A 57,671-nucleotide genomic window follows, 5' to 3' on the forward strand; every position below is an offset into this window, starting at 1 on the left:
TTTTTATCGGGTGAGGCATGGAAGTCTTATCAAGCCGCGGCTGAGAAGATCGTATCCGAACTTGCAGTTATGCATCGGAACGACAATAACTACGGACTTATTCATGGGGATTTACATACCGGCAATATTGTTTTCAACAATGATCACCCCTATCCAATAGATTTCGGAAGGTGTGGTTACGGTTATTATCTCTACGATATGGCAGGCACAATATTAGAGCTTTGGCCGAAGCATCGATGGTTGTTTATCCAAGGCTACGAGAGTGTAAGAAAGCTGGAAACGGACTATGTTCGGCATCTGGAATGTTTCTTCGTCATGTTCATGATCGAGAATTACTGCCATCATGCCTCCGATCCAAGAGAAACATCCAGTTTAATCGACGAACAACAGTACGCCCAAGCCTACATAAGAGAATATTTAAATGATACTCCATTTCTATTCGATGTGATCGAACGGATAATGTGAAAAGGGGCAATCTAATGGATAATCATATTAATATAAGACGGATTGTCAAGCTAAGTGCGACAGTTCGTCCATGAATGATTCGTGTGCAGATTTCCAGCTTAGACATTTACGAGGGCGATGGTTGATGAGGCGAATGGCTTCAGCCAGTTCCTCGTCAGAGACCTCTGCAAAGTCATGACCTTTAGGGATAAACTCACGCAGGAGGCCATTTCCATTCTCGTTGGAACCTCGTTGCCAAGAGGAATAGGGATCCGCAAAATAAACCTTGATGTTGTGTACGTCTTCTAAGGCATTGTAACAAGCGAACTCTTTTCCCCGATCAGTTGTTGCCGTCACCCTTTTATGCGTCCGTTGGGAAGAGATACAGAGAAAATAACTGTAGTAAAGCCTTATGACTCAACAGGTCCTTTCGGAGAAATACCAACTTATAAATGGCGTATACAGGATATAATGAATGCTGTTATTTCATCAGGTTTAAACATTAAGCATATTGAAGAAATGTATGCAGAGGATGGTACATTTTGGGTTGATGAATCAAGCGATGAAAGAGATACTAGGTCAAATGAAGAACTTGATAAATTGTGCAAATGGGAAATAAATCCTTTGGCTGCTATTCCTCAATGGTTATCGATATACGCAATTAAATGAACAAATGACCATGGCATATAAAATTTCTATTGAGATTTATTGATAACCCGAACCTCCGGATCCCCTGATTTCCAATCACTATACATAAAAGCAGCGGCAGTCGAGGACTTTATTTTTCATGTCCAAGTCTACCGCTGCTTATTTTTACGGTACACTTATTTTGTGATGAAGTGAAAAAAAGATCCGTCATAGGTATTACGAAAATTATTTTAATATTAATGGGAAGATTGAATGTTTTTATGGTTGTTTTCCGTCAGCTTTTATAGAGGGGGTGAATTGTTGAGAAATCATACAGAAATTGAGCTTGTAAGAAAATCCTCATATGGGGATCAGGAAGCCTTTACGAAACTAGTTCGAAAATATTCAAATGTGGTTTACGGAGTCGCCTTTAGTGTTCTAAATGATTTTCATTCATCACAAGATATCGCTCAAGAAGCTTTTGTAAAAGCATGGTATAACATGGAACAATTACGTGATATTGAGAAGTTTGGGAGTTGGGTAATCAGCATCACAAGAAATCTCTGTACCGACCGTTATAGAAAACGGCAACTTGCGGAGAGACCACTTAGTGAGGCCATGGATCTCCCTGATGATTTGTCATTAGAAGAGCGAATAAATCGTAAATCAGATAAACAAGCGGTATGGAAAGCGCTAAGTGTTTTAGATGAAAAATATCGTACCACTACGTTAATGTATTACATTGGCGGGTTCAACACCAGAGAAATAAGCCAATTATTGGATGTTCCACTAGGTACAACGGAAAGTCGTTTAAGAAGATCAAAAGCGATTTTAAAGAAGGAGTTGATCGAATTGGTTGAACATACTGCTCAAGACTTAAAACTTGGCGAGGACTTTGTCGGAAAGGTAAAGGCTCGAATTAAAAACGCTTTACAGGTGAGATTAGTTTCGGATCTAGCTAACGCTAAAAAATACTATCAAGACGTCTTGGGCTTTATTGTTGATGGGTGGGGCCACGTTGAACGTGAAGGAGTAGGCTTTTTACTGCAACAAGCTGAGAAACCCGAAGACGTCCGACCAAATGCTAAACCATCAAAAGAGAATTACCCCAACGATTGGCCTGGTCCACCTACAAGTTGGGATACTTACGCTTATTCAGATTTTGATGGAGTTCAGTCATTATATGAAGAATTTGTAGCTAAAGGAGCTGTTATTGCGTATGCTCCACAGATTGAAGATATGGGAAGTAACAAGTGGAAGGAGTTTGCAGTTAAAGATTTAGATGGTTATGTAATTGTGTTTGGTGGTAGTAATTAAGTATTTCATAGAACTACGAAAATGAAGAGGTTACTCAACTAAACCGAGGGACGGAACACTATAGTTCAATACCGAAAGGGCTGCCGAAGGGCAGCCTTTCGCTCACCTAACGGGCAGGTTAGTGTGGGATTTATTTACAAAAGAGACCTGTTAGTGTATTTTCTTTTTATAGTCTATATGGAAAGAGGCTGAAAAAATGAAACCTATAGGGAAAAATCTCCGAATTACGAAGTGTTAATAAGGGTATTAAACTAAGAATATTTTGGGCTACTTTCGTCTTGTCAATTCAATTAGAAGTGAGATAATACTTTGAAATAAAATATATTGAGGTGTAATATGAATCCATCAATTGAAGCCTTATTTACGGATAAGATTCTAGCTGAAGCAGCAAAAAGGTATGGGTTTATGACTGATGAGCTGAGTCTATTGGGGAATAACCAAAATTTCACCTATGGAAGTAATAATGAAGCACGGAATTTCGTCATTCGGATTATACATGAATCTCACAGATCTCTAGAGCTTATACAAGGTGAACTAGAATGGATACAATATCTTTCGAATAATGATGTTCCTGTATCATGTCCAGTGAAATCAAGTAACGGTAAGCTAATTGAAAAGATGAACGGTTTTTTTGTCGTTGCATTCCAAAAAGCTCTTGGTGCCCCTTGGAGTGATGAAATATCTCAAATAGAAGAGTTCGAAAAATTGGGAGCAATTGCTGGAAGAATGCATGCACTCACTAAAAAATACATTCCTAGTACAGGAGAGATTAAACGATACGATTGGCAAAAAAATAATTATCTTCGAGAATTCACAAATAATATCCCCTCTTCCCAAGATCTTGTAATTGCTCATTTTGAATCTTTGATGCAGAGGGTCCACAAATTATCACGTGATAGTGATAATTATGGACTTATTCATGGTGATTTTTGTTTTGGTAATTATACAGTTCAACCAAATGGACTCATCACTGTATTTGACTTCGATGAATGTCAATACGGATGGTTCGTGCAAGATATTTCAGTTAACTTATTTTATGGAATTGCAGTACCTAGACCTGATGAAGATGTTCTAACTTTTGTCAAAAGGTACCTGACATCGTTCTTAAAAGGTTACGTAAAGGAACACGCGATTGATATAAAATTGTTAAGAGACTTACCACTATTTCTGGATATGAGACAAGCAATACTTTATTCAGCTCTTTATCGAAACGGAAATATTGATACACTCGATGATTGGTCTCAGGAGTTCTTGAAGCGTGCACGATATAATATGGAAAACAATTTTTCGTTGATTGAAATGGATGATATTTTGAATCTCATAACTTAACAGTTACGCTCCCCGGACACTATAGCTTGATACTGAACACAACAAGGCAGCCGAAATAAACCGGCTGCTTTTCCACGCTAACGGGCAGTTTAGCGCAGCTTTCCAAGTTATTGAAACGTAAAGGGTTAAGGTGGCTAAAAGGGTTAAGGTGGCTGAGCATAAGGAGGAGATACGTTGAGGGTTATACTTGAATTGCTTCGTATTATTATTATAGTCGTACTTCTTTGGGGATTTTCGGGATATTTAATTAGAAAAATATACTCAGAAATCGACATAAACATTGATAAACATGGTTGGATTGCAATGCTTGGTATTTACATTCTGATTTTCGTTTTATATAGAAATAAAATGCAATTCAGTGGATGGTACAAAGGACAGGGAAGAGAAAAACTTCCAAGAGGAGCAACCCAACTACTACTTTCAGGCTCTATTTTGTTAATATTACTCCCAGCATTTCTTAGCTTATTGAACTAACGGAACACGATAGCTCAACGAACAAGAATAAAGGCTGCCGATCGCCATCGATCAGCAGCCTTCACTTGACTAACGGGTACACAAAAGGCTGATTAGCTCAAATAGGTGGTGATAATTTTGCACATAGTAAGATACTTAATTTTATGGATTTCTTTTATCATTTTGTTCAGCGTTGCTGCATTGGGCTTGGAACTAATAGAAGGATATAAAATCACCACAAGCGAATATTATGGTCTTCGTAATATAGGTTTTATTTTTATCACGATGATGTTTCTTATTGCATCTGTCTTCTATCCTGTTATTTTAATACCGTTATCTATCGTTATTAGCAAAATCGTGACCGTTGCGCTTGGTCGGGTGCTACTGTATTCCATGCTGGGTGGAATAGGAGGAATCTTCATATTCCATAAGTTTTACAGTGACCACTTTATTCAGGAATACGATCTGAATATTAGCAGCTCCATTTTAATCTTCGGAACTGTTGGTTTCATGTATGCCCTGATCGATAATTATCTTCAACGTCGGCAGTCTCCATTACGCTAACGGAACACGATAGTTCAATATCATGAGGGCCGCCTTCGGGCGGCTCTACGTTACGCTATTCCAGCTAATAGCTTGTCAATATTTATTTATTAATGAACAAAACGAAGGATGCTATACTGGAAAAAGGATATGACAAATAACCGTCCCACAGATATTGGGAAGGTTTTCCTCCATATCTAAGCGCTGCATATTCAGTCTAGGATGAATGCTTCTTTCTTGGTCAAAATCGCAAAAATCCAGTGGAGCAGTTTATTTGCACACGCGATCACAGCTACTTTAAACAGTTTTCCCTCTGCACGCTTTTTATCGTAATAAGCTCTTATTCTTTTGTTACGTGAGCCTTTCAGACCACACCTTACAGCTTGATATAAGGCTGTCCGAAGCCTCCTAGAACCACGTTTGGTGATTTTATTTCGTGTTGCTGTAAACTTGCCGGAAGCAAACACACTTGGATCAATACCGGCAAACGCAACCAGTTTCTTGGCGTGATCGAACCAATCAATTTCCCCGATTTCAGCTAAAATTGTTGCTGCAATTTTGGTGCCGATGCCGGGTATCGATTGGACTAAATCATACTCTTGTAATTCTTCAGCCAGAGCCTCTATGGATTGATCAAGTTTCGCTAGATGCTCTTGGTATTGAAGAAGTAGGTTAATGAGCAATTCTAAGGCAATTAAATGACTCGGAAAAGCAGTCTCCCTAAAGGGATTTCGCTCTGCTGCAGCTATTAGCTTCTGTGCCCGTTCCAGCGACCACCGGTTAGAGTTGACATGTCCCACAAGGTGCTGTATCCGAAGCGTTACGTCGTTCTCAGACATGGCCAGCACCGATTGAGACGTTGGGTATAGAGCCAGGAAACGGAGTGACACCTTCGAATAAAGGTCGCCAAACACGCCATGATATTCCGGAAAGACCTGATCTAACACCGCCTGAAACTGCAGCTTTGCTTGGACATACATACCCGTCAGAGACTCATATTGCCGAGTCAGGTAACGGAGATTCATCAGATACTGACCCCGCTTTTTGTAAGGCTCCAGCTCTTCTTTGTAGAACATTTCCCCCAGTTGGTACGCATCAGCAACATCCGTTTTCACCTTGCGTATTTGGCTCTTTTTTGTTTGGTGTGAAAGGAACGGATTGATAATAATGTACAGATACGGATGCTCATCCAGGAACTGAATGACTGGGCTGTGATAATGACCCGTTGCTTCTAACACAACGGCTGGACGCTGCCTAGTAAAGGACTCCAAGTCTTGAACGTAACGGAGGAAGGACGCTAATCCGTCAAGATCGTGCTTAAACCGGAAGGTCTTTCCGTAGGGCGTTCCCCGATCTGAAAAAGCTTGTGCATGACTTTCTCCTTTAGATACATCCAATCCAATGACAGGGTTCATTCAACCACTCCTGATCTGATATTCGGTGGCAACCCCTAGCCTTCTTGTCGTCCACAGTATCGCTTGTTATCCGGGATCTCTGTCCCAACCAGCCTAATCATGGTTTAACAAGTAGGGGGGGATGAACGGAATAGCTCTCAGGATCCAAGTCCCACGGGCAGAAACGTTCGATCCCCGGCTACCGTAATCTTATGACCACACAAAAATAAGGTCTACCAGAAAGATCTGGTGACCTTATAATACGATAGGGCAGGATAGTTACAGAAACATTACCGATTCAGTGCTTAGGACCACATGGAAGGAATATCCTTATTGTTAGGAAACTATAATAATTAGATTAATTTAGACTCGAAAGGTGGTGGTTCGGTGATATGCCATAAGTTAATAGTTATTGAACAAATGACGCGAACTAAGCATGCATGACCGCCAAAAAAAGAAGATATAGCTACCGCTACAACTTAATCCCTTCCAGCTTCATATAATTTGTTCGCAAAATAGGCAAGGTGGGTCTTAGCCGTTGATATGTAGCTTTCCAGATAAAACTAATAACGCAACTGATTTAGAATATAAGTCATACTGTCAAGTAGCGGCTCTGTCTGTTTGTACCTTCTGATGATAAGGCAAGTACATAAGCTGTCAATTAATCCCAGATGTGCAATTCTAGAGGACACAGCTTCTTTTAGAAAGTCTGCTTCAATAGATGAGATGACCAATCTGCTATCTACGAGATCCAGAAGGGGAGTTTTATAAAAACTTGTAATGCCAATAATTTTTGCGCCTTTTCCTTTTGCAATTTGTAATGTTTCAATTGTATCTTTTGTGCGGCCGGTATGTGAAATACCAAGTGCCACACATTCATCATCTAGCATGCTTGCAGATATGCGACTGATATGAGGATCGGTGACTGCATAAGCCGGAAGACCGATACGCATAAAGCGATAATAAGCGTCTTGGGCGAGTGTTGCGGATGTTCCAATGCCGTAAATTTCTATTCGCTTAGCCTGTAATAAAAGTTGAACCGTTCGATGAAATTCCTCTTTATCCAATGTATTTATTGTATTCTGTAAGGTTTGAATGCTTGAACTGAATACCTTCAAAGCAATCGAGTAATCGTCATCATGAAGACTGATCTCTTCCGGTACGGGGTATGATGATTTGGAAATGTTCTTAGCTAAATTAATTTTTAGGTCAGTAAATCCGTTCAAACCAATTAATCGGCAGAATCGGACAATACTTGAATCTGCGACTGACAGAAGAATAGCCAGTTGAGCAATTGTCATATTAATGACATCAGCGGGGTGACTCAGAATGTATTCCGCTATTTTTTTTTCTCCTTGATGCATAGAGGGTAAAAAATTTTTAATAATGACTAGGTAATCCTTCGCAATGTCCATGAACGCTCTCCATACTTTTTATTAATCATCATCAATGATTTTATATTATCACATTCCAATCAATTCAAGTAAACCCCGTTCAAATTTACAATATTTAAAATCACCAATAACCCTCAGTTAACATTCAACAGTTATGATAAAAATGTTTAATCGACAAGGAATATTATTCTGCATTTATTGATTAAATAAAGAATGTAATTCCTCGATGAAGGCGGACAGTCAGGAGGTATGATCCATGAATCGAATCCTCATTTATTAAAATACGATACTTATCTTGAAAGATAGAATCAAAAAATAACTTAAAAGGAATAAAATTCACTATAAATAATTATTTAGGGAATTATACTCCATAGACCAAAATCGGGAGAATATAGGGATGACATGTAAGCTTGGGCATTATGAAACTTATATTTTTGACCTGGATGGATGCTTGTACACGGGAAATGAACCATACCCAGGGTCAATCGCACTTATCTCATACCTTGCAGACAAGAACAAAAAGATCATTTTTCTGAGCAATAATTCTACCGAGACATCGGAGGAGGTACTTGCCAAAATGTCGGGCATGGGATTTCCTGTTTTGGGAATGAAGGCTATGGTAGCTACCGATTTAACCGGAAAATATCTGCTAGAGAAGTACGGCAGGGTAACTGTATCGGTATGCGGATCGAAATCCTTGGAGACAAGCTTAAGGGGATTTGGACATCGAGTCGTCCGCCTGGACGATCACAGCACATCCGAATTCATAGTATTAGGCCGGGATGTCCACTTTAATTACGAGAAATTGAGGAGAAGCGTCAACCAAGTGCAGAGGGGCGCAAAACTGGTTCTTACCAATTCCGATGTGTACCACCCAGGTGCGTTCGGGGAGCGAGTGCCAGAGACGGGGGCACTGCTGGCGTCGGTGCTTTCCATGTTGGACCGGCCAAGCGTTATTTCGATTGGAAAACCCGAGCCATATCCGTTTCAAAAAGCGCTTGAGCTTTCCGGAACTAGCCGGGACGCGTGCCTAATGGTTGGCGACAATATTTACACCGACATTAAGGGGGGCAGGAATGCGGGAATCGATACGCTTTGGATTTCTTACCACAGAAGTCGTCCACGAGCAAGCCCAGTTCCCACTTATAAGGTTTCCACAATTGACGGTTTCTACAGAAAGTTGCGCAATCAGATCTGATACTAACAATATAATTCCCCTGGGAGTGATCATGCTAAGAATCCAATCCTTACTGTTAATTCTCATTGTTGTATCGAAATATTGGGAGGGTCTTAGGACCGTTTTTACGAAAAGATTGTGTACCTGAATTTGCGGCATTTTGACCTTTAAAGATGACAATATCAAAGCCAGCACAGGGGGATAGCCATGTTGAAGATCGTAGTGATGGGGGACCTGCATTATTCGCTATCATTCGCTGATCCTTCGTTGAAGGAGTATCAGGAAGATTTCCTCAAACGTTATCTCGATAATGTATTTCAGGTCCCGGCCGATATGCATGTTTCAGTCGGTGACTTAACGCACTCTGGCTCTCCTGCGGAATTCGGCCGGATCTACCAAATTGCGAATGAGAGACCTATTCACTTCTTCCAAGCGATAGGAAATCATGATGCTCTGACGATTCCAAAGGAGCTAATACCTTCGGTAATGCAGCGTCCCCTGTATTATCATGTGTCGACTGAGGAAGCCATTGTGGCGTTTATCGATACGGTGCGGGAACAGTGTCCTGATGATTCTTCGGGAGCGATCTCGGACGAACAACTCGACTGGCTGCAGGAATTGATATTGAGCAGCGAGAGCAAGCCGGTTATATTGTTTGCCCATCACCCGTTGTTTGGAACCACCACTTTTTCCGAGATGGCGCATCTTTCCATCCGGAATGACAGGCTAACAGACATTCTCGCGAGTAAGCAGGGAATCGGGTTGTATTGCAACGGTCACAATCATATTCACTCTACACACCACAGCAGCCCATGGGTGTATATTCAGACCGCCGCTTGCCTAATAAAACCATCTTACCGGATCATTACAGTACAAGACAGCGATGTATTTATCGAAACCCGTTTCTTGAACGACGACATGTTTACGCAATACGGACAAATGCTGGGCGAGGAACTACTTTATATCCCCGACCAAATCCAGCCGCCGGTCCGGCCCATCGACTTGGAACTTCGTTTATGGGGCATTAAATTTAGGGAAGACCAAACGGATTGAGAGAGGAAGAGAAAATATTGGAAATAAAACAGCATAAATTTATATCGTCCTACTTAGAGTCAGACATTAGCTTCAAATGGCTTCGCGGCAATCATCATGGACATTCGACGAGGTCGGATGGCACCGACGAACCTTTAACAATTGTGCGTGCTTATGAGGAAGCTGGATACGATTACTTTGCCCTTTCTGAACATGATTTTTTACTCAGACGAGAAGAACTACAGCCCTATACGAAGATGTGTGTAATCCCGGCCGTAGAGGTCGCGGCTAAAGACGAACAAACTCTTCAATATCTTGGAGCTGACAGAGTACTTCCTGCGCTTTCATTGACACCCAGGGAAATTATGGATAGAGTGCATCAGGCCGGAGGACTTTGCATTTTCAATCATCCCAACTTCAAGCCCTTTCAAGAATATGCTACAGATCAATTGCTCGATTCGATGGAAGGTATTAAAGGTATAGAAATCTATACTGGGGTTATCGAAAGACTGTTCGGACAGGCTTTAGCGACTGATCGCTGGGACCATCTGTTGAGTAAGGGATGGAGGATTTTTGGCCATGCAACGGATGACCAGCATGCACGGGAAGATCAATTTATTGCTTGGAACTGTGTGCAGTGGCCAGATTCGCAAGCCATTGATCCAGAAAGAATTGTCGATGCACTTTCAGAGGGACGCTTTTATGCATCAACGGGAGTATCCATTTCAAAAATTGAAGCAAAAGATAACAATCAGTGTATTTCAATAGAATCCGATGCTGATGAAGTTCATTGGATTAGTCGAAATGGGGTTGTATTGAAAAAAGTAAATGGAGGTTCTTCTTCTATGACCATGAAGGAATTGCGCGAGAATCCCAGATTACACAATAAAGATCTGAATGAAGCATTCTATGTACGTATCGAGTGCTTGGGACGTGGTAATAAGATGGCGTGGTCCCAGCCATTTTGGATTGTCCCCGAAGAGTGAGGATATTCTTTTACAGTATGGATTCTTATGCATAGAAGCAGCACCTTGTAATTGGAAATGCATTATAAAAAATTGCATTGAGAGGGGTATTTCGATGAATAAAAGAATGATTGGTTTACTAGCTATTAGCACGGCATTACTAGTTACAACCGCTTGCAGCAGCGGCGGCAGTGGAGGTTCAGGCAAGAAGATTGAAATCAGCTTTACTGACGTTGCTCCATCGCCTGAGAGAGAGAAATTCTTTAATGAAATCATTGCTGATTTCGAAAAAGAAAATACGAATATCAAAGTGAATTTGGAAACAGTGCCATGGGATCAAGCGTTTGCAAAGCTGACAACACAAGGTCAAAGCAAAACATTGCCCGATGTCGTCAACGTTTACCCAGCTTGGTTAACTACTTTTGTTCCAGCAGGCTTTCTGGAGCCGATTTCGACCCAATATGATGAATGGGATAAGAAAGATAATCTTACAGCCTTCGTAAAAAACGTTACAATCGAGCAACAGCAGCGTGAACCATTCAAAGATGTTTATCTCATCCCGGATGCTTTTATGGGCGGTGCATTGTTCATAAGAACAGACTGGATGAAAGAGGCTAATCTGGAATTGCCTAAAACATGGGATGAATTGTTTAATGTTGCCGAGAAATTGACAGATCCAGCCAAAAATCGTTATGGTTTTTCATACCGTGGAGCTCGTGCAGGGTTTGACCAAATCTTAGCTTACATTTTCTCTGTTACAAAAGGCGAAAGCTATGAAGCAGACGGCACATCGGTTCTTTTAAGACCCGAAGCATTGACTGCATTCAAGAGATACACCGATATCTATAAAAAAGGCTGGGCTCCAAAGGACTCCATAAACTGGGGATACCAAGAAATGGTGCAGGGCTTCACATCTGGCGTAACCGGAATACTAGCTCAAACTACTGAAGTAGTAGCTACGGCAAAAGCCTCCATGAAGGATGGTACTTGGACGGTTATTCCTAGTCCTACTGCAGTAGACGGCAACACATATGCCGGAGCAGGAGCTTCATGGGGCTACAGTATTTCCAAAAACTCTAAGAATAAAGAAGCAGCTTGGAAATTTATTGAATTTTTATCCAAACCGGAAAACAATAATAAATATAGTAAAGTAATGACCATGATCCCGATCATGCAAGATTCTCTTAAAGATCCTGAGCTAGGCCAAGGTCCAATGAAAGGCTTTATCGATATGTTGAATGATCCGAAACTGATACCTCCTGCTGATTATGGCAAATTCCCTGAGCTTGGTGAATTCAGAGAAAGCTTTATGGATGCAGAAGTACAAAAATATTTATTGGGTGCACAATCAGCTGAAGATACGTTGAAGCATTTGGGAGACTTCTTAACGAAGGCACAACAGAAATTTATGAAAGATCACCCTGACATCCCAGTTCCACATGCAGCAAATTATAAAGGCAAGTAAGGATACGATTCATATGATTCCTATTCTATCAGGGGTTGGTTCACTGACCTCTGATATGTTTTTTTGAAATTCAGAAGTGACTGGGGGTTTCTACATTTGAAATATCTTCGTAAGAATGAACCGTATATACTGCTCTTTCCTAGTTTTTTTCTATTATTTATTTTTCTGGCGTATCCCTTATTGAGTTCTATCTTGTACGCCTTCCAAAGCTATAAGCTGACCGCTCCTAATGATATCGGTTTTAACGGAATTGAGAACTTTAAAGCTGTTCTTACAGATAATAACTTTCCGTTAATCATGAAAAACACTCTAATCTGGGTAGTTTTAACCGTAGGAGCGCAATTTATTCTCGGTTTTATTCTCTCGTTATCTTTGAGTCGTCCGTTTCCTTTGCGTAATGTTTATCAGGCTGTCGTTTTCCTGCCATGGGCAGTTTCCTCCTTTGTCATTGGCTTGACATTCCGCTGGTTATTTAATACAGAGTACGGACCTGTCAATGATATTCTGTTGAAGCTTGGGATAATTCACGATAAAATTTATTTCCTGTCCGATCCTAAAATGGCGCTATACTCGGTTATTATTGCCATGGCCTGGACGGGAATTCCTTTCTTTGCAATCATGCTGCTTGCAGCGATGCAATCTATTCCGCATGAGATTTACGAAGCGGCGGAAATGGATGGAGCGGGTATAATTTCTAGGTTTTGGAATGTTACCTTTAGTTATATCAAGCAAACCATTCTGATTACATTGCTGCTAAGAACCATTTGGGTGTTTTCATCTGCCGAATTGATCTATATTATGACGACTGGCGGACCTGCAAATTCATCCAATACCTTAGCTTCCTATATGTTCATGAAAGCTTTTGCATCGCTAGACTACGGTCAAGCAGCGGCTATTGGTCTATTCTTTATGGTGTTATTACTCCTATTTACTTTTGTTTTCCTTCGTCTCACTAAATTTGAAAAAGCAGGTAACTTATAATGAACAAAAAACAACGTACGCCTATTGTTATTGTCCGTTTTGTTGTTTTGTTGGGTTATCTGCTGATGGTATTAGCGCCATTCTATTGGCTATTCATCACATCGTTAAAACCCAAATTGGATATCCTTACAACAAATATTCAGTATTGGCCTAAACATATCACATTTGACAATTACATCTACCTTTTTGAAACCTCTAATTTTGCCGTATTTTTTAAGAACAGTATTATTCTTTCATTAGCTACCGGATTCTTTGGTACTTGTCTGGCCGTTCTTGGTGGTTATGCGATGGCGAGATTCAAATTCAGAGGACATAAACTTGTCATTTACGGCTTGCTGTTAACACAATTGATTCCAGGTGTCCTCGTGTTAGTACCGACGATTATTATGTATTCCAAGCTTGGCTTAACCAACACAATGGGCGGACTCATCCTTTTTTACACAGTTGGGACTATTCCATTTAGCTTGATCTTAATGCGGAACTTTTTCGATCGAATTCCGATGGACCTTGAAGAAGCTGCATTGATCGACGGCTGCAACAAAATGCAGTCACTGTTCAAAATCATTCTGCCTCTAATGGTACCGGGTGTGATTGCAACCTTCATCTTTGCCTTTATTGGAGCGTGGAACGATCTGCTTGGAGCAGTTATGATTATAAGCAGCGACAGTTTAAAAACAATTCCAGTAGGATTGAACATGTTTATACACAACTATGATATTGACTGGGGTGTCATGACGGCTGGAGGCATAGCAGCAACCGTTCCATCGTTGATTATGTTTGCCGTTATGCAGCGATTTGTTGTTGAAGGACTGACGGATGGGGCTGTAAAAGGGTAGACACCCTATCGTTTTGTTGTAGATGGATTGACAGATGGAGTCGTTAAAGGATAACACTCGATAAGTTTGAATAGATAGAGGTAGAGGGTGGAGAGGACAAGATGAGCAAGCAATTAGGGAAGGAAACCAAGGATGCAGGTATGCAGACTATTCTTGCCCATTATGGGGATGAAACGTTTCTAGGAGCGGTTGTTCCACCCGTATTTATTAATACACTATTTACATTTGATTCGTATGAGGCATTCCAAAAGTCGCAATGGCAGGAAGAGACTTATTATTATTCAAGGATTTCTAATCCTACTCAGCAGATAGCAGAGAAGAAGCTAGCGGCGTTGGAAAAGGGAGAGGCGGCCAAGCTATTCACTTCGGGAATGGCAGCGATCTCATCTACGTTGCTTCACTGCTTGAGCCAAGGCGACCATGTGGTGTGCAGCTATCCGATATACGGTGGCACACATCAGCTGCTTCAAAACTACTTGCCTAAGTTTGGTATTACTGCTGATTTCGTGGATTTCAGACAATTAGACCAGGTACAAGCAGCGATTAAGCCGAATACGAAAATGCTGTATTGTGAAGGGTTTTCAACCTTTTACATGGATGTGTTCGATATTCCGGCTGTCGTACAAATCGCCAAGGAACATCAATTATTAACGGTAATGGATAACACTTGTGCAACACCTGCAACTATGCGCCCCATTGAATGGGGCATTGACATCGTGATCCATTCCGCTTCCAAATATTTGTCAGGTCACAGTGATGTGACTGCTGGAGTAGTCATTGCTTCGCAAGAGCGGATCGACGCGATAGCGAACAATGAAATCGTACTACTTGGAGCTACATTAGCACCGTTGGAGGCGTGGCTGCTTACTCGTGGACTGAAGACATTCGGATTACGTATGAAGCAGCATGCTGAGTCCGCGAAGCAAATTGCGCTTATGCTTAGCCAGCACCCTCAAGTTAGCAGAGTTAATCTTCCTTTGCTGGAGCAGCATGAGCAGCATGAGCTTGCGGTACGACAGTTTAGCGGGAATACAGGTTTGTTCAGCTTTGAGCTGCATGGCGGTCCTTCTGCTGTAGCAAAGCTGATGAACAATCTGAAGCTATTTCAAATCGGCGTGAGCTGGGGAGGCTTTGAAAGCCTGATTTATTCCCCGGGTCTAGCCATTAATCCCGAACAGAAATCTCGCACCGAGCATGAAACACGATTAGAGCACACCGTTAGGTTATCTGTTGGGCTCGAGGATATCGATGATTTAATGGAAGACTTTAATCAGGCGTTAGCTAGCCTATAAAGCAAGTTACGTTAGGCAAGTAGGCTGCTAGCAAGCTAGATTTTCTAGTCTTGGATTCTGAGAAACTTTTGGCGGACACTAAAAGGATCCTTACTGAAAAAGGTATAAATCTAAAAAACCAAACCCCACAGTTTATTTTACTGTTGGGGTAGGGGAAAATCCCTGGCTTTTGTATCCGACATCTAAATATTAGCCTAATAACCTTGAGAGCAGAATAATCTCTGCCAGTCGCATGATGAGTCGCCTTCTGCGCGCTCTAATAACGGCACTAAGAATTAGAAAATCCGTACCAACCGATAGGAGAGTTCCAGTAAAAATGCTACCGGTGGTTGTAACCTGTACTCTTTTTCCCTGTAGTAATTTGGCTTGTTTGCGAAACGTCACGGATAGGTGTGGTGTATTCGGAGTAAGGCTGGCGAGGAAGGTTGTAATTCTATGATGCTGCGAGCTCTTGTATTAGTCTAACTCCAACAACCAGGTGCACCGTCCTTGTCGCTCCCTTTTCGGGAAGCACGCAGGGTAGATTAACCCCTTTCGGTTAGTTGCGCCAGCCCCGCAAAATAAAAGCCGGAGAAATGATGTTCATCATGGAGGGCATTCTTGAGCGCGTTTGCGGACTGCATGTGCACAAGAAGAGCGTAACAGCCTGTGTCCACTTTCCAGACTTTTAATATTTACTCAGAAGAGGGCAAGAATTATTTTAATCGGTACTAACGGGCAGATTTGCTCAATCATCGGGCATTATCGGACTATATTTATGGGGAGCGATGGTGAGGCTAATCCGAGGCGTTATGCAAAAGAAGATAATAGTTGGTTGAATCTATCCCGCTCCTCCAAAAAAGGGCAATGGCCGCTGTATTGGAATGGAACTAATCGCGAATTTTTAATCAGCTTATTTGTTTCCTGAGCTTGGGTAAACGGAACGACTTTATCATGAATTCCATGAATAATTAATGTGGGCACATCGATCTGTCCAAGATCGTTGTAAACATTCTCGTCTCTTAGCGTGACCATAATGGCGGAAGTCGACCAATTCGCAGCTTGTAAACCCATTAGAAAGAACCATTCGGATTTCGGTTCAGAAATGTACTGAAAGAAAAAAATCCCCGTTTGGTTTTGCAGCATTTTCGGACGGTCATTGTTTGTTTCTTCGATGATTTTATTCGTAAATTCTTTTGGAACGCTTGATGGAGACGCAGCGTCGATCAGGACGAGTTTAGATACCCCGTACCCTTTGTAACGAGCCATATAACGAATCGAGATCGCGCCTCCGGTAGAGTGTCCTGCCAGTGTTATGTTTTTTAGCTGTAACGCTTCGATGACCATACGAAGATCATCTGCTAATCTATCGAAACCGTAACCGTCGAATGGTTTATCCGAATTGCCGTATCCTCTCCAGTCCATTCCGATACAACGATATCCGAGCTTAGGAAGGAAATTGAACTGATATTCGAACTGGTTATGGTTTAGCGGCCATCCATGAATAAAAAGTATCGTTTTATTTCCCTTCGGATTGATGTCCTCTATAAATACTTTTACGCCCGGTTCCACAGTAACGAAGTACCCCAAGTGTATCGCCTCAATTCTTTAAAATGTACTTCCCCATTAAGATATTCGCCCTAGGCAAGGTGAATGCCTAATTTCGGCGTCAAATGGGGTTTAGATAGTGCGTAGAGATTTCTGAGGAATAGCTTGAGTGAAACAGTTTCTTCAGATCATTGAGCTAACGCAGAACGTTAGTGAAATAGCGGTTGCTTCGGCAGCCGTTTTTGTTTTCTCCGATAAACGGGCAGGATTGCTTCATCAATTGTCGAATCCTTTGTTCGAATGTTTCTATTAATGGGGGGGCGAGTATGGAAATTAAGATACGAGAAATTGCAGAAAATGATTATACTGAGGTTGTTTTTTTATGGAACGATGTACTTGGAGTTCGCAATGTTAATGATGAAAACTTTCGAGTTACTATGGAAAAAATGAATAAGGACGGGAATTACAAAACATTTGTTGCATTATTTGAAAATGATGTGGTTGGTTTTGTAACTATAGTTCAGGCATTATCCGTAGGGGATCCAATTGGTTATCTACATATTACAGGTCTTGCTGTTAAAAAGGAATTTCAGCATAGTGGGATAGGAACAAAACTACTAAGACACACTGAAAATTATGCTAAAGAAAACGGAATATCAAGTATTATTTTATGTAGCGGATTTAAGCGAACCGACGCCCATGCTTTTTATGAGCATAATGGCTATGACAAAGATTCATACTGCTTTGATAAGATGATTAACCTTGACTAATAAGCATTAATTAAACCAAACTAATTTTGAATATGTAATAGCCCGAGTAACCATTTTGCATTAAGCTAACGAGGAATGAGAGCTCAATAAACTGCTCTTGTGCTTGAAACGATATTTTAGGAAGGATGGTCACTATGGCAAGGTTTAAGATAAGCTCTATGCAAAGTCTACACTATAAACGACGGCGGTTGTTTGTATGGAGCTAGCAATAAATTACCGCCTTAAATCCTTGCATGGTGATAATTGTTTATAGTATAGACTTTGCTACCTTAAAACTCTCAACAATTTTAAGGAGCAGAGCTATCATGAAATATATAAACGCTGATTCTATCTTTCCAGAAGAATTGCTAAATGAAATACAGAAGTATATACATGGTGGAATGGTGTATGTCTCTAAGCCTCAAGGATTACGTAAGAAATGGGGCGAAAATTCAGGAAGTAGAAAATATTTGGACCATAGAAACAATGAGATTCGTCAAAAATTTTCCTTTGGTTTCACTATTGATCAACTTTCAGATCATTTCTGTCTTTCCCGCGATAGTATTAAAAAAATCGTTTATTCAAAAAAATAGGTTATTCAAAGTCATGTTGGATTAAATTCTGATGTGACTTTTTTTTGTGTAATATATAATTTCTACTTGTTTATTATATATTTTCAAGATGTTGCTACTAGTATAATTGCAGATGTGATCGAACGGATAATGTGAAAAGGGGCAATTTAATGGAGAATCATATTAATATAATTAAAGATAGTTGGAACCAATGGTCTGGAACATGGTATGAAAGATATAGAACAGATGAAGCGATTTCAAAAATAATAAAACATCCAGAATCAGCATTTCACCCTACTACGTATTCAATGATTAAAAAGGCAATTCCAAGCTTGCAAGGCAAACGAATTTGTGTTCCTTCAAGCGGTGACAACCATGCTGTTTTTGCTTTTCATATGATGGGAGCCAAAGTAACTTCCTCCGACATATCGGAACAACAATTGGAAAACACTGCTGCTATAGCTCATAAACATGGTTGGGATATTGAATTTATATGTGATGATACAATGAGTTTAAGCAATATTAAAAGCGGCGAATATGATTTTGTATATACATCAAATGGCGTCCATGTATGGATTAATGATTTAAATTCCATGTACAACAATATCAATAGAATTCTTAAAAGCAATGGTTCTTATATAATGTTTGACATTCACCCTTTTATGCGTCCGTTGGGAAGAGATACAGAGAAAATAACTGTAGTAAAGCCTTATGACTCAACAGGTCCTTTTGGAGAAATACCAACTTATAAATGGCGTATACAGGATATAATGAATGCTGTTATTTCATCAGGTTTAACCATTAAGCATATTGAAGAAATGTATGCAGAGGATGGTACATTTTGGGTTGATGAATCAAGCGATGAAAGAGATACTAGGTCAAATGAAGAACTTGATCAATTGTGCAAATGGGAAATAAACCCCTTGGCTGCTATTCCTCAGTGGTTATCGATATATGCAATTAAATGAACAAAATAATCATGACAGGGGGTCACTGAACACGAACGGGCAGGATAGTTCAATTACCTCGCAGAATTTGTGAATTAACAAAGATCAAGGGGGCTATGAGAGTGGTCGAATTAATTGAAAAGCAGCGGTTTTCAGTGATTGGTAAATCGGGGGAAGGACTTTCATCTGAGAGTTCGAATTGGATACTACCTCTATGGCAAGAGGCAAATAACAATTTTTTTGAAATCAGTGATCTTGCAAAATTAGATGTCGATGGAAACATTGTTGGAATTTGGGGAGCAATGAGTGATGTTAGTGGTAATTTTGAAAGGTGGAGGGACGGTGGAAAATATTTAGCGGGATGCGAAGTTACTGACGATGCGATACCTCCAGATGGATGGACGAAGTGGACTCTCCCTGCATTCAAATATGTTGTGACAAAGTGTACGCAGGAGTCATATCAAGATACCTTGAAAAACATGCTATCGGACTACTTGCCTATAAACAATTATCAAATTGTCGGGGCAATTCAAGAGTTTTATAATCCAAAAGATAGTGGCGGGGAATTGTACTTATATGTTCCTATTGAAAAAATCTAATCATGTCTCTAAAATCCATTACGCTAACGGGCAGGGTAGCTCAATAAGAACCCGACGCAACTTCAGAATTTCCTTAGGCTGCATAGGGCCGCTAGGGAACTATGCAGTGACCGAGTTCGGCTCGAACCATGGTTTTTGATGTGACTAATGATAACCGGAAATCAAAAAAGAACCTGGGTAGTTATCCAGGTTCTTATATATTGCATATAAACAGACACGATGATATAATCAGATTGCAACTTTTCACAATTAAATAGATATAGTTGTTTCACCTTACATTTTAATTGTACTATGTCGGTAAACTCTTGTCAAATGTTTTTCTCAATTTAATGGTTAGGGGAGATATTGGATGAGTTCTTCTTTGGTTCTCGGTTTTCGGGAAATGGACAATACGCAGCTTTTGCTCGTTGGCGGAAAAGGGTTAAATTTAGGGAAATTATCAAATATTGAAGGAATACTAGTACCCGAAGGATTTTGTGTTACAACAGTGGGATATCAAAAAGCCATCGGACAAAACGAAACGTATCATGCTTTGTTGGATCGACTAACAATGCTAAACGTAGAAGATCGGGATCAAATTGGTGAAACCAGCCGGAAGCTTCGACAAATCATTATGGAAGCAGAAATTCCTTCCGATGTTGTGAAAGCAGTTACTCACTACCTCTCCCAGCTTGGTGATGAACATGCTTATGCAGTGCGTTCTAGTGCGACTGCTGAAGATTTACCGCATGCCTCTTTTGCTGGTCAACAAGACACCTATTTAAATATCATCGGCGTCGATGCCATCTTGCAGCATATCAGCAAATGTTGGGCTTCCCTATTTACGGATCGTGCGGTAATCTACCGTATGCAAAATGGGTTTGACCACAGTCAAGTTTATTTATCCGTTATCGTTCAAAGGATGGTTTTCCCACAGGCTTCAGGGATTTTATTTACCGCTGATCCGATTACTTCAAACCGGAAGCTGCTATCCATCGATGCCAGTTTTGGACTTGGAGAAGCACTGGTTTCTGGCTTGGTATCTGCCGATTGTTATAAAATACAGGATGAGGAAATCGTCGATAAGAGGATAGCAACCAAAAAAATAGCTATCTACGGACGAAAAGAAGGCGGAACAGAGACAAACCAGATCGATCCTGATCAGCAAAAGACTCAAACACTTACTGAACAACAAATTTTGCAACTGGCACGCATCGGAAGACAGATCGAAGCTTATTTTGGTTACCCACAAGATATCGAATGGTGTTTAACTGAAGATACATTTTATATTGTCCAGAGTCGGCCAATCACTACTTTATACCCCATCCCTGAAGCGAATGATCAAGAAAATCACGTCTATGTATCTGTCGGTCATCAACAAATGATGACTGACTCTATGAAACCATTGGGACTGTCTTTTTTCCTGTTAACGACTCCTGCACCCATGCGTAAAGCTGGTGGAAGGTTGTTTGTTGATGTCACACATATGCTGGCTTCACCTGACAGTAGAAAAATGTTATTAGATGCCATGGGACAACACGATCCGCTCATGAAAGATGCACTCATGACCATAATAGAGCGAGATTTTATAAAATTGTTACCAAATGATAAAAAAGAACCGAGTCCCAGTAAAAGTAATGCAGGTATGCCGTCTGCAGGTTTTCAAGCACAAATCGAAAACGATCCGGCAATCGTTTCTGATTTGATTAAGAACAGTCAAACATCGATAGAAGAATTAAAACAAAACATCCAAACGAAATCAGGAGCAGATTTATTTGATTTTATTCTGGAAGATCTCCAGGAATTAAAGAAGATCTTATTTGACCCACAAAGTTCAAAGGTTTTTATGACTGCTATGAATGCTTCGTCATGGATCAATGAAAAAATGTACGAGTGGTTAGGTGAAAAAAACGCAGCAGATACGCTTTCTCAATCTGTACCAAACAATATCACTTCGGAAATGGGTCTGGCGCTATTGGATGTCGCAGATGTGATTCGTCCTTATCCGGAAGTAATTGATTATTTACAACATGTAAAAGATGAACATTTTTTGGGTGAACTGGTTAAGTTGGATGGTGGACAAGAAACTCAAGACGCTATCTATGCTTATCTGGGCAAATACGGAATGCGATGTGCCGGTGAAATCGATATTTCGAGAACTCGTTGGAGTGAAAAACCAATTTCACTTGTTCCCATGATTCTCAGTAATATCAAAAACTTTGAGCCTAATGCTGGCAATCGGAAATTTGAGCAAGGGCGACAGGAAGCTTTAGAAAAAGAACAAGAGTTATTAGATCGATTGAAGCAATTACCGGATGGTGAACAAAAAGCTGAAGAGACAAAACGAGTGATCAGCTTAATCCGGAATTTCATCGGTTATCGGGAATATCCGAAATACGGCATGGTTAACCGCTACTTCATTTATAAGCAAGCTTTGCTGAAAGAAGCCGAACAACTTGTACAAGCGGGCGTTATTCTTGAAAAAGAAGATATATACGATCTCACTTTTGAAGAACTTCACGAAGTCGTACGCACAAATAAACTGGATTACCAGATCATCAGCAAACGAAAAGACGAGTACAAATTTTATGAAAAACTAACGCCACCACGTGTTATTACGTCTGATGGTGAAATCATTGCAGGTAAGTATGATAGGGAAAATATCCCGGCTGGAGCTATTGTAGGTCTACCTGTTTCTTCAGGAGTTATAGAGGGGCGAGCACGTGTCATCTTATATATGGAAGATGCTAATGTAGAAGATGGAGATATATTAGTCACCTCCTTTACAGACCCCAGCTGGACACCATTGTTTGTATCCATAAAGGGCCTAGTCACCGAAGTTGGTGGACTGATGACCCATGGAGCAGTTATCGCGCGTGAATATGGCTTAGCAGCAGTTGTTGGAGTGGAAAATGCTACCAATCTGATAAAAGACGGGCAACGAATTCGCGTGCATGGAACAGAAGGGTACATTGAAATATTGTAATGGCTGAATTCGTCAAGTAAGAGCCTCTGTCATAATGGACGACATTAAATACAACCTGTGATGGATAAAAGGGCGGTTACCCTGTTCGTCCTTTTGACAGCTCACTCCTGAAGATGGGGAACTGACGAAGGAAAGCCGTGTGCGGGAATCCGCATCACGGTTTGATGGGGATTCCGGGGAAGTAATTCCCCGTCTTACCCTACTTAAGTATATAAGATCTTGTCCTAGATCGCTGGCGCTTGGCAGCGTAACGTTGGTTAATGCAAAGGAAGACGATGCCGGAGAGTCATCACAAGCAGCTGCAGCTCAACTGGACCAGAATTCAAAAGCTCCGTGCTGCCGATTTCATTTTCTGACTAATTGCGTGTATATATTTAATTGTAAGTTTCCATAACACTTTCCCCAACCAAAACATCAACACACCAATCACAATAGAAATTGCCAAGAACTGCATTGGGCTGCTTGCTGTATATGCTCCAATTTCGATTGTTATTCCGGCAATATCATATCCCATAAGATACCCACCAAATTTAATAATTCCGCCTATCGGTGTAATAACTCCACTAATCATAAAAGCAATGGAAAGAATACTGATAAACGGCAAAACAAACATACCGTTGACGCCTGCATAGCTATAAAATGCAAATACAGCGCCGAATTTATGCCAACTAAATGTACTGTTCTTTGAAATGGCTTCACCTAAGTATGCTTTCGCTAATTCTTTTGGGTTTCCTAACCGCTCGATGATTTGCTCAGAAGATACACCATTATTTTGCAATTCAAGCATTACACTTTTAATTTCTTTTACAATGTCAAGACGCTCGGAAGCAGACATAGGTTTCAAATACTTTTCAATTTTTTCAAGATAGTCATTCATAATTTTATCCATAATCTAACGCTCCTTTAATTTCTGATATAGCTATTAATAAATTATCCCATTCTAAGGACATAGCGTTTAAGTATTCGTCTCCTTTTTTTGTAATGGTATAATATTTTCTCGGTGGTAAGCCCTCTGTACTTTCTTGCCAAGATGAAGAAATATATTCTTCATTCAATAATCTTCTAAGTAGAGGATAAATTGTATTTTCTTTTGCAGCAACAATAGGATACTGCTCTAACTTACTTATGATTTCATACCCATAATATGGTCGCTGCTTTATTAGCAATAGAATACAAAAATCGAGTGTTCCTCGCTTAATTTGTGATTTCCAATCTTCGACATTCATGTATTGTACCTCCTGCATATACATCGTACAACACAGTATATCAATTATCAATAGTATATCAGAATTTTTTTCCAACGTAATAGAGACATTTTGAAAGGAATTCAGTACCAACAATCGCCGAGCGCAAGCAGAAACAGCGGGCAATGTTACGCAATAGGGGCGCATAAGCCCTTGTATAGCTCGGGTTTCCGGGCGCGTTTTGAGAGGGACAAGGGTTAAAAATTGAAAAATAATGATTGGATCAGGATAGTACGAGCAGCGGGTTAAGGAGATCCGGCAACAACAGCAAGCGAAGGACGGCTAAGGAGAAAAGAACAAATCTAATGCACACGGAATTGAACTAACGAGGAACAATAGTTGAAAAGAGCAGATCACAATAGTGGTCTGCTCTTTCCAAGCGATTTCTATGTGAATTGATGACGGTGATAGACAAGTAAATATGTCTGTGTAATAATTTTCCTTATGTGATTAGCATTTGTAAACCCTGAAATTCATTGGTTAAAATCAAGGAAGCGCTTTTAAATTTATTTGTGAGAAGGTGAAGCGTTGCGATCTTTAGTAACCACTGCTCGGCCTTGGCTCATCTATCACTGGCTTTTTTCGTTTCTTCTACCTTATAAGAGCGTACTGATGGTCTTCGTTCTATCGGGTCTATTTCTGTCTGCTGTCGAACTGTCTATTCCAAAATTCATAGAATGGTTCACTGACCATATCGTACTAGAACGAGACTTCCATGCATTCTGGAAGATGCTTGCTGCTATCGGTGTACTGTTTGTCTTGTCCATTGTTGTTACCGGATGGAAGAACAAGCAACAGAGAATTCTCCAGGAGAAACCGTCCATGGATATTCTACAGGCTCAATTCATCCATCTCCGCAAGCTCGGCTTCTCCTACTATGAACAACATCCATCAGGCGAGACCCTCTCCCTGTTCCAGGATGAGAATGGTCGGATGGTACTCCTGAAACAGAATTAATTCTACAACACCCCAATAAAAACGGAGGAAATCAAAGGCTATGAACATATCAGGTATCCGATACGAACACTTCAGTGAAAAAGATTATTATGCCGCTAGAGAATTATTAGGCTATGACGTCGACGCGGGTGAAAACATCCTTCGGGTGCTTGCTGAAGAACCGGAACTGTTTATTACCGCGTTTATTGAGGATAAGCTTGTTGCACTAGCCCAAGTGAACGAGCCTGCATCACAGACCTATTTAACTGTGTTCGTCGCTCCACAGTTTCGCAGGCAAGGAATCGGTTCTGCAATGGTAAAGTATGCTGAAAACGAATTGCAGGCGGGCGGAACCGAAAAAGTCAGGAGTTCCTTTCGTACCGGTCATCAAGCATCTCTTGCGTTTGCGCGTAAGCTCGGTTATGACAAATATTTTTCTTCGGCTTATATGCAGCGAACCGCCGATACCTTTCCATTGGAGAAACTTCCGGTGAGGCTGTATACGGACGAAGACTATCTTGCCAGTCAGTTGCTGTATGCCGCAGCTTTTCATGAAATGCGCGTCCGTGTCGGGTGCTTTCTTGATTCTGTGATTGCCCAGCCCAGTGAAAAAGAACGAAGAGCATGGAAAGAGGATGCGGAAAACCGTTTTGTCTACGAAATAAATGGGGAAATCGTTGCTTATAGCCACCTTAGTGGTAATGAACTCAGCAGTATTTCCGTCCGTACAGACTTTCAGGGGCTTGGGATCGGAAGAAAGTTTGTTATGTATTTATGCAACGAGATCCATCAGCGTGGCAGCGCAACCGTCGATCTTTGGTGTGTCGTCGGGAATTATGCCAGGAGTCTGTATGACAGCCTTGGCTTTAAGGAAAAGTATATTACGGAGTTTATGCGGAAAACGCTGTAATTTCTGCCGTTTCCCTTGCAAGGAACGCGTTACATGCTGGTGACCTCATAATACGGTAGAGGATAGTGGAATGACTTTACTTTGATTCGCCTAAACTATATGTTTGATTTAACCGAACTACACAAATTGAAATTAAAAGGAGTATACATATGGGCGATGGCAAAAAAGAAAAAATTTATTATCAAAGAGGTACTGAAGAATTAAAGATGAAAAGCATTAGAGCTCAGAAACTGGTTCAAGAATTTAACAGGAGTGACTTTGAAGAATTTGAAAAGAAAGAAAATATTATTCGGGAATTGTTTGGAAGTGCAGGAGAAGGGCTTAGCATCGAGCACAACTTTCATTGCGATTTAGGTTACAACATCCACGTAGGAAATAACTTTTATGCAGGTTATAACTGTACGATTTTAGACATGGCAGAGGTAAGAATTGGTGATGATTGCATGATAGCTCCGAATGTTGGGATCTATACCGCTGGTCATTCTGTAGAACCAAAGGATAGAAATAAAAGTGGTTATGGGATACCGATAACTATAGGAAACAAGGTATGGATTGGCGGGAGTTGTGTAATCTTACCTGGTGTAAATATTGGCGATAATTCCATTGTAGCTGCAGGTTCAGTTGTCACGAAGGACGTGCCTTCAAATACAATAGTCGCGGGTAATCCAGCAAAAATATTAAGACAAATAACCGAGTAATAAACTCTGTAACTTTAAAATATCTAAGATTTATGATATGTTTATATTTATAGGAATTTAAAATCAGGAACGGCATATTAATAAAATTTGAGGTATTTTTAAGAGGTATGATGAATTATGGATAATCTAGAATTAGGTAAAACAATCGTAAAATTTCGCAAAAATAAGAATTATACGATTAAACAGTTATCAGAAATAACGAATGTAACTTCATCAATGTTAAGTCAAATTGAAAGGGGACTTTCTAGTCCGTCACTGAATACTCTACGCTTGATTGCTGATGCATTGGAAGTTCCTTTATTTAGTTTATTTACTGAATTTGTGCAAACTAAAGATTTAATTACCAGAGCAAATTCCAGAAAAAAAATCATATTTCCATCATCGAACAATTGGGAATATTCATTATTGTCTCCGGATTTAAGCGGCTCAATTGAGATGGTTTTAATGAAATTACCGCCTGAATCCCAATCTGCCGAAAAACCTATGAGACACATTGGTGAAGAAGTCGCGTATGTATTAGCGGGTGAGGTAGTATTATTTATTGGGAACGATGTGGAGACTTTATATAATGGAGACAGTGTAAAAATACCACCTGGGATTGAACATAAGTGGGAAAATAGATCGGATAAAGAAGCAACCGTTATTTTTGCTATTACTCCTCCAACATTTTAGAAAACAATCATATTAATAGATGAAGCGTTTAGACCGTTTCTGTATTTACAAGTGTATTGCACACTTGTAAATACAGAAACGGTTTTTTTATCCAGATTAAATCATTATTTCCTTACCAAAAAAATGATAATTATTAAGCTTGATTTAATAAACGCAAAATGCTAATATGCATTTATATTTAATTTATTAAACCTGATTTAACTTTTTGAGTCTCCGTTAGAATATCATCATTAGAATGTCACTTAAAAAACAAGGAGATAAAATGCTATTAAAAAAACAATTATGACCGATAAGGCTCCAGCCGCTACTGGACCCTATTCGCAAGCAATTGTAAGCGCTTAACGTTTGTATGCATCGGGGCAACTTGGAATTAATCCGCAGACAGGTGAAATGAATGATGACTTTACTTGTCTGAATGAAATCTACGGCTCTTATTTCAAGTCTGGCAAACCCGCACGTTCCTGCATCCAGGTTGCAGGTCTTCCTAAGGGAGCCAAAGTAGAAATAGAATTTATCGCAGAAAAATAAATGTAATACCAACCCCAAATCGCCTTTTGGAAATAAATTTGATCCATTTTAAAACGGAGGTAAAAATGACTAACAAAATTGCTGGAAAAACGGTCGAAGAGTGGAAAAATGAATTACCGGAACTGCAGCAAATCATTGATGCTGAAGAAGTTTTCTGGGTAAACCCGCAGCTTGAGAGCTGCAACAACCGAATGATTAACACGGAATTAGGGATAGCTGATATCGAAGATGCGGAACAACGACTGCTTCGTTTCGCCCCCTATTTAGCAAAAGTATTCCCGGAGACCAAGGAAAAAAACGGAATCATCGAATCTGAATTAGTATCCATCCCAAAAATGCAGCAGAAGTTATCAGAAATGTTCAATCAGGAAATAGCGGGAACTTTATATCTCAAATGTGACAGTCACCTGCCCATCTCTGGATCTGTAAAGGCTCGCGGAGGAATTTACGAAATATTAAAAGTGGGCGAAGAGATAGCCTTTAAGCACGGCATACTGTCAATAACCGATGACTACTCCATTATGGCAGATGAAAAATTTCGGACTCTATTTTCGAATTATTCGATTGTGGTCGGATCAACCGGTAATCTAGGTCTTAGTATTGGTATTATGAGTGCCCAATTAGGTTTCAAAGTTATTGTGCATATGTCTGCTGACGCTAAACAATGGAAAAAAGATTTATTGCGGCAAAAAGGTGCAATCGTAGTTGAACACAATAGCGACTATGGGAAAGCAGTAGAGGCAGGCAGACAACAATCCCAGGAAGATCCCAATAGCCACTTCGTTGATGATGAAAATTCTTCAACGTTATTCCTCGGTTATGCCGTAGCAGCTAAACGGTTCCAAAAGCAACTAAACGACATGAAGATTCCAGTCGATCAGGATCATCCGCTTTTCGTCTATCTACCTTGCGGTGTAGGCGGCGCTCCTGGCGGAATCACTTTCGGATTGCGGACAGTATTTGGAGACAATGTCCATTGCTTTTTTGCAGAGCCAACCCATTCACCGGCAATGTTGCTAGGTTTAATGACACGTAAGCATAACGAGGTATCAGCTCAGGAATTTGGCATTGATAATATTACTGCAGCAGATGGGCTTGCCGTAGGGAGACCATCAGGCTTTGTGGGCAAAGCACTAGAGAAAGATATTAGTGGTGTCTTTACTATTCAAGACGACTGTCTCTATCGAATCCTTAGAAAGTTAGCCGATTCAGAAGGAAAATTCTTAGAACCATCGGCAGTTGCAGGATTTATCGGACCCGTTCAACTGAACGCTTCTTCGATGGGAAAAGATTATTTAAAAAATAATCACCTTGAACAGAAGATGCAAAATGCCACTCACATTCTTTGGGCTACTGGTGGCGGCATGGTTCCAAAAGATGTCATGGATGATTTCTACCGCAAAGGTGCAAACAGCTAATTTACTTTATAGTATAGGGAGAGGCTAAGAAAATGGAAACTGGAACAATGATGATGCTAGTATTAGTCGCATCTATAGCAATTCTCATCTTTCTCATTCTTCGAGTTAAAATACATCCCTTTCTTTCCTTAATAATAGTGTGTATATTTGTGGGAGTTGCTACAGGTATGCCTCTTCCTAAGATTGCTACTTCCATTGAAAATGGAATGGCCGGAACGTTAGGTTCTCTGGCTATTATTATCGGCTTTGGCACGATTTTAGGCAAAATGTTGGAAGTATCTGGCGGAGCGGAGCGCCTTGCACGAACATTACTAGAGAAAATGGGAGAAAAAAGGGCTCCCTGGGCTATGACAATTGTCGGCTTAATTGCCGGAATTCCCGTATTTTTTGAAGTAGGATTTGTTTTACTTTTTCCCTTGGTTTTCATAGTTGCCAAACAAGCGAAGATGTCGTTACTCCGTGTTGGGATTCCTTTGGCAGTATCACTGATGGTCGTTCACTCGATGGTGCCTCCACATCCGGCAGCGTTTGCAATTACTACAACTTTGGGGGCTGATGTAGGGAAGGTCATTCTATATGCTCTTCTTATAGGAACTCCTACTGCTATTTTAGCTGGTCCAATTTGGGCCAAGTTTATCAGTACGAAGTGCAAGACTGGAGTATTAAAGGAATCAGAAGGGATTGCAACGCCAGTTGAGAATCTTCCAAGCTTCGGCATTACCCTATTTACTATCCTATTGCCACTATTCATTATGGTAGGAAAAACGGTTAGTACATTGTTTCTCTCAAAAGATTCGTCTTTACTGCCTATTGTTACTTTCTTAGGCAATCCACTTATAGCACTTCTCATTTCGGTATTTGTAGCTTATTATACGTTAGGCCTTTCTCGTGGTTTAAAAATGAAAAACCTGTTAACGCTTACAGAACAATGCTTTGGACCGATTGCCGGCATCTTGCTGATTATTGGTGGCGGTGGAGCTTTTAATGGCATCTTAGTTGACAGTGGTGTAGGTAATGAATTGTCTAAGATTTTGATGTCACTAAATATGAACCCAATTATTCTCGCTTGGCTAATAGCTTGGCTTATGCACCTTGCTATCGGTTCCGCCACGGTGGCCATGATTAGCACTGCAGGCATGGTGGCACCTATGCTGGCTGCTTATCCTGGTATGAGCCCGGAAATTATCGTTCTCGCCATTGGCTCCGGAGCGATTGGCTGGTGCCATGTCAACGATTCGAGTTTTTGGTTTGTAAAAGAATATTTAGGATTATCATTACCGGATATGTTTAAGAGCTTCACTGCCGCCTGCCTTATTGCATCATTTGTTTCTCTAGGTGGTATACTACTTTTATCTCTAGTCATTTAATAAATACGATTATAACAACATCCTCGCCATTAGTCATGGAGAGATACAGAAGTAAAAAGGTACTTAAATTACATGCTTCCAACGACATGTAATTAAGGTACCTTTTTCATCTCTATCTACTTGTGAAATTGGGCAGGGTGAAGCAATCAAATCTAAGGATCTAGCATCTGTTATAATACTTATATCTGGATAAATTCAGAAAGGAATATGTGATATGTGGGAAAAAATTGACGAATTAAGGAAACAGGTTGATCAGCAGCGCCCGCTGAAGCCGGAACTCATGAAAACAATCATGCAAAAATTTCGTGAAGAGTGGACTTACCATTCCAACGCTATAGAAGGCAATACTTTCACCTATCAAGAAACGGCTTTCTTTCTCCGTGAAGGTCTAACGGTTAAAGGGAAGTCACTTCGGGAGCACCTAGAGATCGTTAACCATGCTGAAGCAATCGATTATCTGCAGGAAGGAATATTCGAAAGGGATCTAACTGAACGTTTGATCAAGGACTTTCATGCGATTCTCTTTCAAGGTGTGCGGGATATCGATTTTTCCCCAGGAGAATATAAAAAGGAAGATAATCACGTCTTGACCCTCTCTGGGCAAATTCACAATTATACTTCATACATTCAGGTTCCATTAGAAATGGAACTTCTCATAAAGTGGTATGAAGAGGAGAGGAAGAGAATGCATCCTGTTCAACTTGCGGCTATGTTCCATCATAAACTCGTTGCAATTCATCCCTTTACCGATGGTAATGGACATTTAAGTCGTTTATCGATGAACGTCATTTTGATGAAGCACGGCCTTCCACCAGCAATCATCCGGAATGAGAACCGCCAAGACTATTACATCGCTCTGGAAAAGGCTGATCACGGAGATTTGCAATCAATCATTAATATGATTGCCGACGAAATAACCCATAGTCTCGAACTGATTCTATCAGTTTAGATGGGAGTCAAATGAGTATGAAGAATTATCATCGGGACACTATAGCACATCAATCAACAGACTGCCGATTTGTCGGCAGCCTGTTGATCTCCCTCTGACACAGTAGAAGACCAGGACAACATGAAGGTTTGTTCGAGTACCTTTGTAATGATATACTTATTGTATTTACATATAGAGGAGCGATGACTGATATGTATCGATCAATCGATGAATTCGTGGAGGACTGGAGCCGCGAAGAGGAAGCTACACTTAAAGTGCTCAAGGTCCTGACCGACCAGTCACTGAAGCAAGCAGTTTCGGATACCCAACCAAGAACGCTCGGAGATCTGGGTTGGCACCTGGTCGGCGCGCTCGGCGCAATCCTGGGTTCCACCGGGCTCCAATTCGAGGGACCGGATTACAAGCATCCCACTCCCTCGAACGCTTCCCATATCGTTGAAAGTTATCGCGTTATGAGCAGTGCCGTTGTAGACGCACTAAAGCAGCAGTGGACGGACACACAATTATCTGAGAACCTGCTCTTGTTCGGATCGATGAACATGACATACGGCGGTGTACTAAACATGGTGATTCGTCACCAAATTCATCACCGTGGACAGATGACCATTCTTATACGGCAAGCAGGCCTGGTCCCTCCTGGTGTATATGGTCCTAATGAGGAAGAAGGTGCTGCGATGAGGGCGGCACGAAACCAAAAATAATACACAAGGAAGACGGAGACCTCGCAAGAATGGGTGGCTCCGTTTTTTATTTTCATTCATTACTAACCTGTATCTAGAGCGGGCCGGGATGTCGAGCTGACCATTGCAATTTATCAGGACTACTTATCCTTAAATTAAGCGTAAATCGGCTGCAAGTACATAAAAATGTTGAGGGTGAAGGAATATGCAATTACTATTTCGATACAATTGGCAAGTCCGTGATGAATGGTTTCAACTATTGAAGAGATTACCAGAAGAAGAATTAATAAGGGAACGTGTAGGTGGGATTGGAAGTTTTCTTCGAACACTCCATCATATTGTGGATGTTGAACAGGCATGGATTTTACTTGCGCTTCAACAATTACCCGGTTCCCATTATAAGTTCGAAGACTACAAAAACCTGGATGCAATTGAGAGATTATCAAATAGTTGCCGGACTGAAGTGGAGAAATTTGTTAATAGTTGGTCTAATGAATTGGAAGAAAACATTCTTGACGATTTTACATTTGGTGAAATAATGAGGCATGTTATTGCTCATGAGATTCATCATATCGGTCAGTTATCAGTTTGGATTAGAGAATTAGGATTTGATCCAGCGTCTGCAAATGTGATTGGACGAGGGCTTCACTCAAATGGAAAACATTAGAGGGGGGCTATTAAGCTATTCCAGCTAGAGGATAATAGAATAAAAGCCCGGTTTATAACCGGGCTTAACGGACCAGAAACATTACTATTTGTTTCTTACATACTCGACCCATTGCTCATGCAGCTCTGACTCAGAACATTGAAAGATTTCATTAAAACCATTGGGATTTCTAATCACTTTATTTAATGCATCTAATCCATATTTATCAACAATGAACTCCACAATTAAATAAGAAAATTGAAATCCTTTCATCGTTTCAAAATCCCAAGTATCATTATTTAACTCTTGAAAAGACGGGATAACAAGATTATGAATGGTATCTAAAGTACTGTTCTTGATGAATTCTTCGCTCATCCCTTTTGACTCATATCCTCCAATACCCTGACGCGCCCATTTTGGAGCAAGCGGATTAATGTCAGTGATTAACCACATTGTGAACAAGTGTACGGTGGATTTAAGAATGGATTGATACGTATGCTCTGGTCCAGGATTCAAAGGAGAAACAATTTTTAAATAATTCTCCTCAAAAGTACCCATGAACCAATTTGGAGCATTTTCTTCTCCCACAGCTTGATGGAAGGTCGGAAGATCTGGATAAATTTCAATGATAATTTTTCTGGATGGCTGGTGTTTATATTTCAATGTAATTCTTTCAACATTATCCTTAAGCTCATCAAATAAGTCTTGATGAACCTTCTTCAGACTAACAGTCATGTCATTGGTTTCACTTTTATTTACTATTGATATCATATCTTGAATAGACATAATGGCAATGTCACCCCATTCTTTTAATTCTCTTCTTAATTTCTCTAATGATCGGTACAACCTGTTCTTTACTGCACTCTCACGCATTCCAACGATTTTGGAAATTTCCGACAAGGTGCAGTCAACAAAAAAACGCAATGAAATAACCTGTTGATCTAGCTCGTTTAGTTTTTTTAACGCTGAACTAATATCAATACGGATTTCAACATTTTTAGCAAAATCAAGAGAGATAGACTGCGATTCGTAACCTGTAAAATCATATGGGATTTCTTTTTTTCGTGATAAACTTCGAAATTCATTTTTCGCTATATTCTGAGCAATTTTGAAAATCCAAGTGAATAAACTGGAATTTTCTTTGAAAGTATGAATGTTCTCTATTGCCTTTAAGAAAACTTGTTGCGTTAGGTCATCTGCAACCATAGGATTGACTTTCAACGAGAGATATTTGCAGATTCTTTTGCGATATTGATCATAGGTGATTTCAAATTTTTTGATGTTTCCCTGTTCATCCGGATAAACAGGGTTTTTGTCATGAGCTCCAGACATTGTAAGAACCTCCTCTTGACCTTACATTTAATTAGACACCGCAGGGAGCTAAAAAGCCACATACAAGTAGAAAAAATCTCGAATTGGCCTTTTCCCCCAAGGAAGGGACTGGAGACCTTTTAGTCAAACCAAGGAAAGAATAAGTGAAAACCTTATTTGCTGAGATACCAACGCACTTAAAAGATGCCATAGAAGTATTGCAAATATTGTAGAGAGTGCAAGAACAAAAAACAGGCTGCCGGCACATCAGCCTAGTTGCAGAAAAGGGCAGCAGTAAAGAAAGACGCAGCTCATTCATTTTTTGAAAATTGTTTTTTTGTTAATGATTTAGATGAATTATACACATATAACTTTTACTGTAAAAAGTGAAGATTTTAATTCTATAGTCAAAAAACTTGAAGATATAGTTATAAATATTCTCCTTGGTCGCAAACGAGATGAAAGGGATGAAAGGTCAGTTTATTTCACAGATCCTGATGGGCATAAATTTGGATTTCATACTGGTACGTTACGAGATAGGCTCTCATATTACAAGACGATAAATCACAAATGATTTTTTATGAGTAATAACCCAGTCTACCTTTGGTTATTAACCTAACGGGATACGTTAGTTCAATAACAACACGACGGCAGCTGGAAGCCAGGTATTGGCTTAAAAGTGGATGTTAAGTTTATAATGATAATTGTAAAGGAGGCGCTGTATTCAAATGGAATCGATAGAAACAGGGCTAAAACTATTTGTGTTTATAATAGTTATTTCACTATTCTTTACTTTGGTAGGGTTCCTAGTCAAAAAATATCTAAGTGACTTCTTTCAAGGTTTTTCTAAAATAATAATAAAAATATTTAGTTCAATTAAAGAAATTTTTAGAAAAACTTGCTGACCATATTGTCGGAGTTTCCGACGGTATTCGCTTCGGTAACACAACCAGGCGCTACTACAGAAGACATGGAAACGAATGTTACCAATCCATTAAATGTCATCCTACTGAAGTGGATTAGATTTTATAGTAGATAACAGGGTCGGCTGGATTTAAACTAACGGGGAACGTTAGCACAATAAACACGAAGAAACGGCAGCCCCTCGTAATGGCTGCCGTTTTCTCAACTAACGGGCAGCATAGTTCAATCGACGTTTTAAAGGATATATTTACAAGGGAATACACGTTCGGTATATTAATGATAGATTTTGCATGCAAATATGGTTGTAAGAGAGAGGTTGATCTGCTGTGATGGAACACCCGCTTGCGAACATTGACTGGAGAGAACAGAATCAAAGGTTGGACGATCTGTTGAATCGAGAGAAAATAACAGTAGAGTCAATGAGACAAGGTTTTGAGGCTGAAGTTATGAAGATCAATCTTGATCAAGACAGCTTCGTGCTTAAGAGATGGAACAAGGACTCGAAACCGAATATTTCTATGCAATATCGGTTGCTGATTGTTATGACCGAACTAGCTTTACCGGTGCCGAAGCCGGTTGCCTGGGGAGTAAACAAGGATACGGACCATCAGGTGCTGTTGACTAGCTATGAAGGAAAACCACTATCTAAATTCGATGTAAATACATTCACTGATTTTGGAACGCTATTAGCTAAGATACATAACACCCCTGTTAGCGAAAATGATTCTGAGTACCTGCCGAAACATAATTTTGTTGACTACCACTACTGGGGCATCAAGGAGTACCCTGATCTTCATGAAGCACTCGAGTATCTCATGGGCATTGCTTCGTTGAAACAAGACCGCATCATTCATGGCGACTATCACCTTGATAACGTGGTGGAGAAGGACCGGCAATATCGGGTGATTGATTGGACAAATGGACAACTTGGGGATCGGCGCTTCGATTTCGCTAAGTCCATATTGTTCAGCAGCATCTTTTTTGCTTCAGCATGGAAAACCGCAGCTTTTCGAAAGGCATATTTGGAGGAAAATCCGATTCCGGAGGAAGAACTCGAAATCTTTGAGGCGATGGTATGTCTGAAATGGCTCCTGGAGCATAGAAAAGGGTATGCAAAGCAAGATCGGATTAAGTTCCAACGACTGCAAAAGATTATGAAAGCGAACGCTTTACTCCAAAAATGGAGTATCCCCGAATTGCCGAAGCATAAGAGCATCCAAAAACGCAAAAGTTCTATGCTGGACCCAGCATTTCAACAATTCCCGGTTTTACAGTCTGGCAATGTGTTCCTGAAGAGGATTGATGCTGGTCACGCTGAGGACATGTACCAGATTTATAAGAGTAGAGTTTGGAGCCAAGACAGAGTATCCGTGTTAATCACTCATTTTGAACGCGACTATTTCAAGAAAAAAGCAATAACATGGGGCATATTCAGCAGCAATTACGACAATCGCCTTGTTGGGGTTATACATGCGGTGTTCAATGTGAAGGATCAGCGGGTCTGGTTCACATATGAGTTGAACCGCTCTTTGGATATAGTGGAGATCGCCAAGGAAGCGATAAAGGTGATGCTGGCATTTATGTTCGAAACGATAAATATGACACGAGTTGTGATTGAGATTGAACCCGATAACAAGGTTGTACAAAGCGAGCTGCTCAGCATCGGCTTCATCCATGAAGGCTCATTCCGGCAAGTTCCTTTACGGAAGGCAAACGGGAAAGAGATGGTCGAATTACAAATGTACACATTTTGTAATGCATTAAGCTAACGAGGAACGATAGTTGAATAACACACATTGTCGAGCAGGCTGTCGAAGCCTGCTTATTTTTATTAACCTAACAAACAGGATAGTTTAACTATAATATCCAAAAAGAGGTGATTGATCGAAATGTAGCGAATACATGCCGATGTGAAAAAAAACATGAGGGGTGTTTATAAATGATACGCCTAGAAGCAATAACGAAAGATAACTTTCAAGAATGTATTTATCTAGACATTGAGGAGGATCAGAAGAAATTTGTAGCAGCAAACATATATTCTATTGCTGGAGCCTACGTAGCATTAACAAATAAAGACTTCATTCCAATGATATACGCAATTTACTACAAGGATATAATGGTAGGTTTTATTGCTATGTCGTACGAGCTAGAGAATGGTGCTTACTATTACGATGTATATAGATTTATGATAGATAAACGCTATCAAAATAAAGGATACGGAAAAGAGGCATTACAAAAAGCACTTGAGATAATAAGAACCTACCCTCATGGAAAAGCCTCAGTGGTTAAGGTAATCTATACGAAAGACAATTTAAAAGCAAAAAAGATATACGAATCAATTGGTTTCAAAGATACAGGATCGGTGAATAGTGATGGTGAAATAATCGCTCAATTACATTTGTAAAAGCCTAGCCACAGAAGGCGTTACTCTAACGGGCAGTATACAGTAATAGGAAATTAGTGGTAATCTAGTTTTGTTAATTTAAAAAGGGGAGGACGATGAAGTGGCTCCAAAACATATAGTTTCTGCGGCAACAATTGTAGTTAATGAGCGTAACGATATATTATTGATAAAAGGACCTAAGCGAGGATGGGAAATGCCAGGAGGGCAGGTTGAAGAAGGTGAATCATTGAAAGATGCAGCGATAAGGGAAACAAAGGAAGAGAGCGGTATAGATATAGAAGTGACAAAGTTTTGTGGTGTTTTTCAAAATGTAAGTAGTAGTATTTGTAACACTTTATTTTTAGGCAGACCAGTCGGAGGAGAATTAACAACTACCCCTGAGTCTTTAGAAGTAGGATTTTTTCCAATCGCAACAGCATTAGAGATGGTAAATTGGGGGAATTTTAAGCAAAGAATTGAGCTTTGCTTGAATGAAGAACTTCATCCTTTTTATGTTGAATTTTCCATTCCGCTTAAGGATTGCTAGAGCGCCAAAAAGGCCCAAGCGCGTGTGGTCATTCGCTTGGGCCTTTTCTTTATGATGTATGATTCATTGCCTTAGTTTCATTTCTTTAAAGATTCACTTCATCGCCCGTAAGCATATCCATTTTTGTGGTTTTTCCGGTAGTTCTGTCTACATAGTACCAACCATATGTAGCAATATGATCCGGAAAATCTTCGAAGGCATGAACTGTAATCTTGTTACTGGTGGCGTCACTCTCAATCATGAAATGCAGATGATATTTATCTGCCTCTTTTTTGATCTTGTTATATACGATTTTAATTGCCTTATCGTCAGTAATTTGAGTAACTGGCTGCTTGCCTATATAAATGTTTTCGCCATTAAGTCCGACTTGCTTGCCTATTGAGTTACCCAGAATACGAATCGGTACATAAACAGATCCCTTATAGGTAATCGCATCAGTATTCGTTTTCTTTGTTCCATCTACATAGATATTAATCTTATGTATTACAGCTTTAATACTTGTACTGTTAGAAGCAAATGCAGTCGAAGCAGTTAACAAAAAACCAATAGTGATACCCACAATTAACCCTTTGATTTTATCATTCATGAATAAAGTCTCCTCTTTTCTGGAAAGAGTTTCGCGTCCAGCCCTAATCATTAATTCTTCATTGGATTTAATTCAAAATATTTTGATCTTAATTCGAGGTTGATTGTCTTACCAACGTAATAAACTTTTTCTGTTTTTTGATCCGATAATTCATATACTGAATATCTTGCTGTGCCTGGTTTAAATCTATCATTTTCAAGATCTTCTTGATCAACTGCACTTACTTCATTCACAAAATTGGTATTATCTAGACTTTTCTTTAAATTATTTAATGCACGCTTCCTTGCTTGTCGGCTAAAGAACCCCGCTCTTTTCCATTTTTCTTGATCGATCCCAAGATTGATTACATTTATTGTTTGTTCCTTAATATCTTCTCGTAATTCATTTCGTTCTAGAAGAAGAGATGATAATGCAAAAAAGAATAATGGGCCGTCCTCTACATCCTGAATTTCTTCTGAATAAAATCGAACAAGTCTAGCGATTATCTGGTCAATACCTACTTCTTCTTTGATAAAAGAATTAAATAGATCTTTTACATCTAGTGTAAAATCATCTTCGAATATTCCATATCCCCAAGTTCCCATAAATAATATCCACCTTTTTTATTGATTTACTCTGCTCTACAAGGATTTCACATAATGTTCTTTTTACGAACTTTACAAATTCTCCATATTTGAAGTATTCATATCACCGCACAATTCGTGAAGTATAGCTCGAACGCCGCTATTCTGTGGAATAGACGTGGCTTTCACTGTACATTCGAAGAATCGCGCTACAAATTCGATGATGGTACCTCTAATGAATTGAAAAATCGATTTTGTAAGTTTCCTCTAAAAAAAGGAAGCACTTAATAGAACCATACTATGGCTTCTATGTTGCTTCCTCATTTAAGGTGAAAATTCATGTTGGACATGACTAGTGTGAGCATTCGATTTTTCAATAGTCTACATAAGGTTTGATAGTCTATTAATTCGTCAAACGTCCTTTATAAATACCTACTACAATGTATTTTGAAGAACCACTTTCATCATCAGAGAGTTTAAAAGCCATTTTGTTCGCATGAGATACATCTAACTCAATGTTCTCAGAAAACTTCCCTGGCTCCAACTTAATGGTTTTAAATAAAGTACCGTCAACTGAAATTTCAAGCTTACCTGTTGTCGTATTTTCACGGTAATCGTATGGAATGCCTATAGTTGCTTTGAATTTCTTGTATTTCCCATTTAGTGGGTACTCTATAGTTGTATCTTCATAAGACCAAGCAGTTGAATAGTCAGAATACTCATTGCCGGCAATATCTTTCGGCATTTTTTTCGCACCATCTCCACCCTTATCATATTCTGTACCATCAATTATACTAGAATAACCTCCACCCCTTGATGTTTGGAAATTCATAGCGGTAATTCCGTTTCCAAGATATGTAACGTTTTCTTCCCCTGTCTCACCGATAAGTACTGTCTGAGTCTTTCCATCCCATTTAACAGCTTGTCCAAGACCTTCAGCAACAAAACGCAGTGGAACAAATGTCACTCCATCCTTAACAAATGGTTTAGACTCGGAAGGCATTTTCGATACATTATTAATTTTGATATTCTTTACGTTATAGAAAACCTCGATCATCTGTCCACCTGCAGCAAATGCTCCTACAGCCCCGAAAAGCAGTCCACCGACTACTACCCCAGAAATAAATTGTGACTTGTTTTTAATGAATTTCATTATGACTATTCCCCTTATGTTTGGAATTATTTAGTATATAGCACATGTATTATATCAACCAATTTTAATTAAGTAAATGTCATAAGTAAGTTTATTAATCGAGATAGTTGCGGCCACGCACCTAACTCGTTGAATGGTGAGGATATTAATCTATAATTATCATATCGTTCATTTCTTTATTTTCTCCCATGAAAATTAAATTCGCAGTTGCAGAAAAAGACAGCACTAAAGAAGACGCAGCATATTCGTTTTTTAAAAAGGCGCAGCGCCTAAAATAAAGAATATGGTTATCTTAGAGGAGGATTAGGAGACTTCTGAAATGGACACAGAATAACCTAAGTTTTCTAATCGTCGAACGGCGTACTTTACAATAGATTGTTGCTTCTGTTTGTCGAAATAATCTTCACCTAAGTCTACATACATTTCGTTACGAGTTAAGAGATAGAAGGCAGTCCTTAACATCGCATGAGCCACATTTATGGCTGCTCGTTTTTTACCTTTTCGTGCAGCTGTACGTCTATACATGGCGCCGAGATAATTCTTTGACGCTGTAACGGAATGGGCTGCTTCAATTAGAGCAGATTGAGATATTTGTTTCCGTTTTTGGCTTTGGCAGATTTCCTTTTTCCTGCACTTTCGTTATGTCCAGGTACTAGTCCTGCCCATGAACATAAGTGCGCTGCACTGGGAAACTGCTTCTTAACATCCGTCCCAATTTCCGCGATGATCTGTTCGGCCATTCGCGAGGCGATACCAGGAATCGAATCTAAACGTTCGACATCGTCATGAAAAGGAGTTACCCGCTTAGCGACTTCTTGATCCAGCAATATGATCTGTTCACTTAAAAAATCAATGTGAGTTAATAGGGGCTTAATCATCAGGCGTTGGTGAGGATTTACATAACCTTGAAGAGCAAGTTCGAGCTCATCCTTTTTTTTCTTCATGGTGCGTCTAGCGAAGTTTGCTAGTTTTTCGGGATCATCTTCACCTTCTGCAATGGCATGCAGCATATCACGAGAGGAAACCCCCATAATATCAGAGACAACAGAGCCGAGCTTAATATTAGCTCCTTCCAACACTTTTTGAATGCGATTATGTTGTCTGGCCCTTTCTTCAATGATGCTTCGACGATACCGAACAAGTACAAAAGAAGTGTTGTATAATTGTTCCATCCAAGATTAGGCGGCAATGGAGGAGCGGGTCATGTTAATTCGGTTGTTGGAATCATTAGATGCAGAGATATATCGTGAAATTCGGTTGGATTCCTTAAAGGAAAGTCCTGAGTCATTTTTAACGACTTATGAAATCGAGAGGACAAAACCAATTGAGCAAACACAACAAAACCTTAAAGTAACCGATAGCAGGTTTACGTTGGGTGCGTTTATAAATAATGATTTGATTGGAATTGTAACTTTTGTACAGGAAAGCAATGTAAAATCAAATCATAAGGGAAATGTTTATGCTATGTATGTTTCACCTAATTATCGTGGGCAAGGTATTGGTAAGGCATTGATGATAGAACTAGTCAAAAGGGCGAAAGAATTCAGTGGTCTGGAGCAGATCAATCTAACCGTGATATCAGTCAATACCATGGCAAAAAGTTTATATGAATCAATTGGATTTAAAGTTTATGGGACAGAAAGAAATGCGTTAAAATCGGGTGAACTGTATTGGGATGAAGATTTAATGACCATTAGATTATGAAACTAACGGAACACGATAGTGGAGGAGCTTGCTATGCTGCAGCTCCTCTTTCCTGTTGAAGTAACGGGCAGGATAGTAATATACAAATTAACCCAAATATATTACTGTGGTAAAGCGGTACAGTGATAGAGAGGCGGGAAGGAGCGTGATTGGATTTTATGTATAAAGCTGTGTTTCTTGATTTCTACGGTACACTCGTGCACGAAGATGATGTGTTTATTGAGGAAATATGCAAAAAAATTTTGACATCGAGTTCAACTCGAACTACAGCCAAAGACATCGGAAGATATTGGTGGGATTCTTTTTCTAAAACTTTTTACTCATCTTATGGTGATAACTTTAAAACTCAACGTGAAATCGAACTATGTTCCTTAGAGGATACAATTGCCTTTTATAACTCATCTGAAAATCCAAGAGAACTTAGCGAAATTTTATATGATCACTGGCAATCTCCCCAACTATTTGAGGACACAAATGTATTTTTGAGGAGTATCAGTACCCCGAAAATAATCCTCTCAAACATTGACCGAAATGACATTCAATCGGCAATTAATCATAACGGATTATCATTTGAAAATGTTATTACCAGTGAGGACGTAAAATCTTATAAGCCAAGACCTGAGATGTTTCAGCAAGCCCTTGCGGCATATAATCTTAACCCACTAGAGGTTCTACATGTTGGTGACTCACTCACTAGTGATGTTGCAGGTGCCCAAAACGCAGGAATTAAGGTTGCTTGGATTAATCGAAAAAATAAAGCATTGCCAGAAAATTATTCCCCAGATTACATCATAAATTCGTTAAAAGAATTGATTTCTTTGTTTGCCTAATTACTAACGGAACACTATAGTTCAATATCATGAGGGCTGTCGAACGGTAGCCCTACGGTACGTTAACGGGCAGGACACTTAAAAAAATAGAAATATTTGTATGCTGCTAAGGTGCGTGTTATTCTAGTCTTATGCATTCTAGGTAAAGCACCATAAGGAGAGAAATTAACTTTGAATATTGAATTCGCTACCGAATTAGATTACGAATACATTGTCGATCGTGATCACCATATATTAGAGAACCTAATTATGACGAAAATAAAGGAAAAAGAGATCTACATAATACGTAATCAGCAAAACATGAATATCGGGTGGATGAGATACGGGTATTTTTGGGACAACACCCCTTTTATGAATATGATATGGCTCGATGAGCAGTATCGAGGCAACGGTTTAGGAGGAAAAGTTGTCCTCTTTTGGGAAAATCATATGAAGCAAAAAGGAAGTAAATTGGTTATGACCTCTACACTAGCAAATGAAGAAGCACAACATTTTTATAGGACATTAGGCTATAAAGATGCTGGATGTTTATTGTTGGAGAATGAACCATTAGAAATCATTCTTATTAAACCAATCTAATTTCAATTCGACTCGTGATAATTAATTTTAACTAACCTGTATTAAACTAATGGATAATTATAGCGGAGGAGCTTGCTAAACGGCAGCTCCTCTTTTCGATTACAGTCACACTCAAAACCAAGTCCACAGAACACGACAAAAATGGTTGACATTCTAGCAACTAGAACCTTTATAATGACCTTAATAAGGAAATTAAAGGAGAATCTATCCATGGAAAGACCGAACTTTGGATTTGACGGTGGCTTTATTATGGCATCTTGGGATGGCTTTGAGGAAGCGGTAGAGTGGTATAGCGAGCATATGGGCTGGCGTTGCGCGGGACAGGAGATGGTTCCAGTTGGCAAGATGGCTTTCTTCCCACTCCCCCGCTTTGGACAGGCAAACCTAAAATCATTTCATGATGATTTTATGCATTATCAAGCTGGTGCCTTAAGCGAAGGCCATTTGCGCTTATGTTTCAGTTCAGAGGATTTAGAAGCTTTGACGGATCATTTTACGAAGAAAGGAATTAAGGTTTCAGAGCCTGTTCTTCTAGCTGGTGGCAGAAAATACGTGGATATTACTGCTTATGAAGGTGCTCGGATTACGGCTGTTCAGCATCCATCAAGAGAAGTTCGCTTTCCAGACTCTCGTCTCATTAGCTTTGGGGATATTGCGTTGATTATTACAGTGTCAGATATCGATAAATCCGTTAACTGGTACCAAGAGGTATTGGGATTCGAAAAGTTAGCTGATGGTCAGCATGCAGGAACTGCACTTCTTCGGATGCCTCTATCCGTTCACGGTCAGCAAGAGCCTGATGCGAGCTATCCGATGCATGTATGGCTAATTGAAGATCATACAATTTCTGGGGCTCTCAGGGGAAATCCAATGTCTCGTACATATTTCCATGTACATCCGCATGAATTCGAAGCTTCACGTTCATGGTTGATCGCTAATGGAATCGAGCTTCCGGATTCGGATTTGAACGATTATCATTTCTACGATCCTGATGGCAATCGCATTAATGTCTGGTCCTATGAGATTTATTGAAATCTAGGAGGAAAGCGGCATGAAGATGACGATTCAGGCATTTGCTCTGCAAACTGGATTGCCACCTACCACACTACGCTACTACGAGAATAAAGAGCTATTAGTTCCGGATACGCGGGGAGACAACGGTTATCGCTATTACTCTGATGATCAAATTCCCATTGCACGCCTTATTCAATCTTTTCGACAATCCGCAGTGCCGATCAATGATATTCGCGTATTCCTTCGATCCTCTCTGGAGGATCAGGAGAAGCTGCTTGAACGATGGAGGCAGGAGGTTGAACAAAGCCTGAAGTCATTACAAGTTGCTAAACAGTATCTGCGCGGTATTAGGCCGGGGCAGAAAACCGTTCAAATGGTGAAGTGGGAGGATCAGACCGTAATGGTCTGGTTTTCTCATGTTCTCCCTCATTCCTCCCTTCCATTCGAGCAGCCTATTGATTTGAATTTGAAGAGATTAGCGTCGGTCAATATGGATATTGTACCCGGCAGTTATATTCACTTACTGCGTGCCTACGGGAATACACTTGAGGTAGAAATCGGATATTGCCTCGCAGTTAAAGTTGTGAATTTCAAAAAACTGCAGTTGCCTTCCGAATGGAATGCACGACTCGAATGCTTGAATCCTACTTTATTCGTTACGCTAGAATCGAGAAAAAATGATAAATTCATGTGTATGGAGTACTCACGGATGCTGAATAAACATGGATTTGATCCGATTGGACCTAGGTGGGATCGTTACGATACCGGGAACGAGGCTAATTTTCTGGTATACATCCCGGTCGTACAGAAGGGATCTTAAAACGAGATGCAAAAGAAAGGATGATCTAAATGAGACCTGAACAAAGCTATACGATTTGGTTTTCACAACGAACGGGAAGTACCCTATTGAATACTGCGCTTGCTTCAACAGGGGTAGCAGGAAATCCATGCGAATGGATGCACGAGAGAGATCCTAATACGATTAGTAAAGAAGATGTCGAACACATGTGGGAAGCGGGCACAACACCGAACGGGGTATTTGGAGTAAAGACCTCACTCAACTCCGAGTGGATCCGCGCTTTTAGGAAGCTTTATGAAGTACCTGAAACAGCCACCAAGGCTAAAGTATGGAGCGAAGCTTTTCCAAATTGCAACAAGCATATTTATATGACACGGAGAAATAAAGTTCGACTAGCGGTTTCATGGTGGAGAGCGATTGTATCAGGGGAGTGGCACAGACAGCATGGGGAAAAACCACAGGAGCATGATATTGATGATAAGTATCATTTCGATGCGATCAATCATTTATTTACCGAATGCTCTTTACGCGAAGCTGCAATGGAAGATTTCTTTTCTGAAGAAGGGATTATTCCCCTAACGATTGTCTATGAGGATTTTATTCTAGACTACGAAGGAACCGTTATGAAAGTTCTGGAGTTCTTAAATATCAGAGCGAACAACGTGAAAGTTTCCCCGCCAGCGTTTGATCGGTTAGCAGATGAGGTTGCAGAACAGTGGGTACAAAGATTTCGCCAAGAGCGTCAAAAGGACTGGGAGAAACCTGCTTGGTAGGGATTCAGTGTATAAGGTTTAAGGTCGGGAACTGACCATTGTTGTTAGAACCGTAATTAAACTAACGTAACTAAAGTGGAGGAGCTTGCTGTGAGGGAACTCCTCTTTTCTTATTGAAGTAATGGACGGGAGTATACTATGAGGATATGTAAATGTAACATAATAGAGATGATCATATAGGCGGTGAGTAATTGAAAAAAATTCAAGATTTTGATAAAGACCTCTGGTTCACCTTTAAAGAACATTGCAAAGGCAAGCATTTCATTGTAGGAAACCCTCATACTTTTCATGGGAGAATATCAGCCTATTGCCCACAAAAAAATGTGTACTTTAATGTATCGCTTGGAGAGATAGGCGACATGCCTTCAACTACAAAGTATTGGATTAAGGGTTTCTTGTCAGGTAATGAACCAGCACCTCCTGTAGATGAAGAAGGTGATATATATCCACCGGCACACGAGATGGATATTCATTGGGTAAGAAGTATTGCTTTATTCCACAAAACAGGCTACTGGTATTCAGGTGACAGGAGTTGTGCGGTTTGCGGGCAAAAGCTATTAAATTCTTGGACCGAATTTGAATGTGAAAATTGTAAAGTATAGAAATAATGCTTAACTAACCTGCCCGATAGCGAAAAAAAGCGGCATAGCATGGAAAGGATTGATTACTAATGTACCCCGAAAACCAAGTTCAACTGCTTGAATTGCCAGAGATAAAACTTGTAGGCTTGTATGTCACATCCCCCTTTCAGGGACACCTTCCCGAAAGGGTGGAAGCAATGAAGCAAGAGTTTTACAAACGCAAAGATGAAATATGCAACATCATCCATCCTGAACGATATATTAGTCCGAGTTTTTCTTCAGAGGTTCTATTTACTTACTTGATTTGTATGGAAGTCGAGGAACTTTCGGATGTGCCCGAAGGAATGATCGGTTTTACGATTCCTCCTCATCGTTATGCGAAAGTAAAATCCAAAGGTGATCCATATCAAGTCATTCATAACTATTTGGATGCCAACGGCCAACAAAATGACAGGCGAGCCCTGGCTTTAGAGATATACCATTTTGAAAACCCAGTTTGGCCTGATGAGGCTGAAGTTCTTCTCCCTTTACAATGATTGAATGATTACAAAATTTTCTTGTAATGAAAATAAACATTTGTTATCTTTGTTTTTAGGAGAATTACGGAAGGAGATTCAAACTCTATGCCAGCAGCTTTGTAATGGATACGTATCATGAGGCATTCTTTCTTTTGGGTATTTTTTAACCAAGGGATTAGTTTGTCCATTTGATCCATTACAAGGATGCAACGTATGGAGTGTTATAAGCCATCGATGCAGTTACCTACGCGGTGTCTGCATTTTTTTGAGCTCATTTTCTCCTATAACCTCACTATTTTGTTTCCTTCCACACTGAGGAGGAACTAAAATGAATCTAGGAATAGAATCGTCCGGTTATTCAACAATTTGCTGCTATCAGGAAAATGAATTACTAAGAAAAAGTTTCAATGAATTAGCAATTAAGGTATTTGGTATTGATTTTGAAGACTGGTACCAAAAGGGGTACTGGGATGAGAATTACGTTTGCCACTCGATTGTTAAAGATAAAAAAGTAATTTCTAACGTTTCGATAAGTAAAATGAACTTGATGATAAGCGGGAAAAACAAAAGTGCAATTCAAATAGGGACTGTCATGACGCACCCCGATTTTAGAGGAAACGGATTATCAAGGCAATTAATGAATCACGTATTAGAAACCTATCAAGATGAGTGCGAAGTTTTTTATTTGTTTGCGAACGACAGCGTTCACCACTTTTATCCTAAATTCGGATTCACTGCGATGTCCGAATCTCACTTTAGCATGAAAGTTTCTTCCCGCTCACTTGTTGATAACGGACTTCGAAAGCTCAATTGTGCCTATGAAAAAGATCAAGAACTTCTTAAAAGAATCCTTCAAACGCGTTCGCCAATTTCGAATCAATTTGGGATTAGTAATAACCAAGGTATTTTCATGTTCTATGCCCTGAATGTTTTTCCAGACGATATTTACTTTTTTGAAGAGTATGACGCTATTATTGTCTATCAGAATGAAGGGGATATTCTTCAATTGTATGATGTAGTGAGTCAACACAAAGTCGATTTTACTGATTTACTCTCTCATATCAGCAACATTAATACCGAAACGATCCATTTTCATTTCACTCCGGATCGATTTGCAGAAAAAGTGAATTATGAACCAAAGAAACAGAGTGACTTACTATTTATCAAGTCAAAGAATGATTGGAACATAAAAACCGCATTCTGTGCTCCTATGTTATCGCATGCCTAGGAATATTAAACTTACGACAAAAGGCTACCGATCTCGGTAGCCTTTTCAACTGGCAGGATAACTTAAGACAAAAATGAGATTTTATTAATCAAGAAAATCGTCTTTATAATAGGGGCGTAAACAATGAAGCTTTTTACGAAGGAAGTAAAGAAAATCGTAATTGATGATTGCTTGTTTCATTGTATAATTGACCAAACGCCTGAAAATGAGACAATAAGTTTTAAAATCTATCCTTCAAAAACTAAAACATCGTTTTTTAGTATTGTTTTCTTGGGCAGTAAATTGGTCCACAAACCTACATGAACCGAGTGTTTGTGCTAGCATAACTAAATATGCCATAAATAATGGTTGGGATTATACAAAAGAAAAGAGTGTAGTGAAAATAGAACAAGGCGATTTTCTTATTAATGAAATAAGTTTGGATTCATAATTGGTTACGCTAACGGGAAACTATAGAGGAAATCACCCAGAAGAATGAAAGAGTCGAAAATAGGTTGAAATAACGGGACTATAGTATAACGACAACAGGCTGCCGGTTTTTGCTGGCAGCCTGTTACGAACGGGCAGGATATTAGGATAGTTCCAAAAGGATTTTAAGACATGAAAAGGTTGGATTGAGAATGTCTTTTCAAATTCAGAAGATGTGATTATAGCTGATTGATGCATATTAGGAAGGCCAGAACAGCATATTAAATGGAAAAAGATGAAATGGCGGATAAAATTGAAATATTCGATGATGATATTGTCGATCTTTACTTTTGCCTTGCTCTTACCCTGCGGCTCCCCGGCGCAACGTCCACCTGCGGACACATCCCACCTGAAACAGGAATCCAAAGCGAATCCGCAACGGATACCCAAAAGCACAAACCGCATTGTGATGGGATGGAACGCTTTCGGTACAACGGATACTTACATCGAACAAAGCAGCATCTCCCCAACCCTTAACGTCGTTTCCCCAAAGTGGTTTAAATTAGATGCCAATCAATTGGTCATTTCTGAGGCTGACGCCCGATATGTTGAATGGGCGCATGATTCAGGCAAACAAGTGTGGCCGTTATTTGGGAACACATTTGACCCAGACGTGACAAATGCCATTTTAAGTGACCCGATCAAGAGCAAAAAAACAATTAATCGGTTACGCGATATTTTGGTACAAAACGATATTGACGGCATTAACGTCGATTTCGAAAATATGGATATGAAAAATAAAGCGGATTACGTCAATTTTATTCGGTTGCTGAAAGCTGCGCTCCAACCACATGGCATGCTAGTTTCCGTTGATGTGAGCCGGGAAAATCCCGATCCCAATTGGTCCGGCTGCTTCGACCGCCGCAAGTTGGGCAAAGTCGCTGACTTCATCATTATGATGGGATATGATGAGGATATAGGAGGCGGCGGCCATGTCGGTTCGGTTGCTCCTTTGCCTTGGGTTGAGAAGGGCATTCAGCTGCTGTTGAACGATGTCCCTGCCCGCAAGGTCATGCTCGCCATCCCTTTTTACACAAGAGACTGGGTTACCGACCTGAACAGCCGGAAGATTCACAGAACCGACTTGGCATTGGCAGATGTCGAGAGAATTATCACCGATAAGGGATTAGTTAAGAAATGGGATCCAAAAACAAAACAAAATTATGTGGAGTACATTGAAGGCAATGAGAAGCATCAAATTTGGGTTGAGGATGAAAATTCAGTGAAGCTGCGGCTGGACATCATCAACAAATATAAATTAAAGGGTACGGCAGCTTGGTTGATCGGCCAAGATACACCTGAGATTTGGCAAGTCATTAGTTCATTCTAAACAGATAGATATGCAGCAGTCGCCGACAATTGTAGGGGATTGATACGTTTTTGTAATAAAGATGAAATATTATTTTCATCTTCCGTTAATAAAGGGCGTTTATAATAAGAGCAACCCCCCTTTTTAATATATCTTTTCTTAAGACCCGCAGCCCGTTGCTGTGGGTCTCTTTTTGTGCGAAATGGCAACTTTCTGAATAATCTCCCGTGTCCGTTATTCTTTTTACAAAAAAAGATTTATATTCTGAACTGATATATGTTGATTCGATACATGTACTGTGCTAATATATGGAATATCCTACTAAGACATAAGAAAGAGGTGATGATTTGACCAGTCAAGATGTAATTCTGGGAATTTTAATGGACGGTAACTATTCGGGATATGAGATCAAGCATAAATTTGAAACGTTGTTTTCTTATTTTTACAATGCAAGTTATGGAACGATCTATCCGACACTCAGCAAGATGGAGAAGCAAGGTTTAATCACTAAAGAGAGTATTCAGCAAGAGAGTAAGCCGAATAAGAACGTGTACACCATCACAGAGGCAGGCCGTGAAGCGTTTATGCATTATATGGAGAGTGATCTCCAGGATGTCGAGCTGAAGTCGGATTTTATGGTGCGGTTGTTTTTCGGCGAATGGATGGAGCCCGAGTACGTGATTCAGTGGTTGGAGAAGAGTATTGCGAAAGAGGAGCAGCAGATCAAGAAATTGAGTGTAGATTATGAGCGTTGGAAATCGACAATGAGCCCGACACAGGAAATATGTATTACGCTGGGCATTGCCGTTCAAGAAAGCAATCTCAGAATTCTCGTGGATGGATTACAGAAATTAAAAGCACCATTATAAGGAGAAGAGGTTTAACATGCAAAAGGAAAAAACAGGGCTTATCATTCTGGCTATGGCCTTGGGTCTGCTGATGTCGTCTTTGGATAACACGATCACCTCAGCCGCGCTCAGTCACATTATTAAGGATATTGGTGGTTTCGAGCAAGTCAGCTGGGTATTCACGGCTTATATGCTGGCTTCAACGAGCATGATGCTTGTATTCGGGAAGATGTCTGATTTGTTCGGTCGCAAGCTTTTTTATTTGATTGGTATTTCTATTTTTCTAATTGGATCTGCCTTGTGCGGGACCGCGCAGGATATTACTCAATTGATCGTGTTCCGAGCGATTCAAGGGGTTGGTGCTGGAGCCCTTCTTCCTATCAGCTTTACAATCATTTATACGGTGTTTGCCGATCCTAAGCAAGCTGCCAAAATGTCAGGTGTATTTGCCGGGATTTTCGGATTGTCCTCCGTGGCGGGGCCGCAGATCGGTACTCTTTTATCGGAGTTCTGGGGCTGGAGATGGTGCTTTTACGTTAATGTTCCGATTGGCATTGCGTCGTTCCTTGTCTTATTGTTCGCCTTGAAGGAATCCCGTTCCGATAGAAAACCGAAGATTGATTACTTGGGAACTTTATTCCTGATTATATGCACGGTGTCGCTCATGCTAGCTCTAGAATTGGGAGGCAAGGATTATGCTTGGATGTCGTGGCAGGTCCTGTCGCTGCTTGCTGTATCGGTAGTCGTAGGCTTGATGTTTATTTTAGTCGAGCTGCGTGCTGATGAGCCTGTATTACCGTTAAATTTGTTCAAAAATAGGATGGTTGTGGGGTTGAGCTTGGCTTGTCTATGTCAGGGGGCGATTATGTTCTCAGCTATTGCTTACCTGCCGATCTTCTCGACGGCCGTGCTCGGTCAGGCGAATTCCAATGGACTTTTAACACCGATGATGGCTTCTCTGATTGTGGGGGCCGTTGCTTTTGGATTCTTACAATCCAGGTTTGCTTATCGGACATTAATTACTTTTACTATGGTGGCTGGGGTTATCGTCAGCTATTTATTGAGTACAGTTAGCCATGATGCATCCAAGTGGTACATGATGGGGCTTATGGTTATTCTGGGACTTGGAGCAATTGGTCCTTTGATGAGTGTAGCACAAACAGCGATGGCTGCTAGTGTAGAGCGCAAATATATTGGGATCAGCTCTTCCATAGTGGGTTTCTGGCGAAGCATTGGTGGTGTGCTTGGCGCATCCATCATGGCATCGGTTGTGAATAGCAACCTGAAGAATTTACTTGCCGATGGGGCTGCCGCGCATCAAATTCCACAGGATAAAATTAGCACGCTTGCGAATCCTGAACAGCTTGTGCGTGCAACGGGAGACGTACCAAAGGATATTCTTGATTTTGTCCGAGATTCATTAGGAACTGCGATCAATCATGGCTTTATTCTATCTATCGTTTTTGCCGTAATTGGCATTATTGCAGCGGTGGTGGCAGGACCCGGTCGATATGTAATCCCGGTGGATGCATCCGCCAAACAGGTTTCTTCCCAAGCAAGTTGATCATGGTCAGGAGTTAGTGCAATTACCTACTGATGGCTCGGCACTCATCATTAGAAATGGCTTCTTCAGTCCGTCTGCCGGGATTCGTAGGTTGCCATATAGTACGCCGTTAAGTAGAGAGGTGAAAGCATGTTTTTTTTGAAAAAGATTGATGAGTTTTCCTTGCAAATAACCTCCGTGCTGGCACAATGTATGTTCAACCCAGATAGAACGAAGATGAATAAGATCGTTGAGGCATATGAAGCAGATCCTTTACGGTGTGTATATGCTTATTATGACGCTGATAGGGTAGCAGCCATTATTGGTCTAAAGCTTAACCCAGTAGAGAAGAGCGCAGTAATTCTTCATATTGCAGTAGACCATAGTTTCAGAGGAAATGGAATCGGACGTAAATTAATGAATGAGATTATATTGTTACACGCCATTACTGCTATTGAAGCTGAAACAGATAAAGACGCAGTTAACTTTTATCGTTCATGTGGGTTCACAGTGAAAAGTTTAGGTGAGCTATATCCAGGAACTGAGCGATTTTTATGCGTGATGAATTCTAGTCATTAATGATAGCTCAATATTAAAGGGCTGCCGTTTTGGCAGTACAAAACTATGGCGATCGAAAGCAGAGAATATCGCTTCAATAAAAGTTACCGAGAAGGCTGGGTTCACTTATTGTGGGGATAAACGGTTAACGTACATGGATACGAAGAGAGACTTTTGCTATTATAGGTTCACTTCATTTTTTTTACGATAGCCTGCTTTTGGACCAATTTAGAGGCAAGAAAAGGCTCTCTGGGCACTAGCTCAGAGAGTTTTTTTATGTTTCTTTGATTTCACTACTCTTCGTTTGGTCCATTCCATTATTTCAAGACTGCTTACAAACAGAAGAAACAAAATAAAGAGTGGGATGGTTTTCGCAAACGGCACCAAATGAAGTAATGGGGCTATAACCGCTGTAGCACCTACAATAACAACTCCAAAAACCGTCAATTTCCAACCGCGCAGCATATAGGAGACTCCCCCAACTTTCTTATAGTCATATCCTCGTTACTCGTATAGTTGGCTTCCTTTGGAATGCAAAGTATAGTATTTTTTAACTCCATAACGGTCTTTACTCCTTTATGTATTGTAAATGGGCAAATATGAAGATTTTATCATTATATTTTAATAAAAGGGGTTTTGCCTAGGTGTAGCAAGGGTTTGTTCTTTCATTGGTAAATTATTGATAGTTTAGTTGTGTTATGTTATTGCTAGGACATCACATTGCTAACTTACACCTAGGAGGAACAACATGTCTAAAATAAAGAAACGTACTCTAGCAAAAACATTAGCAGGAGTCGCTATTAGTCTATCTATAGCATTCTCAGCAAGCGTGATTGCTGTGCCTCAGCCAGCGCAAGCAGCATCAGTAAGCAGTTCAACTGCAAGTAAAATAATAGCGACAGGCAAGAAATATATTGGAATAGACTACAAATTTGGAGCTACTGCAGGCAATACGAGCAAATTTGATTGCTCTTCCTTTACACAATATGTATACAAGAAAAATGGAATCACGCTGCCGCGCTCTTCGCTCAGCCAATCCAAAGCAGGCAAGTATGTCTCAAGAAAGAACCTTAAAGCGGGCGATTTAATTTTCTCAGATACGAACAGGGATGGCGTTATCAATCATGTTAGCATCTATATTGGAAATGGCAAGCTGCTCCATACATACAAAAAAGGATTAGGCGTGACGATCTCGACCTTCTCCGGAAGTGCATGGGATAAGACCTATGTTACCGCTCGTCGAGTTATTTAACCACAAAAAAGTTCTCCTTATTCTTAACGGAATAAAGGAGAACTTTTTTGTATGGTTTGCGTGATGGATTTTGGAAATGGTCAAAGTCAAACCATGCGTTTAATGATTTAGGTCTGCAAAAAAATGAAATTGGTGTTGCGACCAATAATATGAAGAGCCGTGCTATTCCAGAACGCTTAGGCTTCACCGAGGAGGGTATTATTAGAAATTATGAGATGCTTCATGGCCAGTATCTCGACAGAGTCATTTATGGGCTTAACAAAGATGAATTTCACTGAATACCATGAGGGCTGCCGCGAGGCAGTCCTTTACTATGTTAACGGCTATGGTGATTAATAAGCGGTGTTCCTAACCTTTCTAAGAATATGGTTCTATAAAAGTTAGAACTGCTCCATTTTCAGGCGTTTAGATACTATGGAAATAGAAGAATCTAATTAACTTGAATGAGGGTGGATTTCATGCAAAATGTTTTATTCCGTCGTGCAATTCGAAAGTTAGTCGCTACATTTGTTGCAACAATGTTTACCGCTATTGTAATGGCTGGTTTTATGGTCCTAGATGATAGCAGTGTGGGCTCTAATTATAACCTTGGGAATCAGCTTATTGTTTTGTCTTTGATCATTATAATATATGCAGGAGTTATTATTCTGATCTATGGCAACGTAGTATCAATTGGACTAGAATGGGCACAAAACAAATCCTTATCAAAAAATTATTGGGTGTATATCCTTTTACATGGATTTTTCGGATCAGCTCCTGGACTATTGTTTCAAAATGGGATGTTTATGTTATTTGGTGGAGGGATTGCTTTGGGGTACGCAGGGATAGATAGGTGGTTATCGATAAGGGTTTTAAAGCAAAAGGGAATAAAATGGTTTATTCTCATCCCCATTCTTATATATGGAATCGCTTGGGGCTGCTTTCAAATGATTTCTTCACCACTACCGCCGCTGCCAGCTTTTACAAAGGAAGATGCTGTTGAATTTGCCACTGCTGGGAAAGGGACGGAGGTAGACGATTTCCCAGATCGTATTGGTACATGGCAAGAAATAATAATTGATGGATTCCACGTCAAAAGAGAAACCAATGCAGAAGAAATAGCAAATGAAAAATATATCGTCACTTTCACCGAAACCTGGAGTATAGGGGGAGAAGTGAGTTCGCGATTTTTTCTTATCAAGTAGAGCGCGAGTCATTATCAGCTTACAAGAACGGGGGAGAAAGACCTCCTTACTAACCAAGATGTAAATAGCAGGTCTCGAAAGTGAAAATTCACTTAGAAAACCATATATTTACACAAATGCGAATCAAGTGATATAATCCGATCTAATAGAGAGGGGGTGTACCAATGAAAAGAACACTGAACATTGTGCTTCTGCTTGTTATCTTGCTGGCCGCCTGTTTCGTCCCGCTGCAGCATTCTGATATAGAACATGGAGAAATTGCGCAGATTACAGTGGCGAACCACAATTATGCGACTAGTGAAATCGAACCATCCGCGTTTAAGCATAGTCATCCTACCGTTCAAACGATCCTCTTTCTCCTCTTTATTATGTCCCTATTTAAACTCTCACCCCCTCACGCAAGTCTGAAATTTCATATTCGTTCCTTCGTCCCCACGCTTAGGCTTCTCTATCTTCTTAATCCCATCAAATATAAATCCAAATTCATAGGCTAATTCCTTTTCATCTATAACTATAGAATGAAAGGGAGTATTTAGCTTGCGCATAAATGTAAAAGCATTATTACCGTTCATAATCACGGTATTATTTTTGGTGATCTTTATTTTATCGACCGTAACTCAGATTGCGAGCCATATTAAGCTTGGCCTTGATTTGAAAGGCGGCTTCGAGATTCTTTATCAGGTTAAACCCGTGGATTCCAAAGAAAAGGTAACGAAGGAACTGCTTCTAGCAACCGAGCGAATGATCGAAAAGCGAATTAATATCAGTAAAGTAGCAGAGCCGGATATTACCATAGAAGGATCCGATCGCATTCGAGTGAAGCTCGCTGGTGTTAAGGATCAAACGAAGCTTAGAGAACTGATTAATCAACCCGCTTATTTGACGTTCAAAGACGAACAGGGCCGAATCGTGTTAGATGGGCAAGAGTTATCCCCAAACGGAGCGAGTATCGGGTATGACCAATTGAATCATCCCGAGATTATTGTGAAGTTTAAGGACCCTGCTAAGTTAAAGGATGTAACGGCAGAGAATTTGGGCAAACCTTTGTCTATTATGCTGGACGACAAGGAGATTTCCGCGCCGATCGTACGAAGTATTATTAGTGACGGAACGTCGGCCATTTCAAGCGAGAATCTCGATTCCGCAACCGAAATGAAGGACCTACTGAATGCGGGATCGCTGCCTGCCCAGCTGATAGAGAAACAAGTCAATTCCGTTTCGGCCAGTCTCGGGGGGGAGGCTCTTCACAGAACTTTATTCGCCGGATATGCAGCATTAGCTTTGATCATTCTCTTCATGCTGATCACCTATCGTCTATCTGGACTAATTGCCAACCTGACGATTCTTGGTTTTGTCTATATCTGCTTCCTTCTTCTTGACTGGATGAATGCGACGCTGACGCTCTCAGGCATTGCCGGGTTTATTCTAGCCATAGGCATGGCTGTTGATGCGAACATTATTACGTACGAGAAGATTAAAGAGGAGCTTATGGATGGCAAAAGCATTCGGTCCGCTTGCCGAAATGCCGCGAAATCCTCATTTCCCACGATTGTAGATGCCCATGTAACCACTCTTATAGCTGCATTGGTGCTGATGCTTATTGGTACCAACGCGGTAAAAGGGTTCGCAATTGTACTAATGATGACGATCATTGTCAGTCTTTTCACCAATGTATTTGGCTCCAGATTCCTTCTCTGGCTGCTCTTGAAGAATAATGTGTTTCAGAAAGCCTCATGGTGGTTCGGAATAAAGTCCGGCCAACGTGAAATAAACAATTTTAAGCGTCGGCCAAATATCGTCAAGAGAAGAAATCGGTATCTGGTCTTCTCCACCTTAATCCTTATATTGGGATTGACTGTGATATTGATCAGGGGGCTGAACCTCGGTGTTGATTTTCAATCGGGAACAAGGCTGGATGTCTATGTAGGTGCGAAGTTTGAAAATAGTGATCTTACAAGGATCATTCAAGAGGAGATTCCATCCGTAAAGATGAAGCCCGTTGTTAAATACGGTGAGAACGGAACCTCTGCGACGACTACCTTCAGCAGACCTATACCCATTCACCAGTTAAATGCTGTAGAGAACAAACTGAAAGAACAGTATGGGGATCAAGTAAGCAAACAGGAATCGACGGTCGACCCCATGATTGCGAATGAGATGGTGAAGAAGGCAGGCTATGCGATACTTATTGCTTCGGTTGGCATCGTGCTTTATACCTCAATCCGCTTTCACTATTTATATGGGATAGCGTGTATTATCGCATTATTTCATGATATTCTGCTTCCAATTGCTTTGTTTTCTGTGTTCCGATTAGAGATTGATCTTACTTTTATCGCTGCTATTCTGACGATTGTCGGTTA

General features: G+C 40.2%; 61 protein-coding genes and 3 pseudogenes (2 of these 64 cut by a window edge). 52 read left to right on the top strand and 12 right to left on the bottom strand.

The features are described 5' to 3' along the window. Positions 1 to 465, top strand: the 3' end of a protein-coding gene (locus tag EKN16_RS27920; RefSeq protein WP_125664366.1) for a phosphotransferase enzyme family protein. It extends 549 nt beyond the left edge of the window; 465 of the gene's 1,014 nt are visible here — the last part of the coding sequence; its start codon lies beyond the left edge, outside the window; the stop codon is at positions 463 to 465. 45 nt (positions 466 to 510) lie between these two features. On the opposite strand, the pseudogene EKN16_RS27925 reads toward EKN16_RS27920, so the two are convergent. Then, positions 511 to 798 (bottom strand): annotated as a pseudogene (locus EKN16_RS27925) (IS30 family transposase); the annotation flags it as partial. 117 nt (positions 799 to 915) lie between these two features. Between EKN16_RS27925 and EKN16_RS27930 the strand changes: the two are divergent. The 5 genes from EKN16_RS27930 to EKN16_RS27950 all read left to right on the top strand — a co-directional run bounded on the left by EKN16_RS27930 (position 916) and on the right by EKN16_RS27950 (position 4,734). Continuing rightward, positions 916 to 1,113 carry a hypothetical protein gene (locus EKN16_RS27930; RefSeq protein ID WP_232016054.1) on the top strand — a complete coding sequence of 66 codons (198 nt, stop codon included), beginning with the start codon at positions 916 to 918 and terminating at the stop codon, positions 1,111 to 1,113. Between the two features lie 279 nt (positions 1,114 to 1,392). Further along, a complete protein-coding gene (locus EKN16_RS27935) occupies positions 1,393 to 2,388 on the top strand; it encodes a sigma-70 family RNA polymerase sigma factor (protein WP_164523024.1) in 996 nt (331 codons plus the stop codon). A gap of 336 nt (positions 2,389 to 2,724) precedes the next feature. Continuing rightward, positions 2,725 to 3,717, top strand: coding sequence for a phosphotransferase enzyme family protein (locus EKN16_RS27940; RefSeq protein ID WP_125664372.1), 993 nt, complete (start codon positions 2,725 to 2,727; stop codon positions 3,715 to 3,717). 174 nt (positions 3,718 to 3,891) lie between these two features. Then, a complete protein-coding gene (locus EKN16_RS27945; protein WP_125664374.1) occupies positions 3,892 to 4,191 on the top strand; it encodes a hypothetical protein in 300 nt (99 codons plus the stop codon). A gap of 117 nt (positions 4,192 to 4,308) precedes the next feature. Further along, positions 4,309 to 4,734 carry a hypothetical protein gene (locus EKN16_RS27950; protein WP_125664376.1) on the top strand — a complete coding sequence of 142 codons (426 nt, stop codon included), beginning with the start codon at positions 4,309 to 4,311 and terminating at the stop codon, positions 4,732 to 4,734. A gap of 191 nt (positions 4,735 to 4,925) precedes the next feature. Here EKN16_RS27950 and EKN16_RS27955 read toward each other — a convergent pair whose 3' ends face one another. Beyond that, a complete protein-coding gene (locus EKN16_RS27955; protein WP_125664378.1) occupies positions 4,926 to 6,128 on the bottom strand; it encodes an IS110 family RNA-guided transposase in 1,203 nt (400 codons plus the stop codon). 542 nt (positions 6,129 to 6,670) lie between these two features. Continuing rightward, the gene (locus tag EKN16_RS27960) at positions 6,671 to 7,522 is read right to left on the bottom strand and encodes a MurR/RpiR family transcriptional regulator (RefSeq protein ID WP_125664380.1); all 852 of its coding nucleotides are present in this window, start codon (positions 7,520 to 7,522) and stop codon (positions 6,671 to 6,673) included. Between the two features lie 376 nt (positions 7,523 to 7,898). Here EKN16_RS27960 and EKN16_RS27965 point away from each other — a divergent pair, with 376 nt between their 5' ends. The 7 genes from EKN16_RS27965 (at position 7,899) to EKN16_RS27995 (ending at position 15,249) form a co-directional block, all read left to right on the top strand. Further along, positions 7,899 to 8,699, top strand: a complete 801-nt coding sequence (locus EKN16_RS27965) for an HAD-IIA family hydrolase (RefSeq protein ID WP_125664382.1) — start codon at positions 7,899 to 7,901, stop codon at positions 8,697 to 8,699. A 186-nt stretch (positions 8,700 to 8,885) separates the two neighbouring features. Next, on the top strand, positions 8,886 to 9,731 hold the full coding sequence (locus EKN16_RS27970; protein ID WP_125664384.1) for a metallophosphoesterase family protein: 846 nt from the start codon (positions 8,886 to 8,888) through the stop codon (positions 9,729 to 9,731). 17 nt (positions 9,732 to 9,748) lie between these two features. After that, positions 9,749 to 10,696, top strand: a complete 948-nt coding sequence (locus tag EKN16_RS27975) for a CehA/McbA family metallohydrolase (RefSeq protein ID WP_164523025.1) — start codon at positions 9,749 to 9,751, stop codon at positions 10,694 to 10,696. Positions 10,697 to 10,790: 94 nt separating this feature from the next. After that, a complete protein-coding gene (locus EKN16_RS27980) occupies positions 10,791 to 12,140 on the top strand; it encodes an ABC transporter substrate-binding protein (RefSeq protein WP_164523026.1) in 1,350 nt (449 codons plus the stop codon). Positions 12,141 to 12,236: 96 nt separating this feature from the next. Further along, positions 12,237 to 13,121, top strand: a complete 885-nt coding sequence (locus EKN16_RS27985) for a carbohydrate ABC transporter permease (RefSeq protein WP_125664390.1) — start codon at positions 12,237 to 12,239, stop codon at positions 13,119 to 13,121. After that, the gene (locus tag EKN16_RS27990; protein ID WP_125664392.1) at positions 13,121 to 13,957 is read left to right on the top strand and encodes a carbohydrate ABC transporter permease; all 837 of its coding nucleotides are present in this window, start codon (positions 13,121 to 13,123) and stop codon (positions 13,955 to 13,957) included. Before EKN16_RS27985 ends, EKN16_RS27990 begins: the two co-directional genes overlap by 1 nt. A gap of 101 nt (positions 13,958 to 14,058) precedes the next feature. Then, a complete protein-coding gene (locus EKN16_RS27995; RefSeq protein ID WP_125664394.1) occupies positions 14,059 to 15,249 on the top strand; it encodes a trans-sulfuration enzyme family protein in 1,191 nt (396 codons plus the stop codon). Positions 15,250 to 16,038: 789 nt separating this feature from the next. On the opposite strand, the gene EKN16_RS28000 is transcribed toward EKN16_RS27995, so the two are convergent. Next, on the bottom strand, positions 16,039 to 16,818 hold the full coding sequence (locus tag EKN16_RS28000; protein ID WP_101669459.1) for an alpha/beta fold hydrolase: 780 nt from the start codon (positions 16,816 to 16,818) through the stop codon (positions 16,039 to 16,041). Between the two features lie 127 nt (positions 16,819 to 16,945). Here EKN16_RS28000 and EKN16_RS32525 point away from each other — a divergent pair, with 127 nt between their 5' ends. The 6 genes from EKN16_RS32525 to ppsA all read left to right on the top strand — a co-directional run bounded on the left by EKN16_RS32525 (position 16,946) and on the right by ppsA (position 22,608). Next, positions 16,946 to 17,089 carry a hypothetical protein gene (locus EKN16_RS32525; RefSeq protein WP_164523027.1) on the top strand — a complete coding sequence of 48 codons (144 nt, stop codon included), beginning with the start codon at positions 16,946 to 16,948 and terminating at the stop codon, positions 17,087 to 17,089. Between the two features lie 13 nt (positions 17,090 to 17,102). Then, positions 17,103 to 17,546: a GNAT family N-acetyltransferase gene (locus EKN16_RS28005; protein ID WP_125664396.1), complete on the top strand. Its 444-nt coding sequence runs from the start codon at positions 17,103 to 17,105 to the stop codon at positions 17,544 to 17,546. A gap of 305 nt (positions 17,547 to 17,851) precedes the next feature. Next, positions 17,852 to 18,118 carry a CD3324 family protein gene (locus tag EKN16_RS28010; RefSeq protein WP_125664398.1) on the top strand — a complete coding sequence of 89 codons (267 nt, stop codon included), beginning with the start codon at positions 17,852 to 17,854 and terminating at the stop codon, positions 18,116 to 18,118. Positions 18,119 to 18,267: 149 nt separating this feature from the next. Then, positions 18,268 to 19,065 carry a class I SAM-dependent methyltransferase gene (locus EKN16_RS28015; protein ID WP_125664400.1) on the top strand — a complete coding sequence of 266 codons (798 nt, stop codon included), beginning with the start codon at positions 18,268 to 18,270 and terminating at the stop codon, positions 19,063 to 19,065. A 101-nt stretch (positions 19,066 to 19,166) separates the two neighbouring features. Continuing rightward, positions 19,167 to 19,643, top strand: a complete 477-nt coding sequence (locus EKN16_RS28020; protein WP_232016055.1) for a GyrI-like domain-containing protein — start codon at positions 19,167 to 19,169, stop codon at positions 19,641 to 19,643. Positions 19,644 to 19,992: 349 nt separating this feature from the next. Continuing rightward, positions 19,993 to 22,608, top strand: coding sequence for a phosphoenolpyruvate synthase (gene ppsA / locus EKN16_RS28025; protein ID WP_125664403.1), 2,616 nt, complete (start codon positions 19,993 to 19,995; stop codon positions 22,606 to 22,608). 322 nt (positions 22,609 to 22,930) lie between these two features. Here the strand turns inward: ppsA and EKN16_RS28030 are convergent, their stop codons facing one another. Together EKN16_RS28030 and EKN16_RS28035 are read right to left on the bottom strand one after the other, a co-directional pair. Continuing rightward, the gene (locus EKN16_RS28030; protein WP_125664405.1) at positions 22,931 to 23,497 is read right to left on the bottom strand and encodes a DUF1700 domain-containing protein; all 567 of its coding nucleotides are present in this window, start codon (positions 23,495 to 23,497) and stop codon (positions 22,931 to 22,933) included. Continuing rightward, positions 23,490 to 23,834 carry a PadR family transcriptional regulator gene (locus tag EKN16_RS28035; RefSeq protein WP_125664407.1) on the bottom strand — a complete coding sequence of 115 codons (345 nt, stop codon included), beginning with the start codon at positions 23,832 to 23,834 and terminating at the stop codon, positions 23,490 to 23,492. Before EKN16_RS28035 ends, EKN16_RS28030 begins: the two co-directional genes overlap by 8 nt. Before the next feature lie 546 nt (positions 23,835 to 24,380). Here EKN16_RS28035 and EKN16_RS28040 point away from each other — a divergent pair. The 10 genes and pseudogenes from EKN16_RS28040 to EKN16_RS28085 all read left to right on the top strand — a co-directional run bounded on the left by EKN16_RS28040 (position 24,381) and on the right by EKN16_RS28085 (position 32,677). Then, positions 24,381 to 24,809, top strand: a complete 429-nt coding sequence (locus EKN16_RS28040; RefSeq protein ID WP_125664409.1) for an ABC transporter ATP-binding protein — start codon at positions 24,381 to 24,383, stop codon at positions 24,807 to 24,809. 40 nt (positions 24,810 to 24,849) lie between these two features. Next, positions 24,850 to 25,698 carry a GNAT family N-acetyltransferase gene (locus EKN16_RS28045; RefSeq protein WP_125664411.1) on the top strand — a complete coding sequence of 283 codons (849 nt, stop codon included), beginning with the start codon at positions 24,850 to 24,852 and terminating at the stop codon, positions 25,696 to 25,698. A gap of 149 nt (positions 25,699 to 25,847) precedes the next feature. After that, positions 25,848 to 26,396 carry a sugar O-acetyltransferase gene (locus EKN16_RS28050; protein ID WP_125664413.1) on the top strand — a complete coding sequence of 183 codons (549 nt, stop codon included), beginning with the start codon at positions 25,848 to 25,850 and terminating at the stop codon, positions 26,394 to 26,396. Positions 26,397 to 26,513: 117 nt separating this feature from the next. Continuing rightward, positions 26,514 to 27,068 (top strand): helix-turn-helix domain-containing protein, encoded by a 555-nt coding sequence (locus tag EKN16_RS28055; RefSeq protein ID WP_125664415.1) that lies wholly within the window; start codon positions 26,514 to 26,516, stop codon positions 27,066 to 27,068. Positions 27,069 to 27,350: 282 nt separating this feature from the next. Further along, a pseudogene (locus EKN16_RS28060) lies at positions 27,351 to 27,596 on the top strand (Rid family hydrolase). Between the two features lie 65 nt (positions 27,597 to 27,661). After that, positions 27,662 to 29,014 (top strand): D-serine ammonia-lyase, encoded by a 1,353-nt coding sequence (locus EKN16_RS28065; RefSeq protein WP_125664417.1) that lies wholly within the window; start codon positions 27,662 to 27,664, stop codon positions 29,012 to 29,014. Between the two features lie 32 nt (positions 29,015 to 29,046). After that, a complete protein-coding gene (locus tag EKN16_RS28070) occupies positions 29,047 to 30,381 on the top strand; it encodes a GntT/GntP/DsdX family permease (protein ID WP_125664419.1) in 1,335 nt (444 codons plus the stop codon). A 214-nt stretch (positions 30,382 to 30,595) separates the two neighbouring features. Then, positions 30,596 to 31,330: a Fic family protein gene (locus tag EKN16_RS28075; RefSeq protein ID WP_125664421.1), complete on the top strand. Its 735-nt coding sequence runs from the start codon at positions 30,596 to 30,598 to the stop codon at positions 31,328 to 31,330. Positions 31,331 to 31,521: 191 nt separating this feature from the next. After that, a complete protein-coding gene (locus EKN16_RS28080; protein ID WP_125664423.1) occupies positions 31,522 to 32,031 on the top strand; it encodes a DinB family protein in 510 nt (169 codons plus the stop codon). Positions 32,032 to 32,215: 184 nt separating this feature from the next. Beyond that, positions 32,216 to 32,677, top strand: coding sequence for a DinB family protein (locus EKN16_RS28085; protein ID WP_125664425.1), 462 nt, complete (start codon positions 32,216 to 32,218; stop codon positions 32,675 to 32,677). A gap of 84 nt (positions 32,678 to 32,761) precedes the next feature. Here EKN16_RS28085 and EKN16_RS28090 read toward each other — a convergent pair whose 3' ends face one another. Continuing rightward, positions 32,762 to 33,988, bottom strand: a complete 1,227-nt coding sequence (locus EKN16_RS28090) for an RNA polymerase sigma factor (RefSeq protein ID WP_125664427.1) — start codon at positions 33,986 to 33,988, stop codon at positions 32,762 to 32,764. Positions 33,989 to 34,322: 334 nt separating this feature from the next. Here EKN16_RS28090 and EKN16_RS28095 point away from each other — a divergent pair. From EKN16_RS28095 to EKN16_RS28110, 4 genes and pseudogenes are all read left to right on the top strand, one after another. Continuing rightward, positions 34,323 to 34,555, top strand: a pseudogene (locus EKN16_RS28095) (metallothiol transferase FosB); the annotation flags it as partial. Between the two features lie 665 nt (positions 34,556 to 35,220). Then, positions 35,221 to 36,660 carry a GNAT family N-acetyltransferase gene (locus EKN16_RS28100; RefSeq protein ID WP_232016601.1) on the top strand — a complete coding sequence of 480 codons (1,440 nt, stop codon included), beginning with the start codon at positions 35,221 to 35,223 and terminating at the stop codon, positions 36,658 to 36,660. 170 nt (positions 36,661 to 36,830) lie between these two features. After that, complete coding sequence (locus EKN16_RS28105) at positions 36,831 to 37,295, top strand: GNAT family N-acetyltransferase (RefSeq protein WP_125664431.1); 465 nt, start codon at positions 36,831 to 36,833, stop codon at positions 37,293 to 37,295. Between the two features lie 100 nt (positions 37,296 to 37,395). Further along, positions 37,396 to 37,821: an NUDIX hydrolase gene (locus EKN16_RS28110; RefSeq protein WP_125664433.1), complete on the top strand. Its 426-nt coding sequence runs from the start codon at positions 37,396 to 37,398 to the stop codon at positions 37,819 to 37,821. A gap of 85 nt (positions 37,822 to 37,906) precedes the next feature. On the opposite strand, the gene EKN16_RS28115 is transcribed toward EKN16_RS28110, so the two are convergent. The 4 genes from EKN16_RS28115 to EKN16_RS28130 all read right to left on the bottom strand — a co-directional run bounded on the left by EKN16_RS28115 (position 37,907) and on the right by EKN16_RS28130 (position 41,295). Next, complete coding sequence (locus EKN16_RS28115; protein ID WP_125664434.1) at positions 37,907 to 38,407, bottom strand: stalk domain-containing protein; 501 nt, start codon at positions 38,405 to 38,407, stop codon at positions 37,907 to 37,909. A gap of 50 nt (positions 38,408 to 38,457) precedes the next feature. Next, the gene (locus EKN16_RS28120; RefSeq protein WP_125664436.1) at positions 38,458 to 38,991 is read right to left on the bottom strand and encodes a hypothetical protein; all 534 of its coding nucleotides are present in this window, start codon (positions 38,989 to 38,991) and stop codon (positions 38,458 to 38,460) included. A gap of 382 nt (positions 38,992 to 39,373) precedes the next feature. After that, positions 39,374 to 40,123, bottom strand: coding sequence for a stalk domain-containing protein (locus EKN16_RS28125; RefSeq protein ID WP_125664438.1), 750 nt, complete (start codon positions 40,121 to 40,123; stop codon positions 39,374 to 39,376). 572 nt (positions 40,124 to 40,695) lie between these two features. Further along, the gene (locus EKN16_RS28130) at positions 40,696 to 41,295 is read right to left on the bottom strand and encodes a transposase (protein WP_232016056.1); all 600 of its coding nucleotides are present in this window, start codon (positions 41,293 to 41,295) and stop codon (positions 40,696 to 40,698) included. Between the two features lie 31 nt (positions 41,296 to 41,326). Between EKN16_RS28130 and EKN16_RS28135 the strand changes: the two genes are divergently transcribed. From EKN16_RS28135 to EKN16_RS28200, 14 genes are all read left to right on the top strand, one after another. Then, positions 41,327 to 41,827, top strand: coding sequence for a GNAT family N-acetyltransferase (locus tag EKN16_RS28135; RefSeq protein ID WP_125664440.1), 501 nt, complete (start codon positions 41,327 to 41,329; stop codon positions 41,825 to 41,827). A gap of 158 nt (positions 41,828 to 41,985) precedes the next feature. Next, the gene (locus EKN16_RS28140; RefSeq protein WP_125664442.1) at positions 41,986 to 42,657 is read left to right on the top strand and encodes an HAD family hydrolase; all 672 of its coding nucleotides are present in this window, start codon (positions 41,986 to 41,988) and stop codon (positions 42,655 to 42,657) included. 171 nt (positions 42,658 to 42,828) lie between these two features. Further along, complete coding sequence (locus EKN16_RS28145; protein WP_179955569.1) at positions 42,829 to 43,236, top strand: GNAT family N-acetyltransferase; 408 nt, start codon at positions 42,829 to 42,831, stop codon at positions 43,234 to 43,236. Positions 43,237 to 43,446: 210 nt separating this feature from the next. Beyond that, the gene (locus EKN16_RS28150) at positions 43,447 to 44,268 is read left to right on the top strand and encodes a VOC family protein (protein WP_125664444.1); all 822 of its coding nucleotides are present in this window, start codon (positions 43,447 to 43,449) and stop codon (positions 44,266 to 44,268) included. Positions 44,269 to 44,287: 19 nt separating this feature from the next. Beyond that, entirely contained in the window at positions 44,288 to 45,070 is a 783-nt protein-coding gene (locus EKN16_RS28155) for a helix-turn-helix domain-containing protein (protein WP_125664446.1), read from the top strand. A 29-nt stretch (positions 45,071 to 45,099) separates the two neighbouring features. Beyond that, positions 45,100 to 45,822, top strand: a complete 723-nt coding sequence (locus tag EKN16_RS28160; protein ID WP_125664448.1) for a Stf0 family sulfotransferase — start codon at positions 45,100 to 45,102, stop codon at positions 45,820 to 45,822. 191 nt (positions 45,823 to 46,013) lie between these two features. Beyond that, positions 46,014 to 46,424: a hypothetical protein gene (locus EKN16_RS28165; RefSeq protein WP_125664450.1), complete on the top strand. Its 411-nt coding sequence runs from the start codon at positions 46,014 to 46,016 to the stop codon at positions 46,422 to 46,424. A 68-nt stretch (positions 46,425 to 46,492) separates the two neighbouring features. Then, positions 46,493 to 46,939, top strand: coding sequence for a GyrI-like domain-containing protein (locus EKN16_RS28170; RefSeq protein ID WP_125664452.1), 447 nt, complete (start codon positions 46,493 to 46,495; stop codon positions 46,937 to 46,939). A 310-nt stretch (positions 46,940 to 47,249) separates the two neighbouring features. After that, complete coding sequence (locus EKN16_RS28175; protein WP_125664453.1) at positions 47,250 to 48,149, top strand: GNAT family N-acetyltransferase; 900 nt, start codon at positions 47,250 to 47,252, stop codon at positions 48,147 to 48,149. Positions 48,150 to 48,842: 693 nt separating this feature from the next. Next, complete coding sequence (locus tag EKN16_RS33295) at positions 48,843 to 49,094, top strand: hypothetical protein (RefSeq protein ID WP_232016057.1); 252 nt, start codon at positions 48,843 to 48,845, stop codon at positions 49,092 to 49,094. Further along, positions 49,027 to 49,947, top strand: coding sequence for a glycosyl hydrolase family 18 protein (locus tag EKN16_RS28185; protein ID WP_232016602.1), 921 nt, complete (start codon positions 49,027 to 49,029; stop codon positions 49,945 to 49,947). The genes EKN16_RS33295 and EKN16_RS28185 overlap by 68 nt, the downstream gene beginning before the upstream one ends. A 326-nt stretch (positions 49,948 to 50,273) precedes the next feature. Then, positions 50,274 to 50,795: a PadR family transcriptional regulator gene (locus tag EKN16_RS28190; protein WP_125664457.1), complete on the top strand. Its 522-nt coding sequence runs from the start codon at positions 50,274 to 50,276 to the stop codon at positions 50,793 to 50,795. 16 nt (positions 50,796 to 50,811) lie between these two features. Then, positions 50,812 to 52,338, top strand: coding sequence for a DHA2 family efflux MFS transporter permease subunit (locus EKN16_RS28195; protein WP_125664459.1), 1,527 nt, complete (start codon positions 50,812 to 50,814; stop codon positions 52,336 to 52,338). A 129-nt stretch (positions 52,339 to 52,467) separates the two neighbouring features. Beyond that, positions 52,468 to 52,896, top strand: coding sequence for a GNAT family N-acetyltransferase (locus tag EKN16_RS28200; RefSeq protein ID WP_125664461.1), 429 nt, complete (start codon positions 52,468 to 52,470; stop codon positions 52,894 to 52,896). A 240-nt stretch (positions 52,897 to 53,136) separates the two neighbouring features. Here the strand turns inward: EKN16_RS28200 and EKN16_RS28205 are convergent, their stop codons facing one another. Then, the gene (locus EKN16_RS28205) at positions 53,137 to 53,340 is read right to left on the bottom strand and encodes a hypothetical protein (RefSeq protein WP_125664463.1); all 204 of its coding nucleotides are present in this window, start codon (positions 53,338 to 53,340) and stop codon (positions 53,137 to 53,139) included. Positions 53,341 to 53,623: 283 nt separating this feature from the next. On the opposite strand from EKN16_RS28205, the gene EKN16_RS28210 reads away from it, so the two are divergent. From EKN16_RS28210 to secD, 5 genes are all read left to right on the top strand, one after another. Next, positions 53,624 to 54,127: a C40 family peptidase gene (locus tag EKN16_RS28210; RefSeq protein WP_125664464.1), complete on the top strand. Its 504-nt coding sequence runs from the start codon at positions 53,624 to 53,626 to the stop codon at positions 54,125 to 54,127. Between the two features lie 47 nt (positions 54,128 to 54,174). Further along, complete coding sequence (locus EKN16_RS28215) at positions 54,175 to 54,405, top strand: GNAT family N-acetyltransferase (protein WP_125664466.1); 231 nt, start codon at positions 54,175 to 54,177, stop codon at positions 54,403 to 54,405. 180 nt (positions 54,406 to 54,585) lie between these two features. Then, a complete protein-coding gene (locus EKN16_RS28220; protein ID WP_125664468.1) occupies positions 54,586 to 55,311 on the top strand; it encodes a hypothetical protein in 726 nt (241 codons plus the stop codon). Between the two features lie 164 nt (positions 55,312 to 55,475). Beyond that, positions 55,476 to 55,805 (top strand): hypothetical protein, encoded by a 330-nt coding sequence (locus EKN16_RS28225; RefSeq protein ID WP_125664470.1) that lies wholly within the window; start codon positions 55,476 to 55,478, stop codon positions 55,803 to 55,805. Between the two features lie 43 nt (positions 55,806 to 55,848). After that, on the top strand, positions 55,849 to 57,671 hold the 5' portion of the coding sequence (gene secD, locus EKN16_RS28230) for a protein translocase subunit SecD (protein WP_125664472.1). It continues 316 nt past the right edge of the window; only the first 1,823 of its 2,139 coding nucleotides appear in the window; the start codon lies at positions 55,849 to 55,851; the stop codon falls past the right edge of the window.

The sequence above is a fragment of the Paenibacillus baekrokdamisoli genome (assembly GCF_003945345.1).
Classification (GTDB): Bacteria; Bacillota; Bacilli; order Paenibacillales; family Paenibacillaceae; genus Paenibacillus_Z; species Paenibacillus_Z baekrokdamisoli.

What these genes read in the sequence shown, in the direction of transcription:
- EKN16_RS28045 (WP_125664411.1), top strand. Translation starts at nt 24,850, where the DNA reads ATGAACATATCAGGTATCCGATACGAACACTTCAGTGAAAAAGATTAT.
- EKN16_RS28175 (WP_125664453.1), top strand. Translation starts at nt 47,250, where the DNA reads ATGAATCTAGGAATAGAATCGTCCGGTTATTCAACAATTTGCTGCTAT.
- EKN16_RS28135 (WP_125664440.1), top strand. Translation starts at nt 41,327, where the DNA reads ATGTTAATTCGGTTGTTGGAATCATTAGATGCAGAGATATATCGTGAA.
- EKN16_RS28225 (WP_125664470.1), top strand. Translation starts at nt 55,476, where the DNA reads ATGAAAAGAACACTGAACATTGTGCTTCTGCTTGTTATCTTGCTGGCC.
- EKN16_RS28070 (WP_125664419.1), top strand. Translation starts at nt 29,047, where the DNA reads ATGGAAACTGGAACAATGATGATGCTAGTATTAGTCGCATCTATAGCA.
- EKN16_RS28065 (WP_125664417.1), top strand. Translation starts at nt 27,662, where the DNA reads ATGACTAACAAAATTGCTGGAAAAACGGTCGAAGAGTGGAAAAATGAA.
- EKN16_RS27995 (WP_125664394.1), top strand. Translation starts at nt 14,059, where the DNA reads ATGAGCAAGCAATTAGGGAAGGAAACCAAGGATGCAGGTATGCAGACT.
- EKN16_RS28075 (WP_125664421.1), top strand. Translation starts at nt 30,596, where the DNA reads ATGTGGGAAAAAATTGACGAATTAAGGAAACAGGTTGATCAGCAGCGC.
- EKN16_RS28210 (WP_125664464.1), top strand. Translation starts at nt 53,624, where the DNA reads ATGTCTAAAATAAAGAAACGTACTCTAGCAAAAACATTAGCAGGAGTC.
- EKN16_RS28010 (WP_125664398.1), top strand. Translation starts at nt 17,852, where the DNA reads ATGAAATATATAAACGCTGATTCTATCTTTCCAGAAGAATTGCTAAAT.
- EKN16_RS28035 (WP_125664407.1), bottom strand. Translation starts at nt 23,834, where the DNA reads ATGAATGTCGAAGATTGGAAATCACAAATTAAGCGAGGAACACTCGAT.
- EKN16_RS27980 (WP_164523026.1), top strand. Translation starts at nt 10,791, where the DNA reads ATGAATAAAAGAATGATTGGTTTACTAGCTATTAGCACGGCATTACTA.
- EKN16_RS28115 (WP_125664434.1), bottom strand. Translation starts at nt 38,407, where the DNA reads ATGAATGATAAAATCAAAGGGTTAATTGTGGGTATCACTATTGGTTTT.
- EKN16_RS28205 (WP_125664463.1), bottom strand. Translation starts at nt 53,340, where the DNA reads ATGCTGCGCGGTTGGAAATTGACGGTTTTTGGAGTTGTTATTGTAGGT.
- EKN16_RS27955 (WP_125664378.1), bottom strand. Translation starts at nt 6,128, where the DNA reads ATGAACCCTGTCATTGGATTGGATGTATCTAAAGGAGAAAGTCATGCA.
- EKN16_RS28155 (WP_125664446.1), top strand. Translation starts at nt 44,288, where the DNA reads ATGAAGATGACGATTCAGGCATTTGCTCTGCAAACTGGATTGCCACCT.
- EKN16_RS28090 (WP_125664427.1), bottom strand. Translation starts at nt 33,988, where the DNA reads ATGTCTGGAGCTCATGACAAAAACCCTGTTTATCCGGATGAACAGGGA.
- EKN16_RS33295 (WP_232016057.1), top strand. Translation starts at nt 48,843, where the DNA reads ATGGAAAAAGATGAAATGGCGGATAAAATTGAAATATTCGATGATGAT.
- EKN16_RS28105 (WP_125664431.1), top strand. Translation starts at nt 36,831, where the DNA reads ATGATACGCCTAGAAGCAATAACGAAAGATAACTTTCAAGAATGTATT.
- EKN16_RS28200 (WP_125664461.1), top strand. Translation starts at nt 52,468, where the DNA reads ATGTTTTTTTTGAAAAAGATTGATGAGTTTTCCTTGCAAATAACCTCC.
- EKN16_RS28170 (WP_125664452.1), top strand. Translation starts at nt 46,493, where the DNA reads ATGTACCCCGAAAACCAAGTTCAACTGCTTGAATTGCCAGAGATAAAA.
- EKN16_RS27960 (WP_125664380.1), bottom strand. Translation starts at nt 7,522, where the DNA reads ATGGACATTGCGAAGGATTACCTAGTCATTATTAAAAATTTTTTACCC.
- EKN16_RS27930 (WP_232016054.1), top strand. Translation starts at nt 916, where the DNA reads ATGAATGCTGTTATTTCATCAGGTTTAAACATTAAGCATATTGAAGAA.
- EKN16_RS27965 (WP_125664382.1), top strand. Translation starts at nt 7,899, where the DNA reads ATGACATGTAAGCTTGGGCATTATGAAACTTATATTTTTGACCTGGAT.
- EKN16_RS28130 (WP_232016056.1), bottom strand. Translation starts at nt 41,295, where the DNA reads ATGGAACAATTATACAACACTTCTTTTGTACTTGTTCGGTATCGTCGA.
- EKN16_RS28160 (WP_125664448.1), top strand. Translation starts at nt 45,100, where the DNA reads ATGAGACCTGAACAAAGCTATACGATTTGGTTTTCACAACGAACGGGA.
- EKN16_RS28150 (WP_125664444.1), top strand. Translation starts at nt 43,447, where the DNA reads ATGGAAAGACCGAACTTTGGATTTGACGGTGGCTTTATTATGGCATCT.
- EKN16_RS28015 (WP_125664400.1), top strand. Translation starts at nt 18,268, where the DNA reads ATGGAGAATCATATTAATATAATTAAAGATAGTTGGAACCAATGGTCT.
- EKN16_RS28195 (WP_125664459.1), top strand. Translation starts at nt 50,812, where the DNA reads ATGCAAAAGGAAAAAACAGGGCTTATCATTCTGGCTATGGCCTTGGGT.
- ppsA (WP_125664403.1), top strand. Translation starts at nt 19,993, where the DNA reads ATGAGTTCTTCTTTGGTTCTCGGTTTTCGGGAAATGGACAATACGCAG.
- EKN16_RS28055 (WP_125664415.1), top strand. Translation starts at nt 26,514, where the DNA reads ATGGATAATCTAGAATTAGGTAAAACAATCGTAAAATTTCGCAAAAAT.
- EKN16_RS28220 (WP_125664468.1), top strand. Translation starts at nt 54,586, where the DNA reads ATGCAAAATGTTTTATTCCGTCGTGCAATTCGAAAGTTAGTCGCTACA.
- EKN16_RS27970 (WP_125664384.1), top strand. Translation starts at nt 8,886, where the DNA reads ATGTTGAAGATCGTAGTGATGGGGGACCTGCATTATTCGCTATCATTC.
- EKN16_RS28080 (WP_125664423.1), top strand. Translation starts at nt 31,522, where the DNA reads ATGTATCGATCAATCGATGAATTCGTGGAGGACTGGAGCCGCGAAGAG.
- EKN16_RS28085 (WP_125664425.1), top strand. Translation starts at nt 32,216, where the DNA reads ATGCAATTACTATTTCGATACAATTGGCAAGTCCGTGATGAATGGTTT.
- EKN16_RS28140 (WP_125664442.1), top strand. Translation starts at nt 41,986, where the DNA reads ATGTATAAAGCTGTGTTTCTTGATTTCTACGGTACACTCGTGCACGAA.
- EKN16_RS28185 (WP_232016602.1), top strand. Translation starts at nt 49,027, where the DNA reads ATGGGATGGAACGCTTTCGGTACAACGGATACTTACATCGAACAAAGC.
- EKN16_RS27940 (WP_125664372.1), top strand. Translation starts at nt 2,725, where the DNA reads ATGAATCCATCAATTGAAGCCTTATTTACGGATAAGATTCTAGCTGAA.
- EKN16_RS28120 (WP_125664436.1), bottom strand. Translation starts at nt 38,991, where the DNA reads ATGGGAACTTGGGGATATGGAATATTCGAAGATGATTTTACACTAGAT.
- EKN16_RS28030 (WP_125664405.1), bottom strand. Translation starts at nt 23,497, where the DNA reads ATGGATAAAATTATGAATGACTATCTTGAAAAAATTGAAAAGTATTTG.
- EKN16_RS27990 (WP_125664392.1), top strand. Translation starts at nt 13,121, where the DNA reads ATGAACAAAAAACAACGTACGCCTATTGTTATTGTCCGTTTTGTTGTT.
- EKN16_RS28005 (WP_125664396.1), top strand. Translation starts at nt 17,103, where the DNA reads ATGGAAATTAAGATACGAGAAATTGCAGAAAATGATTATACTGAGGTT.
- EKN16_RS28100 (WP_232016601.1), top strand. Translation starts at nt 35,221, where the DNA reads ATGGAACACCCGCTTGCGAACATTGACTGGAGAGAACAGAATCAAAGG.
- EKN16_RS28050 (WP_125664413.1), top strand. Translation starts at nt 25,848, where the DNA reads ATGGGCGATGGCAAAAAAGAAAAAATTTATTATCAAAGAGGTACTGAA.
- EKN16_RS28125 (WP_125664438.1), bottom strand. Translation starts at nt 40,123, where the DNA reads ATGAAATTCATTAAAAACAAGTCACAATTTATTTCTGGGGTAGTAGTC.